Below are 57671 nucleotides of genomic sequence, written 5' to 3' on the forward strand. Positions count from 1 at the left end.
ACGGGGAGCACTGCGGGACTGAGGCTCCAGGCAGCTGTGAACGCGAAGCGCGCCGGGATGTCCGGGATCTCTTATCCATTAGGTGATGCTCCCGGTCATTACCGTCAGGCTACCTATGACTCCTTGCTGAGTGCGCTGAACGCAGCGGATGCCTTGGCCAAGAGCGGAAGGGCTACTGAGCAGCAAGTCGACGAAGCCCTGAATGCCATCACTGCCGCGGAAACCGCTCTGGACAACGCTCTTGTCCTTACATGGAATGGCATGACCTTTAATGCTTACAGAGATTTCACTGGCGATGAGGTCGGCAAATATCCTTACGGCTTTAACGTCGAAGGGATGACCAATGGCGCCACGGCCACTGTGCAAGAAGAGGGCGGGAATCCATTCCTGCGTCTGACTACAACCTCTACTGCTGGCAAGGCCGATCTGTTTCTGCCGTATGCAGGCGAGGTAAAGGCTGCTTCGAATCAGCGTATCGTCATCGAATATCGCGCCAGATTCAACGGCAACTTCCAGTACGCCAATGGCGCCATGGTGAGAAACGACAGCGGCACTACCAATTACTCCATGGTAACTGCCTTTGAAAATGCAAGTGGAGTGCATCAGATTAAAGTGCATAAGGGCACATCCAATGCAGATAAGGTCAGCGTCAAAGCGTTTAATTACAATCAATGGCACACATTTAAGATGGTGGGCAACTGGGACGCCCGGACTTATACCGTCTATATGGACAATGATCCTGTTCCGGTAGCTACTGACTTCAGCTTCCGCAACACAGGCGGCAGCAAGCTGACGGGCCAGCGGTTCGGACTGGATAGCATGCCGAATGGCTCCATCGACTACGACGACTTTAAGGTTAGGATCATAAATCCCACCAAGCCGGAGACGCTTAATGATATTACTGACATTACTCCTATTTCCCTTCCACCTGTAGCTCTCGGCACGGATAAAGCAGTCGTATTGAACAGTCTGCCGAATACGGTGGAGGTTACACTTGGCAGTGGTGACAAGGCCAACCTGAATGTGACCTGGGATAACAAGACTTATGACGCAACGAAGTCCGGTGAATATGTGTTTACAGGAACGATCATCCTGGCAGGCGCAATAACCAACACAAATAATCACAAAACTGCTGCCAAAGTGAGCGTAGCCCAGATTAAGATCGCTGCTGTTGGTGACAGTATTACCTTTGGCTCTGATTCTGCAGGTCCCATTAAGCCTGAGGACAAATATCCCGCCAAGTTACAAAGCCTGCTCAGTGCAAATTATGAGGTGGCGAACTTTGGTGTAAGCGGTGCCTCCATGCTGGATAAGGGAACCGATACCAGTGGCGTAAAGAAGGGCTATGTACACCAGGGGAAATATGTGGAGAGCAAGGCATTCCAGCCCGATATTGTTGTCATTATGCTGGGAACCAATGACTCTAAGGCGCTGAACTGGGATTCGTACAAAGCAGAGTATGTGGATAATGCGCTGGAGCTCATCAAGAGCTACCGTGATTTGGACTCCCATCCCGCTGTATACCTGGCTACATCGCCTACAGTCGTACCAGGATCTAATCGATATGGCATCCAGGCTGATGTGTTGCATAACGAAATTGTTCCGCTCCAAAAACAGATTGCCTTGATAGCGGACAGTGGCTTTATTGATGTACACGATGCAACGAAGAATGCAACACTGGATCAGTTCCCGGATTATGTACACGGCAATGCCGCCGGCTACACCTGGATAGCCAATGCCATTCACGCCGGGATTACTGCGAATCCGGCACCCAAGGCGTCCCGGATTACTCAGGCTCATCCAGTAGCGATGAAGTCGCCTTCCGGACAGACACCCAAGCTGCCCCTCTATGTTCCGGTGGTCTATGCGGATGGGAATACCGGCATTGCAGAGGCCGTCTGGAATCTGGAGGGACTTGCGTTCAACTCGCCCGGCACTGTTCAGGTGTCTGGCAAGCTGAAGGGTCTTGACATTAATACCACCGCTACCGTCGAAGTTGTCCCTGGGTGGGGTCTTGATGAAATTGTGAATGAAATTCGCAGCAGGACAGTCAATCTCTCAATCCCCTTAGGGGAAGGTTTGGGCGACTATAGTCAATTTGCGTACAATGCCCTCCTGGCTGCGCTGGACCATGCGGTGGAGTTGTCCGCAGACGGAAATATGACTGAAGAGCAGTTTAACCTGGCGCAGAATTCCCTTACTGAAGCGGAAACCGCTCTGTCAGGTTCACTCAACCTTACACAGGATGGCGTGACTTATAACGCTTACCGGGATTTCGAGAATGACACAACGGGTAAACAGCCTTTCAAAATTGAAGCCACCCGAATCCAGAATGGCGGTGCAGCGCAGATCGTGGAAGAATCCGGGAATACGTTTTTGCGGCTTAGTACTGGACCCACAAAAGGATATATAAATATGTTCCTTCCATATATGGGTCAGGTATCTGCGGCCGGCGACCAAAGAGTCGTTGTTGAGTATTCCGCACGCTTTCAAGCGGGACTTCAGTATGCGAATGCTTTCCAGCCAAAAAACCAAGCAGGCGCCTACGCAATGACAGTAGCCTTTGAGAACGCCGGCAATGATCCATGGATTAAAGTGGCTGAATCATCCGTCAGGAAAAATGTGAAACCTTTCAGCTACGATACTTGGTATCCTTTCAAGATCATTGCTGATATGGATGCGCAGACTTATAGCGTCTATATGGGCGATGAGGTCATAGCGGAGAACTTTGCATTCCGTACGGAGGGCAGTACTGTACTAACGGGACATGTCTTCGGTATCGACGGCTTCCCCAATGGGCAAGTGGATTTCGATAATATCCAAGTCAAGATTGCATCTGTGGAGGAAAAAGCCGAACAGGATGCGCCCCGAGGGGCTTGGGAAAATCAATAAAACAGTGTTTGCGCCAATGATGGGCACATCATCGGCGCAAACGCCTCCATTGGAATGGTCTTCGGACAATGGAAGCATGTGGTCAAGTGTAGAGGCGGATACCATCCTGCGCTACAGTTGGCTCACTCTGTTGGCAGCCGTGATCACAGTAACCACCGATGACGGTGTTTACTCCGATACCTGCACAGTGACCGTAAGTGTGTACAATGGCTCTGACAGAATGGGCAGATATCTATCTTGAGAGAGGTTCCAGCTCTGCTGCCTGCATTATCAAGCATGCGGCTGATCTGTTCAACGGAGATGAGCAGATCATTCTAAAATACTGGCAGTACATAGCGCCTCAGGAAAATCAGTCAGCACGTGCAAGCGGAGGGTCGAAGGGATTCTGAAGAAGCGTCAGCGGTCGCCTTTTGAGTTTTTACAGCATAACGCTCTAATCCCGGTGGTGCTTTGGATAAATTCATAACCCGTGGTATACAAAAAAACCAATCTGCCGTAATCAAAGCTTTCGATAAATTTAATGGTAATCGATGTGAACAATAAAAGGCACAGGAAACAGATTAAGAATTTTCTGGTGCGGTGTGTCTGTCTTAACCAGAATAATGGAAGAACCCATTCATATTCAGGATGTGTTTCTTTTATCAGAGGCTCTTTTTGCCGAAGGGAATTGGCAAGCTTCCATTCCTTTTTATCGCTGCGTATGTGAAAACGAGATCAAGCAGTATTCGGAACGGCTAGCTATCAGGGAAATGCGTTGGAATGGATGGAACTATGAACAAGCCCTAGAGTATATTGCTGGTTACGAAGACTTGAGCTGGTTTGACGGTGATGATTCAGTTTTTTGTGATTTTTTAGCAAAAAATTATAGAGTATTTACTGTGCCTGGTAGCTCATTTAAAGGATCAGGGTATTATAGAATTTCGTTCAGCAATCATTTAAATAATCTTCAGTCATTAACAATTACATAGTGACGGAGCTCGGGATCAGCTGCAGCTCTATGTGTCGCGGATAGTGAAGCTGGCGCTGATGAAGCCGTATCATGAGTTTTATAAGGTGAAGCGGTGAGTTCTCGATGATAATATAGATAATTAGTAGAGTTTATAGTAGATATTAACATTTTTGTATGGTCGCTATGAGATTACGGTGCTTATATGGTTTCTTTAATCCTATGAAGCCCTTTATGAGACAGTGCGTACAGGTAGAGCGGTCTACTTCAATTAAATCTCGAATACAAAAAAGCGCCTTTCCACAAGGTGCTTTTTTCAGTTACACTGGGTAAAAGTAGCATGATAAACGATCAAGGGGGCGGAAACGGTGAAGATACTGGTCGCAGATGATGAACCAAGACATCTTAGAGGGATGAAGAATTTAATTAGCCAACTGCGTCCGGACGTTCAGGTTCTGATTGCAAAAGACGGCAGCGGTGCGCTGGAGCTAGTGAGGCTGGAGCAGCCGGATGTGGTTCTGACGGATATCCGAATGCCCAATATGGATGGGCTTGCATTCTTGCAGCAGCTCAAAGAAGAAGGGCTTCGTGCCAAGGTAGTGGTGGTGTCCGCCTATAATCTGTTCGAATATGCCCAGACTGCTGTTCGTCACGGAGCATATGACTACCTGTTGAAACCGGTAGAGGCCGAGAAGATCGAGAATCTCCTGAGACGTATCGAGCATCAACTTGTAGCGGAATCGAAGCAGAATTTGGAGGTGGAGGAAGTTCGGCAGCGGCTTCATCTTGCATCATCCGCCTATAGAATCCGTTTATATTTAGCGTGGCTGAGCGGAAGCCTGACAGCGGCCGAGCGCAGCGAATTAGAGGAGTACGGTTGGCTTCATGGTTCAGGGGTAGTCATCTACTCCGAGCTTAGAAACAACGGACAATCTCAAGACAATTATGAAAGCGCTAACTTCCTTAGCAGTTTGGAGAAAGCATGGACAGTTCTCGGGGAGGCGGTAACGGTTCCGTTAAACACACTTCAGGAAGAAGGACTCCAGGCAGTTACGATCGTGAGAACTTCCCCGCTTACTGAGGATCAAAAATTTGCAATCCGAAAAATTGCTTCGGCATTAAAGTCGGAATGGGCAGACGCGGGGCAGCTTACACATGGGGTAGGACCGGAATGCAGCGCGTTACTGGTGGATGCACCACAGGCTTATCGAGTTGCCCAAACGGTGAATAAATTCAATTTCTACGAGAGCTGGAATGGGGTTATATTTCAGGATGAGCTTTGCCATTCGCAAGCGCTCATCACTCTTACCGGGGAGAAGCTGCTCCATGCCCTTCAGGATGAGGATGCAGGGATCGCTATAGAGCTGTGCAAAACGGCATTTCTGAAATTATCAGATGGCGGAAATATGGAGCCGCTGATCATGAAGGAGAATGCCTCGCTCCTGCTGATGAAATTGAAGAGCAGTATATATAATCATGCAGACCGTCAGGCGGGAGTACTAATGACGAATGGAGCCATTAGGGATATTCAGGCATGCGTTTCCTATGGAATGCTAATGTCCTTTATTGAAGATACTCTTCTGAGGGTACATAATGCCGTGAAGCAAGTGAAGCTGGAGAAGAACGAACGGATCATTGAGGCCTGCCTGAACTGGATTCAGGATAACCTGAAGGAAGAGCTGTCACTGGAACGGACGGCGGAGCACTTCTTCTTCAATACCTCCTATTTCAGCACGCTGATCAAAAGCCGTACCGGAAAAACCTTCTCTGAACATGTAACAGAAGCCCGAATGAAGCATGCCAAGGCGCTGCTTGCGGAGAATAAGCTCAGAATCTATGAGATTTCCGTGGAATGCGGTTATCAGGATACGAAATATTTCTGCAGGGTATTTAAAAAGGTTCACGGCCTGTCACCCGAAGCCTTTAAACACCATTTACTGCCGCAGAGGAGAGCTGAGGAATGAAAATGTCATTTCGCTCCCGCTTGTTATTCAGTTACATCTTCCTGATCATAAGTTCGCTCCTCATCCTGGGCCTGCTCTTTTACCGGACAAGCCTTCGGGTTGTGACAGACCAGGCGCAGAAGAATGTTTATGAGATTGTCAGAAAAAACAATGAAATTATGGATACAAAGCTGCAAATCATCGACAATAGCAGTTTGGCGCTTTTCGTGGACAAGGATTTATTCCGTATTTTTAACCAGCTCAATCCCCTGAATGAAGTAGAACTGTTTGAAGCAGACCGGCAGGTTACGGCTGTGCTCAGTAAATATTTCTCTAACAATGAAGACGTATACGCCTATCAGTTGTGGACCTCTTACTTCACCTTCGGGCAGACACTTCCGCAAGGAGATCCAACACGATCAGATATCTACCGGTCGGCAGAACAGGCAGGCGGAAAAATGGTATGGTATCCCACCTATGATTTCGTTGATATGTTTGACCAGCCGTATCTGGAACAAGGTATGCTTGATTTCCGCTATTTGTACTCTGCGACACGGTTACTCGATTTCTCCCTGCTCAAAGCGACGACACTGGATAAAATGGATCCCCAGGTTGAACGTCCTGTTCTAACGATAAGCTTTAAGGCCGAAACCCTGAAATCTCTCTACGATGAGAGTATCCCCGAAGGCTCCCAATTTCTGGTTCTGGATTCAGAGCATAAGGTTGTCTCAAGCAGCGAACCGGAGACGATCACCCGAATGTACTCTGATTCCTGGGTAGAAGATCTTCAGAAGGAGAATAGCGGTACGCGGCGGATGACGCTCGACGGCGAGGCCGTAATTGTCTGCTTTGATCGTTCAGAAGTGACGGGATGGCTGTCTATTGTATGGGTGCCAGAATCCGAGCTGGTTGGAAATCTGGTTAATGTCATACAAACCTCTATTATTCTATTGGCCGCCATCATGGGGATTGTGGCACTTATATATGCTTATATTATTGCCGGAAGAATCACAAAGCCGATTAAGAAGCTGCTGGCCGCCATGAGGTCTGTGGGCGACGGTGATTTCCAGAAGCATGTTGAGGTCGGCACCAACGATGAGTTCGGAATTCTGCTTCAAAGGTTCAATAAGATGAACGACCGGATCAGGTTATTGGTTCTGGAGAATTACGAGATTAAATTAAAGGAGCAGGAGGCTGAGATTCTTGCCTTGAGCATGCAGATGAACCCTCATTTCCTGTACAATACGTTGAACATTATGAACTGGACAGCTATCGAGAACCATCAGAAGGAATTAAGCAAAATGCTGGTCAGCTTATCCAATATGCTTCATTATACCTCCCGCAAAGAATGGGGAGCTGTTCATTTATCCGAGGAAACGGAGTGGATGAACAATTACTTTTATATCATGTCCGTCCGGTTTGAGGAGAAGTTTACCGTGCAGTATGAGATCGATCCAAGGCTTTACGAAACCATGCTGCCAAGGCTTCTGTTTCAGCCTTTTGTCGAGAATGCTATCCTGCATGGTTTTGACCAGATGGAAGCAGGAGGAATAATCGGCATCCGCGGATGGATAAAAGACGGAACCCGTTATTACGAGATTGCAGACAACGGGCGGGGGATGAGTAGTGAAACTATTAATACGATTCTATATAAAGAGTCTGCTTCCATCGGCATTAAGAATACCATTGCCCGCATCAAGATGACCTATGGCGACAACTATGGCGTATCCATTCATTCCTCACCCGGATCAGGAACCAGAGTCGTGATTACTCTGCCGCTGAATACCTAATAATAATCCACTATTCCAAAAAGGTTCGGGTTATGTAAGCGCTATCTCCAAACTTATAATAAAGACATCATAGACTGCAGCTATGAATCATAAGGGTTTGAAACTGAGAGGGGTTCGAGATATGCTTCGACAAAGAAAATCAATGTCCGTGCTGATCGCTCTGATGATGTTGCTGGTCACTATTCTAACATCATGCTCGAAAGCAAACACCGCCAGTGAGAATACGGCTTCACCCTCAGCATCCGGAGATGAGGGTTCGAACGAGTCCATTACGCTTCGTATGTCTGTTTGGGGGGCTCCTGCTGAAGTAGCTGCATATAAATTTGCGATTAAGAAGTTTGAAGCACAATTTCCGAATGTCAAAGTAGATCTTCAGCATATTGCCACAGATTATGATACGAAACTGACCACTATGGTAGCAGGGAATGATGTGCCGGATATCGCTATGATGGAGTCGGGCAGTATCGCCTTTCCACTGGGAGAGCAGGGGAAGTTCTATAATCTTCAGGAATTTCTGGACACAGACCCAGATATCAATGTAGACAAACTGGTACCTAATATTATGTATTCACTTGAACCCGGTAATGTAATCGGTATCGGTCCGGGCCCAGAATCCTTCGGACTGTTCTATAACGAGGATATCTTTAAGGACGCAGGTATTTCACCGCCGCCTGCTAAAGTATCGGAAGCATGGACTTGGGACGAATTTGTTGATGTAGCTAAACAACTAACGATTGATAATAAGGGCAGAAATGCAAAAGATCCGGATTTTGACCCCAAAAATATTAAGCAATACGGAGTGAATGCCTCTACCTGGTGGGGAATTTACAGCAATTTCATATACTCCAACGGCGGGGACTTTATTTCAGCGGACGGGAAGACGTTTGGACTTAACCAGCCGGAGGCTGTAGAGGCCATACAGAAAGTCGCGGATCTCATGAATGTTCACCATGTATCTCCTTCACCTGTACAGGCGAAGAATATCCCTGCTACGAACGTAGCTCTTCAGACTAAAAAAGTAGCGATGGCCATAGACGGACAATGGACCACCGCAAATTTGGCGCAATCGAAGTTTAACTTTAATGTTGGAGTATTGCCGGTGATGAAAGAACCTGTAACAACCGTTGTTGCGGGAATGTTCTCTATCTTCAAGTCCACTAAACATCCTCAGGAGTCCTGGGAGCTATTGAAGGCACTGCTGGATCCTGAAGCTGCTATTGATATGATCACATCAGGCACCTGGATGCCATCCTACAAGGACTGGTATACTGACCCGGAATTAATCGCTAAATGGACAGAGGGTCTGGATTCAAGACCTTCAGGTTACAAGGATGCAATCATCGATGTCATCTTAACCAAAAGTCATCAGACACCCACGGGTTATGTGAAGAATTTCAATAAAATAATGGATGTCGTAAATCCCGCACTGGATAAAGTATGGCTTGGCCAGCAAACCGCACAGGAAGCTATGGATGCCATTGCCCCCAAAGCACAGGCACAAGTTAAAGGACGACGGGATATCCCTCAATAATTTATTGAAAGTGCTCGACGCGGGGACGGCGTTCTTATAGCAGATCGTCGTCTTCTTTCCAGAGCTTCAAGATTGGAGGCAACTATGCGAAAGGGACTATTCTATGGCCTGTTGTTCACGGCTCCAGCCATACTGGGATTTATCATTTTTACACTGGGTCCGATGATTGCAAGTCTCGTGCTTAGCCTGACGGACTATAACGTATTCAAGGATCAAACGTCCTTTATTGGATTCGATAATTATTCGCGGATGTTCTCGGGCGAAGACGAGTTGTTCTATAAATCTCTCGGTGTTACGTTCTACTTCGTCGTGCTCCGGGTGCCCGCCGTCATCATTCTTTCTTTCTTCATTGCGCTGCTGCTTAATATGAATGTGAAAGGGCGGGCCATCTTTCGGACCATTATTTATTTGCCCAGCATTGTGCCGGCCGTTGCTTCGGCAATGATCTGGATGTGGCTGCTGAATCCCGATCTGGGACTTCTCAATTCCGTGCTAAGCTGGCTGCATTTACCCACCAGCAACTGGCTGTATGCGGAAGGCAGTGTAATTCCGTCGGTTGTTCTTACCACACTGTGGGGGATTGGCAGCACCGTGATCATTTTTCTGGCGGGACTCTCGGGAATCTCCAAGCAATACTATGAAGCCATTGACGTGGACGGCGGCGGTTGGTACAGCAAGCTGCGTCATATTACGATCCCTATGGTTTCGCCGACGATTTTTTTTAATACCATCATGACCATCATCGGCTCGTTCCAGGTATTCAATGAAGCGTATATTCTGACGGAAGGCGGACCCAACAACAAGAGCTTATTCTACGTGTTCTATCTGTGGCGCACGGGCTTTAGGGATACGGAGATGGGGTATGCATCCGCACTGGCATGGGTGCTGTTCCTGATTATTATGTTCTTTACTTACTTTGTATTTAAAACCTCTAAATTCTGGGTGCATTATGAAGGAGGGGGGCGTACTTGAGAATATCGAAGCTTAGACTTGGGGCAGGGTACACTGCACTAATCATCATTTCCGGCATGTTCATCATTCCGTTCCTGTGGCTGATCCGCAGCTCGCTGATGGATTTATCTCAAATCTTCACCATGCCGCCGGAATGGATTCCAAGGCCTTTTCATTGGGATAATTTCCAGCGTGCATTGACCTTTCTGCCGTTCGATACTTTTTTTCGGAATACTACTATTATTGTCTTCAGTGTACTTATCGGGACCGTTCTGACCAGCAGTATTGCGGCATTCGGTTTTTCTCGAATTGAATGGAGGGGCAGAGATACGGTATTCGCCATTCTCATGACCAGCATGATGCTCCCTGCAGCGGTCACAATCATCCCGAGCTTTCTGGGATGGCAGAAGCTCGGATTCTATGATTCGTTCTATCCTTTGATCGTACCTGCCTATTTTGGCGGAGGAATATTTAATATTTTCCTGCTGCGCCAATTCTATTTAACGATTCCGCTGGATTTCGATGAGGCGGCGTATGTGGATGGAGCGACTTATTTTCAAATCTATATGCGAATTATTCTGCCGCTAAGTCGTTCAGCGATTATTGTGGTTGCCCTGTTCAGCTTCCTGGCTTCCTGGAATGATTTCATGGGCCCGCTTATTTATCTGAAAAGTGATAATCTCTTTACCCTGGCGCTGGGATTGCAGATGTTCCAGGGTACGTACACCGCTCAGTGGGATTTGCTTATGGCGGCATCTGCCGCGGTAGTCCTGCCTTGTGTCATTGTGTTCCTGCTGGGACAACGATATTTCCTTGAAGGGATAACATTATCGGGCCTGAAGGGTTAATGAAATGAAAGTGAGGAATTCACATAATGACAAAACTTCAATCGCTGAGAAATTGGCAGGGCGTACCCTTCACGAAGGTAGTTATTGAGGATGAGTTCTGGCGTCCGCGGCTGGAGGTGCTGAACAAGGTTACACTTCCGGCCTGTTTAGCAAAATGCGAAGAGACGGGGCGTATATCCAACTTCGCCAAAGCGGGCGGACTTATGGAGGGGGCGTTCGAAGGTATTTATTTCAATGATTCGGATGTGTATAAGATCATCGAAGGTGTTGCTTATTCCCTGATGTCCGAACGAGACCAGGTGCTTGAGGCAGAGGCGGACCGGATTATTGATCTAATTGCCTCGGCCCAGGAAGCAGACGGTTACTTGTGCACCTACTATACGCTTGAAGCACCAGAAGCTAAATGGACAGACATGGAGAAGCATGAAATGTACAATGGGGGCCACTTAATCGAAGCCGCAGTTGCGTATTATGACGCCACCGACAAGCGCAATCTCCTGGATGTGGCCTGCCGTTTGGCTGATCATTATTGCAGCCTGTTTGGCCCGGGCAAACGTCACTGGGTGGAAGGCCATGAAGAAATTGAACTTGCACTTGTGAAACTATACCGGGTTACCGGGGAGGAACGCTACTGGAAACTCGCTTTATGGTTGCTGGAGGAACGAGGGCATGGCCACGGAATCGGAAAAATATGGGATACCAAGGAATGGGGTCCTGCATACTGTCAGGACGATGTTCCGGTCAGAGATATTGAGCAGGTCACCGGCCACGCAGTCCGGGCCATGTACTTATATACGGCAATGGCAGATGTAGTCCAAGTATCCGGAGAGACTGCTTATGCCGATGCTTTGCATCGGGTGTGGGGACATACCGTGGAGCGCAATATGTATTTGACCGGAGGCATCGGACCCTCACGGCATAATGAAGGATTCACTCACGATTATGACTTGCCGAATGAATCCGCATATTGCGAGACCTGTGCGGCGATTGCCATGGTGTTCTGGAACCACCGTATGAATCTGTTGTTCGGGGATGCCAAATATGCGGATATCGTGGAGCGGGAAATGTACAATGGCGCATTGGCCGGAATCTCACAGTCGGGTGATAAATTCTTCTATGTAAATCCGCTCGCTTCGAAAGGTGACCATCATCGGGTCCCCTGGTTCGATACCTCCTGCTGTCCGACGAATCTGGCTAGGTTCCTCCCCTCTATTGGCCAATATTCCTATGCCCTTACCGGTCGAGGAATTGCGGTCAATCAGTATACAAACGGTGAGGCCGAATTCGTCTTGGAGAGCGGACTAGGTGTGAGACTGAAGCAAACGACAGCATATCCATGGAAAGGCCGGATTGAATTGACTGTATTCCCGGATAAAAAGGAGCTATTTAGCATCCAGTTACGGATTCCCGGATGGTGTAGGGGATATAAGGTAGAAGTCGGAGGAGAAGCACTGCCGGAAGCCGAGGGCCGGACAGAGCAGGGATATCTCACAATAAACCGGAAATGGTCACACGGAGAGAAGATCATCCTCGAACTTGATATGCCCGTCGAAATTATTCGTTCGAGACCGGTAGTACTGGAGAATCAGGGCCGTCATGCTCTTCAGCGGGGACCCATCGTCTATTGTCTTGAACAGGCGGATAACCCCGGTCTTGCCTATGATGAGTACACCTTCTCTACACATGAGCGATGGTTAGTTGATCATCAGTTGGAGCTGCTCGGCGGTGTAACCGTACTTAAAGGAAGAACCGGGGAAGGCAGACCCTGCCAGTTCATCCCATACTATGCATGGGACAACAGGGCTCCCGGATTTATGCAGGTGTGGATTCGTGCGGCTGCAGATAACAGACTCTACTGCTTTTAATACACGGGCTAATGTATAGACTATTCTTCGAGCGGGAGGTTTGCAGTATTTAATTATGAGTCTGATTATGGGCGTAAGGAGTTGTTATTCATTGAAAGTCATCACGAACCCTGTCATACCCGGCTGGTATGCAGATCCCGAGGCGAGGACGTATAAAGACACACACTGGATTTATGCCACCCGCTCCTATACTGAATATACGAAGCAGCTGAATTTGGATGCCTTCAGTTCGGTAGATCTGATCCACTGGGAGAAACATGAGGACCTTATTGTAATGGAGGATTTCCCCTGGATCTGGAGAGCGGTATGGGCGCCTACCCAGATTGAGCATAAAGGCAAACACTATCTTATCTTCGCATCTAATGACATTCAATCCAACGAAGAGACCGGAGGTTTGGAAATAGCGGTAGCCGATTCACCGGAGGGTCCTTACCGGGGGTATCTAGGGAAACCGCTCATTGACAGGTTTATTCACAAAGCCCAGCCCATTGATGCCCATTTGTTCAAAGACGACGACGGAACCGTCTACTTATATTATGGAGGCTGGGGACATTGCAATGTCGCCAGGATGAATGAGGAGATGACCGCTTTTGTTCTGTTTGAAAGCGGCGAGAACCATCTTTCTATAACACCCGAAGGATACGTGGAAGGACCATGCATGATTAAGAAAGAAGGACTGTATTACTTTATGTGGTCGATGGGCGGCTGGACGAATGGCACCTACCGTGTTGCTTACGGTGTAAGTGATAACCCTTTGGGTCCATTCGAGAACAAAGGGACGATTCTTGAGAAGCAAAAGCCGATCGCGGAAGGTCCGGGTCATCACGGATATTTACATTTGCCGGAGAATGATGAATGGCTGATCGTGTACCACCGCAGAATCATCGGAGACACGGAGCCTGGAAACCGTATGTTATGTATGGACAGAATCTATATCAGCGGCGGTGTAATCAGACCGGTTCAGATGACGGATCAGTGGCTGCTGAATGAAATGAAATGAGACAACCGCCTAAATAGAGATGCTCCATAACGTCAAAAAATTCGATAACACCGATGAGGATATGGAGGGACCTGATCTCCATCGGCACCATCGGGCTGATTAAAGCTATCAAGAGCTATCGTCCCAACAAGGGAACGAAGTTGGCTACATTTGCAGCTCGTTGTATCGAAAAGGAAATCCTAATTACAATAAACAAATTCTAAGTCGCTTACTATTAGGAATCAAATAGAAATCAAAGTTAATACCGTTTAAGTTCGGTGCGGGAATTTGCTTGTACCTGATCATATGCATAAAAAAAAGCCGGTTTCCAGATGATTCTGGAGAACCGGCTTTTACTTACATGAAGCTATAGAGCCGCACGCCGTGCGGCGGCACAGTGGTCCGCAGCGCACCTGCGGCAAGCTCGGCTGGAGCTCCGCTCCACAGCTCGATTCCTGAGGCGACGTTCAGGCCGATCTCTTCAAGGGCCAACGCCAGTTGCAGCGGGCTCTCGCCGATGTTGAATACGGCAGCATAACGGGTGCCATCGTTGTGCTCGGCTGTCCAGACGATAATATTATCCTTACAGAGCGCTTCTCTGGCTCCATGGCTCTCCCGGTGCATGCGCAGTACCTCACGGTTGGTAAGCAGCGACAGCGTCCAGTCATCGTTATCCCGCAGTTCGCCGCCAAAGATAAGCGGAGAGCGGAAGATACTCCAGAGCGACATCATAGTCAGTTGCTCATCACGTGTGAATCGGGTCCAGCGGTCCTCCCCGCCGCCATCCACAGAGCGGATGCCGATGTGCCCAAGCGGCAGCATGTCGCAGTCCGGCCAGCAGCCGGCCTTGGGTATGCCTTGCCATTTCCGGCAGCGATCGAACATATCCAGCAGCAGCGCCCAGAGGTCCCAGAAGTCGTCTGTAACACGCCACATATTGGCATGTTCGGTGAAGAGTTTCGCATATTCTACCGGAGCAGGTCCGGGAGAAAGGCTTAGCACCATAGGGCGGCCGCAGCGCTCAATGGCCTTGGAGATCATGACGATCTCCGGCTGATGAGTGTCGTACAGCCTGGAAGCAGCGATGTCGTCCACCTTCACCAGGTCGACGCCCCACTCTGCGTACAGTTTAAAAAGAGAATCATAGTACGCCTGTGCCCCTTCTTTTGATGCGTCGACACCGTACATATCTGTATTCCACGGACAAATGGAGTTCGTATGTGCAATGTCACGTGCCGTCGAAGTTGTACCCAAGATCGGGGTGGCGGCGTGGGCAGCCTGCCGCGGAATGCCACGCATAATATGAATGCCGAATTGTAGTCCAAGACTGTGCACATAGTCGGCTAAAGGCTTGAAGCCAAGGCCGTCCGCTGCAGAAGGGAAACGGTTCTCGGCAGGCATAAGCCGGGAGTATTCATCCATTACCAGCGGAACGAACGGTCGGTATTGTGAAGAATTCGCATAAGGCTCGTACCACTGAATATCGACGGTAATATAGCTCCAGCCGAAGGCTTTGAGGTGTTCTGCCATATACTGCGCATTCCCGCGTATTTCTTCTTCCTCTACGGCCGCGCCGTAGCAATCCCAGCTGTTCCAGCCAAGCGGCGGAGTAAGTGCTGCAAGCTTATGATTCATTATAAATCTCCTTTACTGATGTATTATTGCTCTTGTCATGTTCATCATAATAAAGGTGATTAGCAATATCTATAGTAATCTTACGAGTGTTATAGCACTATATTGCGGTTAATCAAAAAACAATCTACGGTAGGCGAGACTTTCGCCCCCACTGCGGAAATCGCCCGGTGTAATTCCGGTCAGGCTACGGAACGCTTTAATGAAATAACTCCCGCTGGAGTATCCGATCTGCTCGGCAATGGCTTCAATGCTAAGGCTGGTTCCTCGAAGTAGCTCCATGGCCTTCTCGATACGGATGCGGGTCAGATATACGCCGGGTGTCAGACCCGTGCTGGCTGAAAAGCGGCGGATTAGGTGATATTTGGACAAGGAGACATGCTCGGAAAGCTGGTCGATGCTGATCATTTGTGCATAGTTATACTCAATAAATTCAGCTGCACGCCTTACGTTCTCTGACCAGTTGTCCCTGTTCCGCAGCGTAGTTACCTGCAGTCTAGAGAGTTCTGTCATGAACTGGTAGATGCACGACGAGGCAATAAGAGGGTCGGAGATTCTGCCTGCTGCGGCATCGTTCACAATCATCCTTAGCAGTCGGACTGGCGCACAGTCTACGGGAAGATGAGGCACTTCACCTGCTTCACGGAGGGATTTACGCCAATGGGGCAGGATCAGATTAGGCCGGAACAACAGGAACAAGAATTCCCAAGGCGCTTTGGATTCCGGAGGATAATAATAACGGTGGGGTCCTGGAATTTCGGCAAGGAAAGCCTGTCCGGCGGTGACACGGTGAGTCCGATTCTCCGACTCAAATACGCCTTCTCCAGAGAGGGTGTACTGGAACAGCAAGAGCGGCCCATCGGTCCGCTCCAGTCCGTCCCAGCGATAAGAAGGAGTAGTGATTGAATCACAGCCGGCCGCAAATAATACGCATAGCTGGAGCTCCTTATCTTCTGCGAATCGAAAGCCGTAGGTGCCTTTGGACATACCCATAAATGGCCTCCTAGTAGTGATAGTCTTCGGTAATAACTTCTATCATACAACCCTACTAAAACTTTTACTATTGGCTAAAACATTACAAGCAGGATTTGATAGACTTTCATTGAAAACAGAAAGCACCTTTGTTACCGTTACAAATATAGAAGCTGCAAAGGAAGGTTTAAGGGTGTCCCAAACTCAAGAACAACGCTAAAAAGCAACTTATCCAGGATAAGTTGCTTTTTGGTATATATTAGAAGGATATTACTGGAATTTATTGAAAACTATTATAGGGAAATGTAGGAAGTTGATCTTACTAGGTGTATATGGAAACTGCTTTATATGAATGGAATTCTAATATGGGCTATGAAATACCGGATATGTTCAAGAGGCTGAGAAACCAAATTACCTCTTCCATTTATCGAAACCATAAGTATAAAGGGGCCTCTTAATCTAGGAGATGGAACAAATCGTAAACTAAAAGGGAGTTGTAACCAATACAAAATAAAAATAGGTGGCCCGTTTCTACACCGGAAGAGCACAACATGAATATGGAATTAATGGGTAAATTCATGAAGGCTGTAGAGAAGACGAAAATTAAGAGCTGTCTAAAGGAAGGTACTTTAATTCATGAGTATTACAAAAGCAATAAAATTAGAGACAACCTACAGAGGATTAATTCATGTACGAAAAGTATCATTTCCATATTGATAGGGATAGCGATTGATAAAGGTATTATATCTTCAGTTGATGTTACCATGGTACATTATTTTCCTGATATTGTTAATCATCAAGCAGATCCTCGCAAGAAAGACATTACGATAGAACAGCTGCTAACAATGAGCGTAGGGCTGGATTGGCCGGAGTTCGGCGAATGGAACTATATGCCTCCTATGTTTACCCACGATGTAGTAAAGTTTGTATTCGACAGGGAGTTAGTGGATGATCCGGGGAAACGAATGAACTATAATTCGGGTTGTTCTCATATACTTTCTGCTATATTAACCAAAACCACCGGTATGAAAACTTCGGAGTTTGCAGAGCAGTATTTATTTAAACCTTTAGGTATAGACGCGGATTATCGTTGGTTTGAGGATGCGAAAGGCATTAGTTATGGTTCTGATGGTCTACGGTTACATCCGTATAATTTAGCTAAATTCGGTCAGCTTTACTTGCAGGACGGTGTATGGAAAGACAAGAGAATCGTATCTGCAGAATGGATCAAGAAATCTACAGAGCCCTGCTTGTTAACTTATGAATATATTGGTCACTATGCTTCTCATTGGTGGGTAGCAAAGGTGGATACCAATCATGATGATTTTTCTTTGAACAACAGGATGTACTTTGCAATGGGAAGAAACGGACAATTTATTATTATCATTCCAAGTTTGCAAACGGTAGTCGTGTTTACAAGTACGCTGGACAATACCATCAAACCTTTGGATTTTGTAAGGGAATATTTGGTGATGTCGATGAGTAACCAATGAAATGGTGAACCAGTATGTCAGATTTTCTTTGCGTTAGCTTTATTACAAAATTTGCAAACAGTACCGGGACTTATTGTCATGGCTGAATTCGATAGCGCGTTAGATAAAGTGATGGGGTTAATCTGGAAGCTTATATAACACGGAGTCGGAAAAATAAATTAGCCTATTAGAGTGAGATAAAAACCTAGATTCTCACGGGCTTATTGTAACCAGGCTTAAGCTAATAAAAATTATGCTGTGCTGTGGTATACTCGAGCGAAATTGGATGCTAAAGCAAATGGGACATATATTGTATATAAGACAGCTGAAGGACAAATCGTTAAAGAATATAGAACAGTTATGATTGAGAAAATGAATGAACAGGACTTTACTCATGAGTGAGACAGCTGCAACCATGTTTGTATTTGCTGGTAATAATGGAAGCGGAAAGAGCACGATCCGCAACTTGGGGTAAGTGTGAATTGATCCGGATGCACTCGCCCGCAAAATTAATACTGGTCATCCTGAAAAGAGCAAAGTATCTGCTGGAAAAGAAGCCATAAGGATAGTCAGAGAATGTATCCGTAATAAGTGGGACTTCACTGTGGAAACTACTCTAGCGGGTGGTAACGTTATTCGACAGATGCGAGATGCAAAGGAACAAGGTTTCAAAATCATTATGTTTTATGTGGGGCTAGGGGATGTTCGGCTTAATATTGAACGTGTTGCTTTGCGAGTAAAGAACGGTGGTCATCATATTGAAACCGAGGATATTATTAGACGCAATGTAACAAGTATGAATAATCTGGTGCCTCACCTAGACCTAATAGATCAATTGTTAGTTGTTGATAATAGTAAAGCAGATGGTGAGATTATTCTTGGAGCGGATAAAAGTGGGATGAAATATTATTCAAATGAATTGCCTGAATGGGCACGAATGATCGATCTAAAATTACAGATTGAATATAACACGCGAAAATAAACCAATTCGAATCGGGATCGATTGCAATTGGTTTATTTTTGACATCGTATTGTGTCCACAACCTCAAAAAATTCGACAATACAGGGGAAGATATGGAGGACATCATCTCCATCGGCACCATCGGGCTGATTAAGGCGATTGAGAGCTACCGCCCCAATAAGGGTACGAAGCTCGCGACCTTTGCCGCCAGATGTATTGAAAATGAAATCTTGATACATCTTCGTTCACTTAAAAAAACTCGCAAGGATGTATCCCTGCATGATCCTATTGGGACTGACAAGGAAGGTAACGAAATTACCCTTAAAGATATCCTAGGCTCCGAAGTGTAGGCGTAAATAATGACTTTGGCTAGCATTTTGGGGTGATAGCTGTCGCGGCCACCGCCCGGATACGCTGCGGCAAAGATAGCGTATCCGGGCGGTTGGCGGCGTTATGCAGCAGCAGTTGTTCCCACTTATCCGGCAGGCAGTATTCCAGAACCTGAACGGTTATGTCAGCTCAAGCGCCATTCTGGAACACATGGAGGAGTATATCGTTCCACCAGGTCTCGGCCCTCAGGCGGGATTATACGGCGCTCTGGCATTAGGACTTGCAGCATGGAATAATCAGGCTTTTATATAGGTTAAATTTGAAATTAAGAAAAGGGAACAAGTTAGGGAGGGGAAGTTTGGATACTTACGGGGCGAATATGTCTGCCCTTGTCTGTGTATATTCACCGCGAACAGCGGTAATAATCAAGAAATCTGAATACAACAGGGCATGGGCAATCCTTCAAAGCGAGGAAGGTTTCGTTCTGCCCGTATGTCGAATGACAGAACCGGAAAATATGTTTGGACAACTGAAGTAAGCTGCAAATGACCAAAAACGTAGAGCAGCGATCCTCCAATAACAAGGAGAATCGCTGCTCTGTTGACTATTTACGGTTTTGAAAAAAGATAAGGGTCTGTCTCTGCTCATAGAAAATCTTTTATGATATAGCCCTACTCGATTTTGCTCTATGATACAGACATGCTGAAGCGCTGGAAGTGACGGGCATTGTCATCAATCAAAACACGCATGGATTTGAGGATCAGCGGTGCCAGGTGAGGGCGCAAATCGGACAGCCGGCCTCCTTAAATCCACCGATGTCAGTTGATCGCCATAATCTAGCTTTGGCCTCCTATAGTAGATATGATTCTTCAATTATAATTGCTTTAAATAGAAATACCGAACATTTTGAAAGTTTAGTGCAGAGGATAATGAATTTTATCATCGGGAATGTTTGATAGTATTCAGTTGTAAGCGCAGACAGTAGATGAAAGGGGAGGGCATTATTGAACAGTAAGAGTAAAGTGGTACTAAGCGTGATGTTGGCATGCGGACTGCTCGCCGGATGTGGAAGCAAAGGGGATAACGCGCAGCCGGAGGCGGGAACTTCGTCAGCACCGAAAGAAGAGAAGGTGTCTCTCACGTTCTGGAGAAACTCGGGCAATGACACCGAAAATTCAGCCTATGACAAGCTGGTGGCCTCGTTTAATGAAGCGCATCCTAATATCAAGGTTGAGATGAGTCCGATTCCGTATGCCGATTACGACACCAAGCTGAGAACATCTATTGCTTCGGGCAATCCGCCTGATATTATGGCCATCGACGGCCCGAATATGGCTTCTTACGCCCAGGCGGGTGCCTTACAGCCGCTGACCGCCTATTTCAAGAAGGACGGTAACCTGGAGGATATTCCGGAATCGACTATTGCCACGTACACCTATAATAATGAAATTTACATGGCTCCGCTCACCGAATCCTCCATTGCTCTTTTCTATAATAAAAAAATGTTTGAAGCGAAGGGAATTCCTCTTCCCTCCAAGAACCCGGAAGAGCCTTGGACTTGGGATCAGGTGCTGGATGCAGCTAAAAAGCTTAACGACCCGGCCAAAGGCGTGTACGGCATTGATCCGGCGCAAGGCTTTGGTAATGCAGGAGCAACAGCATACTTTAAATATCCGATTATTTGGCAGTTTGGCGGCGATATCATGAGCCCGGATGGAACAACCTCCAAAGGCTACCTGGATAAGCCAGAGACCAAAAAGGCGCTGCAATTCTTCTCCGACCTGTATAATAAAGATAAAGTGTCCTCGTTGGAATACCCGCCAGATCCATTCCCGAACAACAAGCTGGCGATAACGGTTGACGGCTCCTGGTCACTGGGCAATTATGCCGACAAGTTCCCTAATTTCAAATTAGGCGAAGATTATGATATCGCGCCACTTCCGAAGGAAACTGGGCAGGCTGTCGCGAACGGAAGCTGGTCGCTGGCCATTTCCTCGAAGAGTAAAAATGCCGAAGCTGCCTGGCAGTTTGTAAACTGGGTGACTGGTACTGATGGGGCTAAGACCTATTGCTCTATTACAAAAGATATTCCGGCTCGCTATTCAGTAGCCAAGGAGTTCCCTGAGCTAGGTCAATATCCGAAGAATATCTTTGTCGTACAGAATCAAAAATTCGGCAGACCGCGTCCGATTACACCGATCTTCCCGCAAATGTCCGAAGCGGTAAACAAGATGATTGAGGAAGTGACCATTGCTGGACGCAACGTGGATGCAGCCGTTGCCGACGCCATCAAAAAGATTGACAAGGCGTATGCAGATCTACCGCAAAAATAATAAAATTTCCAAACATTGTAGAAACGGCAACCGCCCTTTATCAAAAGGGCGGTAAAGCTGTTTCTTCTTTCAGCTTAAAGAAGCTTCAAGATTTAGCTCCACGTTGTGGGGTTATTTTGAATTTTTGGACCATAATGATAGCAAGGGGCGCGGTTGTCATGTTCTACTCGTTACGCAGCAGATTAATGTTGGCTTTTTCGATCCTGCTGATCCTTCCGATTACGGCGGTTGTCTTTATCCTCAGCAAGGAATCGGCGGAGCAGATCCGAAAATCTACCCAGACATCCACTCTGCAAACCATAGACCAATTTGCCTCTCATGTCAGCACGCTGCTGACGCAAATTGAGGATATGGGCAACCAGGTGTTGAGCAGTGACATCACACAGGAATGGATAACCGCTGACCTGAACGATGAGAGCACTAAGGGTGAAAAGTATTTGGCCAAGCAAAAGCTGCGTGGGCTATTATCCTCCTATGCGATCAATAATTCGAGTGTAATTTCCATTTCCACCTTTGCGACGGGAGAGGGCGGGTTATGGACACAGGACCTGAGCTATTTGAAGAGTAGCTGGTACAGTCAGTTTAAGGAGCAGGACGTGCGCTGGACGCAGGCTCACCAGGACAGGGATCAGGCCGACGACAGCATACGTTTGCGAGAGATCAATAGCCTCGTGCTCCCTTTGGTGCAGCTCCAGTCCCTTAAGGATGTCGGAGTGATCAAAATCAATTATCCTACGGTGCTGCTGCGCCAGGATATGGATAAAATCAGCTTCGGCAAAAGCGGCAAAGCCTTTTTACTGACAGCTGAAGGCCTCAGTGTGCTCAATCAGGATCTGACAGGAGCTGAGCAGTTGCTTAGGGGCGGACTTGCTACTTTGCAGAAACATAGTGGAGGACAGAACAGCGGCATTTTTCCGCTTCGCCAAGGGGGGACCGACTATCTGTTCTTTTACCGCAGGTTGCCTGCACAGAACTGGCTGATCGTCGGCGAGGTGCCGGAGGCGGAGCTGTATGCCACCATCACAAAGCTCAAAGAAACGCTGCTCCTTGCCAGCTTTGTTCTACTGATCCTTGTGATTATTGTCGCGCTGTGGCTCTCCGCCGACATAACGAAGCCACTAAGTGCCATGGCCAGGGCCATGCGGCATGTCAAAAACGGGCAGTTCGAGCTGGCGATGAAGGATATGCCAAAGGTTAGATCGCGGCAGAGCGAAGTGGACTATGTGGCCGGTGTATTTGAGCAGATGACCCATCAGCTGAAGTATCTGATCGAGACGGAATTCGAGACCAATCTACGCCGGAAAAATGCCGAATACAAAGCGCTCCTACTGCAGATCAATCCACATTTTTACAACAATACACTGGAGATCATCAGCGGTCTGGCGGCGATGAAACGAGAGGATCTGGTCATGGACGCCACGGAAGCGCTGGGTAAAATGATGCGTTATTCGCTGAGTCTCGATACGGATCTGGTACAAGTCAGCGAGGAACTTGGCTATATCCGTGACTACCTGTTCCTCCTAAAGCTGCGGTATGAGGATCATCTGATGGTGGCGATCCGGCAGGATTCCGCCGCGGATCAGCTGTTGATCGCTAAGTTTATTCTGCAGCCGCTGGTAGAGAATGCCGTGAAGTACAGCTTGGAAAAAGGGGGGGGCGCCGAGGTGGCGATCACCTCCAGTGTGTGTGGAGAGCGCCTGCACTTGCAGATTCAGGATAACGGTTCAGGAATGACACCGGAACTGATCGCCAACATTCTTGCCGATACGGATCTGAGGGACAGTGTGGGAATCTTAAATCATAAAGGGGACAGCATCGGATTGCGCAATGTGCTCTCCCGCTGCCGCCTATATTACGGCGAGCAGTTTGAAGTCGTGCTTGATTCGAAGCTATATATAGGAACAACCATTACACTGAAGCTACCGCTGATAGAAAGGTGATTATCATGTATGAGATTATGCTGGTAGATGATGAGAAAGGGATTCGCAATAGTATCAAAGCCAAAATCGATTGGGAAGCCGTCGGCTTCAGGATTGTCTCGGAGGCCTCAAGCGGCAATGAAGCGCTGCAACTGCTGGAGCAGGGACCGCTGCCGCAGTTGGTCATCTCCGATATCCGTATGCCGCAGATGGACGGCATTGAATTTATCCGCATCTGCAAAGAGAAGTATCCGCTGCTGAGGACGGTTGTGCTATCGGGATACTCCGACTTTGATTATGTGAAATCGGCCATGCAGCTTGGAGTGAAGGATTATTTGCTGAAGCCGGTAGCCCGTGCAGAACTGAATGAGCTGCTTGGCAAGCTGGGTGAAGAAATTGAACTGGAGCAAAAAAACCTACATGCCTCACGGCAGGATCTGCTGCGGAAAAATGAGCAGCTGCGGCTGCTGCAGGAGAATTTTTTGCTGCAAATGGTCAAAGACGAGTGGTACAGCTTGGCGGCTATCAAGGAACGGCTGCAGCAGCTCCAACTGACCCCGCTGACAGCGGATGATCTGAAGCTGCAGTTTGTCGCTGTGGAGATGAGAGTGCCGACGGGGCGGATGGCGGACCGGCAGGAGCGCCGGGATCTGCTCAATTTGGCTTTTCAGATGCTATGCCGGGAGACGGCTGCTAAGCGGAAAGGAATCTATCCATTCAGCGATGTCGCCAATTCAGCGATGATGTATTTTCTGGTTATTATGAAGTCGGGGCCGGAGCATGCAGATCGAACGGAACGGTTCGTAGAAGAACTGAAACGAAACATCGCCAGTTACCTGAAGCTGGAATGTGTGACGGGGATTGGCGAGGAAGTGAAGGGACTCAAGCGGCTGAAGAACGGTTATGCTTCGTGCATGCTGTCCTGGAGCCAAAGCACCGTGTATAAAGATGGAGAGGGCGAACGGAGCCGAGTGATGGAGCTTACGCAGGCTTTTACCCCGGAGGTGGAGCGGAAGCTGGTGCAGGCGATTGAAAATTTGGACATGAGCACCTTCCGCCAGCAGCTTGACACCATTTTCAGTAGCGAAAGAGATACGCCGATGTTTGCTTTTACCTTTTTGGCCCTGCGGATGCTGCTGATGTTCAGCTCCATCGCCAAAAAGTTCGAGCTCGGCGGCTCCGCCCTGCAGAAGTATTTGTGGAACTGTCAGATGACCATTGCTGATTACCAGTCGCGTGAAGGCGTGCGGGGGCAGATAGATGAGCTGGCGCAGCTTGTTATGGACGAAGTGAAGAAGCTCCGCTTCTCCAGCGGACAGCATATGGTCGAAGCGGTCAGAAAATACGTGGAGGAGAATTTCTCCTACGAGTTGACGCTTTCTTCCCTCGCCGAAATGTTTCATCTGAATGAGACTTATTTATCCGGGCTGTTCAAGCAGCATGTGGGCATTACGTTCAGCGACTATGTCACCAAGCTAAGAATGACCAAGTCGGAGCAGCTTTTGCAAGAGAACGAACTGAAGCTGACCGATATCGCCATGCTTGTCGGCTATTCCAGTTCCAGCTATTTCAGCACCTCTTTCAAGAAAAACAGCGGCAAAAGCCCCAAAGAATACCGGGAATGGTATTTGAAGAATCACCCGCACGGGTAACTGACTGTGGGGGGAGTATAACCGGCTCTATGCAAAGTCTATGGATGTTAAACAACGGCGGTAGTTTGCAACAAAAGATCATTGCATTCCAAAGGTCAAACCATACCAGAGCTTTCAGATCAATTCTGTCTGTTCTGCGACAGCAGCAAAAAAATCGTCTATTCCAAAAAAATAGATTGCGCATGCCTACTTTGGACGGAACTCTGATGTGGGAAATTTATGCTCACCCCAATCTGACTTTGGGATTGTTACTGTAAGGCAAACCCCGGGACATGTAAAAGACATGTTTTGGGGTTTGCCTTTTTTGAATTGGAATCGCATAAAAACATGGGACGGTCTGAAATCTTTCGTCCAGTGTTTTAAATACTGCTTCATTGGTTAGATGTCAGATCGTTTACATAAGTATTCTGAAATAAGACTTGAGTTTTTAGACTTATAGCTGTTCCCGCTTTTTCTGATAGCACTGTAAGCAGGCGATTCCTGAAGCCGACTCAGAAAACAGAGGTGTACCCAAGTGAGGCTGATGAGAAATTTCAGCCGAGCAAGGAGGTTCCCCCTCTGGGGAATGGGATAAAGGAATGGAGTGGGATTTTGGAACTGGAGGAGCGATAGCGGTCCAATTGAAGAAATCTGCAGACAACAGCGGCCGGAAGTCCAAAACTTCCATGGAGTGACGGCGGTCCCACGCCTAAGCTACTATGTTCTATACCATGCAGCCAACCATGCCAATGCATCTACACTTCGCCTCGACACAACGACTGCATCCCATCCCCCCTGAAAACATCACAACTTCCCAACCGATCATATTGAAATGATTTCTCTAGCCGTTCAGCTACAATAGTGTCAACTAAACAAGGAATAGGAGCATACAGCATGAATGTTTCGGGAGAGAAGCAAGCACATAAAGAGAGCATACGGCTGGCGGAGGAAGCAGTGGCAGCACAGGCGGAGATTGCGGCACGGGATGACTACCGGCTGCAGTACCACCTGCTGCCACAGGCCGGCTGGATGAACGATCCCAATGGGCTGATCTATTTTAAGGAGGAATACCATCTGTTCTATCAGCATCACCCATATAGTGATAAGTGGGGACCGATGCACTGGGGACATGCTGTAAGCAAGGATTTGGTGCACTGGAAACACCTGCCCATAGCTTTGGCACCTACGGAGCCTTATGAGCTTGGACAGGAGGGGGGTTACGGCTGTTGGTCCGGTAGTGCTGTGGAGACTGATGGCAGGCTGACCTTGATCTACACCGGGCATGTCGACGGCCGGGAACCGATGGAAGTGCAGTGCGCGGCGAGCAGCACAGACGGTGTTGTTTTTGACAAACATTCCGGTAATCCTCTGATTCCAGGTTGTCCCGATACAGGGAATTTCGGCTTCCGTGATCCCAAGGTATGGAGTCACGATGGTCTGTGGTATATGGTGCTGGGTTCCGGGAAAGAGGGCAAAGGGAAGGCGCTGCTCTACCAATCTGAGGATCTGGAGCGGTGGGAATACATGGGAACGGCTGCAGAGAGCGACGGCACCCAAGGGGACATGTGGGAATGCCCTGATTTGTTCCCGCTGGGAGATAAGCATGTGCTTGTGCTGTCACCGATGAATATGCAGGGTGCCAAAAATTTATATATGACCGGCGAAATGGATTACGCCAGCGGAAAGTTTACACCGGAGGCTCAAGCGAAGCTTGATTATGGTCCTGATTTTTATGCCGCACAGACTTTGCTGGACGGCAAGGGCAGAAGAATTATGATCGCCTGGATGGATCACTGGGGTTCAGAGATGGCCCGCGAGGATCGTGGGTGGTATGGGGCAATGACAGTGCCGCGGGAGCTGGTGCTGCTGCCGGAAGGCAAACTGGCTTCGCGGCCGGTTCCCGAGCTGGAACTCTTGCGGGAGGATGCAATAATGGCTTCCGGGGTGACCCTCTCTAAGGGGAATGATGCGGCGTGGAACGTTAGGGACGGACAGGGTTTTGAATGGATTGCTGAGTTTGCTATGAACGGTACACAAGCTGAGCGTCTTGAGATTACTCTGCTTGCGGCAGAGGGAAGCGGGGAATCGACGGTCATCCGCTATTTGCTCCGGGAAGACAAACTGATCCTGGATTGTAGCGCTTCCGGCCATGGTGATGCATCGATAAGTGAAGTTTCAGTAAGCACGGAAGCACCAGATGCTAACGGAGGCTCGCTTAAACTGCAGGTATTTATCGACCGTTCTTCGATTGAAGTGTTTGTAAATGATGGCCGCTATGTGTTGACGAGCCGGGTGTATCCGTCTGCTCTAACCGGCGGAATAACGATGAGGGCTGAGGGTGGAAGTATAACGCTGCAGTCGCTGAATATGTGGAATCTCAAATCTATCTGGAGCTAGTCTGGAGGGGCTATGATCAAAACTACAAGCAAACTGGCATGTGTGGCTATAGTACTGCTGGTTATCGCAGGGTGCAATATTGGCGGCAACAGCAATCATACCAGCAATACCATCGGCAGCACCAACAATAGCGGAACAGGAGGAAGTGAAATGAATACTTCTGATTCTAAAACTCCGTCAAATGCCATCTCAAATACTGCACCTGCGGTCTTTCAGTTTTCTGCGATTCCCAATTACTACACGGAGCTGTACCGCCCGCAATATCATCTGTCGCCGGAAAGCGGGAATATGAGCGATCCGAATGGAATGGTTTATTTTGAAGGTGAATATCACCAGTTCTACCAGAACAGCGGCCAGTGGGGTCACGCCGTTAGCACGGATCTGATCCATTGGCAGCACCTGCCGGTAGCGCTCTTGCGCGATTCGCTCGGGGAGATTTGGTCAGGCAGCGCCGTGGTGGACTGGAAGGATACGAGCGGTTTTTTTGGCGGAAACGCGGGATTGGTTGCGATCTTTACCCATTTCAAAGGAGGAATGCAGTCGCAGAGCCTGGCGTACAGTTCTGATAAAGGACGCACCTGGATCAAATATGAGGGCAATCCCGTGATTCCGAATCCAGGACTCAAGGATTTTAGAGATCCCAAGGTATTCTGGCATGAGCCCTCGCACGCTTGGGTGATGGTTGTCTCGGTGGACAACCGGGTGAGATTCTATACCTCTCCAGACCTGAAGACCTGGCAGCTGGCCAGCGAATTCGGCGCCGATCAGGGCTCGCATGCCGCCGTCTGGGAATGTCCGGATCTATTTGAGCTTCCCGTGGAGGGCAGCAAGGAGAAGCGATGGGTGCTGGCGCTCAGCATCGGCAATAACAGCTCAACCCGTGGCTCGACGGCGCAATATTTTATCGGTAGCTTTGACGGACATATATTCAAGAACGAGAATGATCCCTCCAAAGTGCTGTGGACCGATTACGGAAAAGACTTCTACGCCGCAGTGTCTTACTCTGATATTCCGCAGACGGACGGCCGCCGGATCTATGTCGGCTGGATGTCCAATTGGCGCTATCCGTTCTCCATGCCAAGCACTCCGTGGAAAGGGAATATGTCGCTGCCACGGGAGCTGAAGCTGCGCGACATTCCCGGTGAGGGATTGCGCCTCGTCCAGCAGCCGGTGCAAGAGCTGGAAGCCTTGCGTGGCCAAGCGGTCAAGGTGGGAACCCAGCGGTTGGAGCCAGGTCAAAATCCCCTAGCCAGTCTGCACGGGACTTCCTATGAAATCGATACCGAGTTCACCGTGAAGGGAGATGCGGAATTCGGATTCAAACTGAGAAAAGGCGGAGATCAGGAAACACTTATATCGTATAACAACGTTAATTCATTACTGACGGTGGATCGAACCAAATCCGGCGATAGTTCATTTGAAGCCGGGTTTGCCGAAACGGTTCAGGCTCCCTTAAGAGCGGTAAACGGTAAAATCAGGCTGCATATCTATGTGGATGAATCGACGCTGGAGGTGTTCGGCGCAGACGGCGAGACTGTGGTTTCCAGTATTCTGTTCCCGGGGGCTACCAGTAGTGGGCTCGAGTTGTATGTGAAAAAGGGGAACGTGACGCTGGACCAGGCCGTCTTTTATCCGATGGCAAGTGCATGGCGGAACGAGGATCCCGACGGCTCGAAACCGCTTCGCGTCCTGCTTAGCCAATCCAGCGTGGATGTTCCGCTTGGCGGCACTGTGGAAGAGGCAGCGGCGGTCGTTCCGCTAAACGCTCCCCAGGATCTTACTTGGGTATCGAGTGATGAGGCAGTTGCACAGGTGGATAGCCGTAACGGAACATCCGCTGTCGTAAAGGGGCTGAAGGAAGGCCAGACGGAGATTAAAGCCCTTGCTCTGGGTGGACAAATTTATGCCGTAATGAACGTGTACGTCTATAAACCGGATTGAAATGGAGTGAAAAGATCATGACAAGCGTAACATCGGCAGCTGAGTCTGCCTCCAAAACTGCCCCATCGAGCAAAAAGCCCCACCGGTATCTGCGGGGAGAAGAAATGACCGCCTGGTGGTTCGTGCTTCCTTCTTTTGCTTTGCTGCTCATCTTTGTGTTCTATCCGATGCTGCAAGCCTTTGTGATCAGCTTTCAGAATTATAACCTGGTGGGATCGACCCGCAGCTTTATCGGGTTGGACAATTACAAGACTCTGGTAACGGACAGGGATTTCCTGGCCAGTCTCAGGCACTCGTTTCATTTTGCTATCATAGTTATTCCGATTCAGACTGGGATTTCACTGGGGTTGGCACTGTTAATCCAGAAAAAGTTCAAGCTCACTGGTCTGTTCCGCACACTCTATTTCATTCCGGTTGTCATTTCTACGGCAGTGGCCGCAACTGTGTTCAAACTGATCTACAACAAGGAATTCGGGATTCTGAACAATGTGCTGAAGACGTTTCATCTGCCCACTACCAATTTCCTATCCAACCCGGATACGGCGATGAACGGCGTGATCATGCTGGGAATATGGAAAGGCGTAGGCTTTTTCATGATTATCTTCCTGGCCGGACTGAACAACATTCCGCAAGATTTGTACGAGGCGGCCCGGGTAGACGGTGCTACAAAAATGCAGCAGTTCTTCCGCATTACGCTTCCTTTGCTGAACCGTACCACCGCCTTCGTTGTGATTATGACGACAATTGATGCAATTAAGCTGTCCGGCCTCGTTTTTGTATTGACCAGTGGAGGACCCAACGGGGCTACAGAAACCGCAGTCTATTATATTTATAAAATGGCCTTCCAGCAGATGCAGATGGGCTACGCTACCGCTGCCGCCTTTATTCTGTTCGCGATTGTTCTCGCCATCTCGCTCGTGCAAATGAGACTGTTCCGGAATGCGGAATATTAATGGAGACGCTTTTCTGTAGTCAATTTTGCTGCAGGAGAATTTTAAGGAAGCGGCTGTTTCGTAAAACTACTAGGAGGAATCCACATGAACCGCTTTGCAAGCATTGCCAAGTATACGGTTATGACCGTCTTGGCTGTCATTTCAATTATCCCGATCCTCTGGATGATCTCGGGTTCACTGCGCCCTTATGAGGAATTGTTCAAGTACTCCTCCAGCCTGAATTTTCATTTGTTCGTTCCTGTCCGGCCAACGCTGGCTAACTTCAAAGAGGTTATCTTCAATGAGCGCAACCCTTTTCTCCGCTATATCACTAATACACTGTTTGTTGCAGGGATTGTAACCTTGCTGGTGCTGCTAGTGAATTCGATGTCGGCGTTTGCTTTTGCCAAGCTGCGTTTCCGTGGGAAAGCGATGGTCTTCGCACTGTTCATGTCGGCGATGATTATTCCCGGTGAAGTAACGCTGGTCCCGAACTATCTGCTGATGAATTATTTCGGCTGGCTTAACTCCTATAAGGCGCTGGTGATTCCTTCGATGCTGTCTGTGTTCGGAATCTTTCTGCTGCGGCAGTTCTTCGCGGAAATTCCAGATGAGATTCTGGAGGCGGCCAAAATCGACGGAGCCTCGATGCCGCGAACCTTTTCTCGTATTGTTTTGCCTGCGGCTGTCCCACCGATGATCACCCTTGCGCTGATGACCTTTCTTGGCAACTGGGATTCATATCTGTGGCCACTGATCGTTATCAATGATGAAAAGAAACAGATGATCCAGGTAGCCATTGCCGCTTTCTCTTCGGTGGAAGGAACAGATTGGTCTAAGATTCTTGCCGCAAGTACCATTTCCACAGTTCCGATCCTGATCCTGTTTCTGTTCCTTCAGCGCTATTACATCCAGGGCATTACGATGTCCGGTGTGAAAGGGTAATGCTGCAGCCATTCCACTGATCTGATTTTATAACAAAAAGTAGGTCTGAAAATCCCTAGGCTAAGCAAGTATGAGAGAGAACGTTTGTCAAATAAGCCATTATCAAGACCGATAAACTCCAAGGACGAACAGCGGCTTGTCAACAATTCGGGGTGATAGGGCTCTTTGTTCTTCTAGATGTGATAGATAACTGCTAACAGCATCCAAGCAATGGAAATGATTGCAAGTTTATGGCTTCTATGCCTCATCAGTTGCAAGTAGCGGTTTCGGATTTCGGGAAGCTATCGCGTTGCTGCTTATCACGAGAGGAGCAGAAGGGACTTATTATGCAACCCGGACTCTATCTGGTAGTATGGGCTCCTATTTAGTAAATACTTGTAGATACCACAGCGGCACTCGATTGACGAACTCGACCGCCTGGGCCTGCAGGAATGGCTGAAGATCAAACAGGGCGGCTACGACAGAGCGACGCAAAAATAATATATATATAAAGTTCAGCTTATCCAGGAGAAAAGGAGAAATCATAATGTCAGTGATCACAAAACAAAACTATCGGGGTGCTTATCATTTTTCGCCCCAAGAAATGTGGATGAACGATCCGAATGGGCTGGTATATTTCGAGGGGGAATATCATTTGTTCTTCCAGCATCACCCGGACGGAATGACCATGGGAGAGATGCATTGGGGTCATGCGGTGAGCAGGGATCTGGTGGCTTGGGAAGAGCTGCCGATTGCGCTGGTGCCGGATGAACTGGGCATGATTTTCTCGGGAAGTGCCGTTGTCGACTGGAAGAATACGACGGGATTTTTTGAGGATAAGCCGGGACTGGTAGCGATCTTTACGCATCATCTGAATATGCCGGAAGGACAACCTGCTATTCAGTGCCAAAGTCTAGCCTACAGTAAAGACAATGGCAGAACCTGGACGAAATACGCTGGAAATCCGGTGCTTCGGCATGAGACCTTCATTGATTTTCGTGATCCCAAGGTATTCTGGGATAAAGAACAGAGCCGGTGGGTCATGATTGTTGCCTGTGGCCAGACGGTGTGTTTATACCATTCTCCTGATCTGATCCGCTGGACCTTTGCCAGCGAATTCGGCGGGGGCATCGGCTCGCATGACGGGGTATGGGAGTGTCCGGACCTGTTTCCGCTAGCTGTGGATGGCGATAAGGATAATATCAAATGGGTGATGCTCGTGAGTATCGGTGCAGATCTGGCATTTGAGGAAGGCTCAAGAACGCAGTATTTCACAGGCTGCTTCGACGGAGCGGTATTCACTCCTGACGAAGAATCCCGGAGCATCCGCTGGCTGGACTACGGAAGAGATAATTATGCTGGCGTAAGCTGGTCCGATCTTCCCGAAGAAGACGGAAGACGGCTGTTTATCGGCTGGATGAGTAACTGGATGTATGCTGACCAGACTCCGGCGGAAGGGTTCCGCGGGGCGATGACGATTCCCCGGGAGCTTGCGCTGGAATCAAGAAACGGGGTGGTTACGCTCATTCAGAAGCCTGCAAGAGAGCTGGAAGCGGTGCGTATCCCGGTCCTGTCCCTTACAAATGCTTCGGTACAAGAGGTTAATGCGGCCTGCGCCAGTCTTCAATTGGATGCTTATGTCATTGAGGCGGAGTTCGCGCGCGGTACATCTGCCGGCTTCCGAGTAAAAGCAGGTGCCAAACAGCAAACTGTTGTCGGGATTAACGGTCAGACGGAAGAGATGTATGTGGACCGTTCCGCTTCCGGGAAGATTGACTTTCACAAGCTGTTCCCTGGACTTCATTCCGCGAAGCTTACGGCACAGGCTGCGACCTATGATCTGTGTATTTATGTGGATCGTTCCTCAGTTGAGGTGTTCGGCAACGGCGGTCAGGCAGTTCTTACGGATCTTATATTCCCCGAGCCTGAATCCGGTGCTCTAACTGCATTTGTAGAACTTGAAGAAGACTTGTTCCTTTCGCTGAAAATCTATGATCTGGTTTCATCTGCCGCATCCGGCAGAACCGGTAAGCAGGAGGTGTAACTTAGATGCGTATAGGAGCCATTGAAGCAGGTGGAACGAAATTTATATGCGGGATCGGGGATGAGAGCGGGCGGATTGAGGATCAGATCAGCTTCCCGACCAGGCATCCGGATCTGACGATGCCCCAAGTAATTGATTATTTTCAAGACAAAGGGGCAGAAGCCATCGGAATTGGATCATTTGGGCCGATTGATATCCGCCTAGATAGCCCAACTTACGGTTACGTTACGACAACGCCTAAGCCTGGATGGGCGAATTATGATCTGCTCGGAACTTTGAAGCAAGTTTTTTCCGTTCCGTTCGGCTGGGATACGGATGTTAACGCAGCTGTATATGGTGAGGTGAAATGGGGGGCTGCACAGGGCTTGTCCAATTGCTTGTACATTACCGTAGGAACGGGTATCGGCGTCGGCGTATATGCGGAAGGCAGATTAGTCCATGGTCTTGTACATCCTGAGGGCGGGCATGTGCTTACGAGGCGCCATCCGGAAGATGATTTTTCCGGTGTTTGTCCTTATCATGGGGACTGCCTCGAAGGAATGGCGGCAGGTCCCGCCATTGAAGCCCGCTGGGGGAAGAAGGGCCATGAGCTTCCGGCAGAGCACAAGGCATGGGAGATGGAGGCTTTTTACATTGCCCAGTCCATAACACAAGCTATTTTACTTCTCTCCCCGCACAAAATAATTCTCGGCGGCGGTGTGATGCAGCAACCGCAGCTATATCCGCTGATTCGGGAGGCCGTACGCCAGAACCTGAACGGCTATGTCAGCTCAAGTACTATTCAGAATCACATGGATGAGTACATTACAGCTCCGGGTCTTGGCCAGCAGGCGGGATTATGCGGCGCTTTGGCCTTGGGACTTACTGCAATGAGCAATCAAATTTCTACTATATAAAACAACAAGCAAGGCCGGCCAGTTATGCATACGTAACAAGCCGGCCTTACTCTTCAAAAGGGGACTTCTAATTTACAGGAAAAGAGGGTAAAGGATGAACCGGAAAGCGAAATTTGCACTAAACATTCTGCTGGTGGCAGGAATCATAATGACATCAACAGGGATGACAATAGTTAATCCTGAGACAGGTTGGGCTGCAGCGGCAGATCAGACATCCGGCAAAGGGATAGAGGAAGGGAATATTTCTGGAAACGCTACCAATTTGAATAGTAACCTGACGGGATGGCGCACAGCCGGAAAAGGAAGGCTGGAGAACACAGCGGAAGGACTTCTGCTGACATCGGACCTGCATGAAAATGTGCTGGCTTTATCCGAGACTACTGCGGATGATTTTATCTATGAAGCTGACGTAATGATGAAGGAGGGAGAGCCTGATGCTACGCTGCTCTTCCGTTCCAATGAGGATGGGCAGCAAGCCTATATGCTGCAAATCTTACCACAGGCCGGGTTGATCCGCTTAAGAGATGCTAACAACAGCGAAGGCAGACTAAACGAGGAGCGCGAGGTTCCTTTGGTCCAGGGCGAAATCTATCATCTTAAGGTGAAGACACAGGGTTCCTCACTAAAAGTATATTGGGGAAATCAATACAAGCCTGTGATTGATACCCAAGATAGTGCCTATCTCTCCGGACGGCTCGGGCTCCACATCTGGGATGGAGCCGCGTTGTTCCAAAACATAATTGTAAGCGATCTGAAAGGCAATCTGGAGACAGTACTGGCAAGCAAAGGCCAGTGGCAGCCTGATCTCAGCGGCAAAAAAGGGACCTCTATCCATCAGAGCAAGGCGTTGCTGATCTATAACAAGCCGGCTGCTGATCTGGTGTATGAAGGGCAGATTTCATTTCCTGCCAATGCGGTTGCCGGCCTGGCCTTCCGGTCCTCTGCCGACGGAATGAGTGGATATGAAGCTTCGCTGGTGAAGGAGGGGAATCAGATCCGTGTCCGTTTAACCAAAGCAGACGGCACGGTGATCGCAAGCTCGGCACGTACTTATCCGAGTCAAGCGGGGGCAAAACATGCGGTTGAGATACAGGCGAAGGGGAAAAAAATTCAGATTTTTGTGGATGGATATACTCCGGCGGCTATCGACGTTACGGATAGTTCCTACGGGTCCGGGAACGCGGGGCTTGTAGTAAACAGTGGGACCGCCTATTTTCAGAACACCTATGTCACAGATGCTACCAGCTATAATAATGAAAAATATCGACCGAAATATCATTACACCCCAATGAGCGGTTCTGTCAGTGATCCGAACGGACTGGTCTATTTTGCAGGCGAATATCATCTCTTCCATCAGGATGGTGGCACATGGGCTCACGCAGTCAGCAAAGATATGCTGAATTGGAAGCGCCTCCCGATCGCCCTCCACTGGAATGATTACGGGCATGTTTGGTCCGGATCTGCTGTAGCGGATTTGAACAATGCCTCAGGTCTGTTCGCGGATTCGGGCGGCCAAGGGCTTCTCGCCTACTATACCTCCTATAATCCGGATGCCCCTAACGGCAACCAGCAGATTGGTCTGGCTTACAGCAAGGATCAGGGTCGTACATGGGAATATGCCGAAGATCGTCCTATTGTCATTGAGAACCCCGGGAAGAACGGAGAGGAGCCCGGAGGCTGGGATTTCCGTGATCCCAAGGTAGTGCGTGATGAGGGGAATAACCGCTGGGTCATGGTAGTATCGGGCGGCGATCATATCCGTTTTTTCACCTCAACAAATTTGCTCGACTGGAAGTTGACTGATAACTGGGGTTATGGCGATTATGTCCGCGGCGGTGTGTGGGAATGTCCTGACTTGTTCCCGCTTACGGTACAGGGAACCTCGGAGAAGAAATGGGTACTCATGATTAGTACAGGAGCGAATCCGGCAACGGGCGGTTCGGATGCGGAATATTTTGTGGGGAGTCTGACGGCTGAAGGGAAGTTCGTGAACGATAACCCGGCCGGAACTGTACTGAGAACTGATTTTGGCAAGGAATTCTATGCCTCCATGTCCTTCTCTGACATGCAGGATGGACGCCGGGTGATGCTGGCCTGGATGTCGAACTGGGATTATCCGTTTGCCTTTCCGACAGTAGGCTGGAAGGGGGAATTGACGGTTCCTAGAGAAGTTACCTTGGTCAAGACCAATGATGGCCTCCGGCTTGCCCAGAGTCCGATCATAGAGCTGGAATCTCTGCGCAGCGGACTTTATTCTGCGTCTAACAAGAATGTCAGTCCTTCTTCGCAAAATCTGTTGAAAGACATTACTTCCGGTGCCTACGAAATCGAAGCCGAGGTGGAAATTCCCGCCGGAAGCAGCGTATCAGAATTTGGATTGAGCGTGCGTGAAGGTGCAGCTCAGAAGACGATTGTGGGCTACAAGCCGAATGTGAGCACCGTGTTTGTGGACCGTTCCCTTTCCGGAGTGACGGATTTCTCCAGCCTGTTCAGTACCAGACATGAAACGCAGGCGTTAACGGAGAACGGCCGAATCAAGCTGCGCATTCTAGTAGATGAATCTTCGGTAGAGGTGTTTGTAAATGGTGGGAAGTCCGTATTCTCGGTTGCTATTTTCCCGGACCCGGCCAGCCGGGGAATGAGTTTCTATACCAAGGACGGCAATGTGAAGGTTGTATCCTTGAAAGTAAATAAACTGGGATCGGTATGGAATCCTGAGGCGGATCTCTCCACCCGCATTGTCATGGATACCAGTGACCGTGAACTGGGTGTAGGGCAAAGCGAAAAGCTGCTGGCGGCCCTGGAAAATGGACCCGGCAATGGTACAGAGCCGCTGATATGGAAGTCCAGTAACCCGGAGGTCATACGAATAAAGGCGGCAGGCGATTTCCAGGCGGCGATTGAGGCAGTAAATGCAGGGGGGTCTGTCATTTCGGTATCCACTCCGAATGGAAAGGCATCTGCAAGTTTACATGTGCAAGCCTTTGGCGGAACACTCCGCACCAACCTCAGCGGCTGGACCAAAGATCTGACCATGGCTTCCTGGCTGATAGGTGAAGACGGCATCTGCGGGAAATACGCCGGTGATGCGAATTATATTGCCGGGGAGCAGGCAGGAGATTTCACTTATGAAGCTGAGATGAAACTCGGTAAGTCCGGAGGAGCGGGCTCCCTCCTGTTCCGTGCAAGTGCGGACGGACGCAGTGGTTATTACCTCAATCTGGACCCGAATATGAATTCGGTCCGCCTGTTCTACAAAATCGATGGGCGTTTTGAAGAACGGCAGGTTCTGGCGAAGGTTCCGGCCTTCATTCAGCCTGACCGGACGTATAGCTTAAAGGTGCAAGCGGACGGACCTCATATTGTTGTCTACCTGGGAGGACAGCAAATCATGGATGTGCGGGACGGAACCTTTACGGCAGGCCATTTCGGACTGCATGTATTCGGGGGATCTGCTTCGTATCAGAACGTAAATGTGAGCGGGGCAGCACCGGCGAACCTGATGACATCAAGCGTGGTGAACGAAGCGGCGCGGAAATCCTTATACACGGCAAACCCGGCGGACGGTGAACCCGTGACGGTCCGGGATGCCGAGGAAGCATCAGATCAGGAGTGGACGTTTGTGCCGACGGGAGATGAAGCTGGTTCCTTCTCCATACGTACCGTTTCCGGTCAGACCCTTGATCTGGACACCGGAAACAATAAAATTCAGCTGTATACTTATCTGGGTTACAATAACCAGCGCTGGATCATCTCAAAGAACGAGGACGGATCGGCCGTCATCTTGTCTGCTCATAATCATATGGCAATGGCGGTCTCCGAGGATGGAAAGAGCCTCACGTTAGAACCCCCTCAGATCGGTGAAACCCGTCAACAATGGCACATAATGTTCTAAATAGAGTTCACCTGTAGTTGTGTCGCGGATTGAGAAGCGGGTACTGATGAAGCTGTAAGTCCAGAATCACACAGTGGTATCCGAAAACTATAAAATGTCTAGAAAGCGACTTGTCTGCGGATGAGTTGCTAATTGTCCCTAAGTGTTATCCCTTTGTCTTGTACAAACTTCTCCAGAACCCTGAAATCCTCGGTAACTTTTTTAAAGGGTAAAGCTTCCAGAACCTTATCCCGGTAATTCTTGCGTGCTGCAGCGGACAGACGGGAATCGAGTATGCTGAGTACTCCCAGGTCCGTTTCACTGCGGATCAGACGCCCGGTTCCTTGTCTTAACCGAAGCAGCATGTCCGGTACAAAAACCTCTTTCAAGGGATTCTCTGCCAAAGATGCCTTATATTCATAGACAGGATCGGATGGGACAGGGAACGGCAGACGGAAAATGATTAATTGCGACAAATCGGAACCTTCGATATTTACGCCTTCCCAGAATACACCGGTACTCAGAAGGACGCCTTTACTACCCCGGAATTCAGCGATCACCCCGTCCTGTGACGATCCTTCTCTTTGAACATGCAGCGCCCATGCAAGCTTCTCGGAGTTTAACTTCGCATGAACGTACTTCATATCCTCCTTAGCCGAAAAGAGGACCAGTGTCCGCCCGTCCGTTAAATTACAGAGTCTCAGCATTTCCTTGTAAGCCGCTTCAAGATAAGCTTCCCGGTTCTTATGGTTATAGTAAGGTACGTCCTTGGCAATATACATCATGGTGTGGTTGTCATAATCAAACGGTGAAGCCTGGCGTTCCATATAATCTCCCCTGTAACCGAGGGACTCAGTCAGATAAGCGTATTGTTCCTCCAGCGTTTCTCCGCTTTGGCACAGGGTTGCTGAGGTTAAGATCACAGATGTCTTTCCGTTAAATAAGGCGTATTTTAGAAACTGGCTTATGCCTTTGGGACAGATACTAACGGTGCTCTCCCCCCGGGTATTGCTTGCCCAGATCAGATAGTTGTTCTCCACTCCAGCAAACACATTAAAGAGGTCAATAAGTCCATTAATAGCTTCAAAAGCGTTGTCGATCTCCCGTTCACGCCGGGAAGTTAAGATGGAGAGGCTGAGACTGAACTCTTTTAAAATCTGCGCTCCCCGTGTTAACGGAACTCCTGTGATTTCCGACACTTTTATCCGGTCATTGTCCTGCTTGGCTGTGTGCAGCAAATCCGCCTCTACCTGTTTGAAAATATGGCCAACACATCTTTTCACAAATTTGAATTGCGGCATAAGGTTCGTATCTGCGGATTGCTTGAGAAGAATCTGTAAGGCGTCATCCAGAATACGGCAGGTTCCCCGGGAAGTAAATTCAATCGTTCTTGCATCTCTAACCTTTGCTTCCAGATTATGCGCTTCATCAATTACGATCAGAGCCGGCCGTTCCGTGATTAAGCCCTTTGTTCCTTCTTTCTTCTTAATTAGGTCACGGATAAGCAGATCCTGGTTTACGATAATGAAATCCATATCGCCAATGCTGGCATTAATTTTCGCTCTCATCTCGTAGAACGTACATGTGCTTTTATAATGGCATTGCTCGAATTTACAATCGTTCACACAAACGTTAGACCATACAGCATCACTAATTCCACCCTTAATATCTGCACGCTCATCAATTTCATAATTCAAAATACGCTCGACAAGCGTTGACAGAGGGGAGCTGGAATCCTCAGGCTTGAACAGGTCGGCTGCCCTGTTCCGACACGCATACTGCCCCATGCCTTTACCGACTACAGAGCGAACCGTTGTAAATCCCAACCGGCTTCCGATGAATCTCAGATCTTTATGGATCTGTTCTGAAAGTTGGATGGAGGATGTGGCAATAATGACCGGCCGCTGTGAGATACGGTTAATGAGCAGGCCGGGAATGAGGTAGGCAAAAGACTTGCCGATACCGACTCCCGCTTCAATCATCGCGTTACGGCCATGGATGTAAGCATCAGCGATATCCAGAGACATATCCTGCTGGCCGAGCCGCTCTTTAAGTCCAATCCTAGGAAATCTATCATAACTCTGGAAGATGGCATTGACTAAGGAGGGTTCGATGTCCTTTTTTAGCCCCCGCTTCTGTAATTTATAGAGATCACTTAACCAGCTAATAACGACCGCCCCTTTTTAAATCAATTGTCTTCTTATCCCAGTTTTTTGGGTGAGGTTGTAATTATCTGCCATGCTACCCTAACAGTCAAGTGTCAGACATAATATAATGCCTTAATAATTTTTCGGTCAAATGTAAAGCTACCTTCTTCCGGTATTTCGTCTCTCAAGTTCATATTTATAGAGATCATGAATTTTCTTGGTTTCAATATCTTGCCCTACATAAAAATAGAGGGTGGGATCACTCACTGGGTATGCATGAGAATTATAAGTTCGATGAATAAAATCAAACTCCATCTTGTTAAGCTTGAAATCGATTTGATATTTATCTTCTAAATAGACTTCGAATTGCTTTTTTAAAGCTATGGACTTCCACGGAAGCCCAAAGAATATAAAGTATATTCCCATAAGGAGTATCAAAAAGATTAAGAATAAACTTTTGCTGCGAATGGGATGCTTCATTCGTTTATAACCTCCTTGATGAGGATTTCTCAGTCTAAAGGCATACTCAGCTTGCGACAGGGAATCGCATACAGTACACTTTCATTATCCGGTACGATCTAAGATAACTTTAGAAGATTACTTTGGAAAAAGGAAGTGTTAAATATGAATGTAGAGATGGTTATGCAGGAGCTTGAAGTGCTCGGCAAGGAACGAACCAAGAAAATATACAGCTCGAATGGCGCGCAGGAACCGCTTTTTGGCGTGGCTACAGGCGCAATGAAGCCTATCTTTAAGAAAACTAAAATAAATCAGCCGCTGGCTGAGCAGCTTTACGCGACAGGGAACTACGACGCCATGTATTTTGCCGGCATTATTGCCGACCCCAATGCAATGACAGAAGCGGATTATGAAAGGTGGATGGATGCGGCTTATTTTTTTATGCTGTCCGATTATGTAGTTGCAGTAACTCTGGCAGAAGCGGATATTGCCCAAGCAGTTGCTGATAAATGGATTGCAAGCGGTGAAGAGCTGAGGATGTCAGCGGGTTGGAGTTGTTACTGCTGGCTGCTCGGCAGCCGGCCAGACGGAGAATTTGCTGAAAGCAAAATTGCCGGTATGCTTGAGATCGTAAAAAATACGATTCATGATTCTCCAGAACGCACCAAATACGCAATGAACAACTTTTTATACACAGTTGCGACATCCTATCGACCTCTTCATGATAAGGCGTGTGAGATCGCAAGGACGGTAGGCCCGGTAGAAGTCAATAAGGATAAGGCAAAAAGCAATTTTATTCACGCTTATGAAAATATTCAAAAAGCAGTCGACAAAGGGCGGGTTGGTTTTAAACGCAAGCATGTAAGATGTTGAGAGGTGACAAAATTCCATTCCGGAGCGATAGCTCGGAAATGAAGAACCAGCGGTCGCCCAATAAGGCTGCTGGTTCTTTTATATATTTCTTCTTGGAGCAGAAGCAGAAAAAAAGCAACTGGAAGTCGAACAGAATGGGGATCACTTCAGGTGAATAGCGTTTCTCCTATAATTATGGGGGGTAACACCTTTAGTATGAGTATGGCAACGGATAGTAGCGGAGATGTAAAATGGTGTAAACATATATGTAAGCGTTTACAATGGGGGGTGAATAATTCTTAGGAGAAAGCTTCATTAGGGATTTTTCTAATTCCAAAAATTATTCGAGGAGGAATGCAACAAATGAGTAGAATGCTCAAACAGGTTATCTCCATCTTACTCGCAGCCGCTTTGCTTATTCCGATAGGCTGGCTCGCTCCGGTTGCGGAAGTTAAGGCGCAAGATACGACAGTACCCTCAGATACGGTAACGGTTTATCACGAAACCTTTGCGAGTGGCAAAGGTGTAGCAATGCAATCTGGCAGTGCTAGCCTGACACCTGTGGCCGATAAAGTTTTTGCCGGCAATGCTGATGGCGCAGCATTATATGTAAGCAACAGAGCAGTTGACTATGACGCGGCCGATTTCGTATTCAGCGACATAGGCCTGGAGAACGGAAAAACATACACGGTAACCGCATCCGTGTATGTTGACGCTGATGTGACTGTGCCTAGTGGCGCACAAGCGTATCTTCAAATGATAGGCAGCTATGCTCTTTTGAAAAGCGGGAATTATGAAGCCGGCAAAGCGATCACCTTGACTAATGAATTTATCGTGGATACGAGCAAAGATACGAAGCTGCGCGTTCAATCTAACGTTGACGGAGGAACTGTTCCGTTCTACATCGGTGATATATTGATCACCGAGAAAGTGGATACGGTAGAGCCAACGCCAACACCAGAGCCGGCTAGGGACCCGGCGTTACCTTTTACCACAATAACTTTTGAAGATCAAACGGCAGGCGGATTTGAAGGCAGGGCAAGTACTGAAACGCTGACCGTCTCCAATGAAGCGAATCATACCGTTGATGGTGCTTATGCTTTGAAGGTAGAAGGCAGAACAGATACATGGCATGGGCCGTCCTTCCGTGTGGAGAAATATGTTGATAAGGGCCAGGAATATAAAGTTTCGGCTTGGGTGAAGCTGATCTCGCCCACGAGCTCAGAACTCAAGCTCTCCACGCAGGTTGGTAATACTAGTGCAAGTTATAATACCCTTGCTTCAAAGACAATCAGCACCACCGATGAATGGGTTCAGTTACAAGGAACCTACCGTTATACCTCTGTAAGCGACGAATATTTGACCCTCTATGTTGAAAGCTCTAGCGCAACAGCATCTTTCTATATTGACGATATTAGCTTTGAAAATACAGGCTCAGGCACCATCGCTATACAGAAAGATCTAACTCCGATTAAAGAGGCATATCAGAACGATTTCCTGATCGGAAACGCGATATCTGCGGAGGATCTCGAAGGCGTCAGACTTGACCTTCTGAAGATGCATCACAATGTGGCTACGGCAGGCAACGCCATGAAGCCGGATGCGTTGCAGCCATCGAAAGGTATCTTCACGTTCACTGCAGCAGATGCGCTTGTAAATAAAGTGCTGGCTGAGGGAATGCAGATGCATGGACATGTACTGGCATGGCATCAGCAATCGCCTGCATGGATGAATACAACAACAGACGCAGATAACAACACGATCCCCTTGGGACGGGAGGAAGCGCTTGAGAATTTGCGGACCCATATCACAACTGTCATGGAACATTTCGGTGACAAAGTAATCTCATGGGACGTTGTCAACGAAGCGATGAATGATAACCCGTCTAACCCGGCGGATTGGAAAGCGGCGCTGCGACAAACCCCTTGGGCAAGTGCCATCGGAACAGACTACGTAGAGCAGGCGTTCTTGGCGGCAAGAGAAGAACTGGACGCGCATCCTGATTGGAATATTAAGCTATATTACAACGACTATAACGAAGACAATCAGAATAAAGCGCAGGCTATCTACAGTATGGTCAAAGAAATCAATGATAAGTATGCACTTACACACCCTGGCAAACTCCTCATCGACGGTGTAGGCATGCAGGGGCACTACAATATAAACACGAACCCGGAGAATGTTAAACTGTCCTTGGAGAAGTTTATTTCCTTAGGCGTGGAAGTAAGTATATCCGAGCTTGACCTTACGGCTGGAAGCAACTCTCAGATTTCCGAGACACAAGCAAATGCTCAGGGCTATTTATATGCGCAATTGATGAATATCTTCAAGGCTCACGCGGCAAATATCTCTCGCGTAACTTTTTGGGGGCAGAATGACTCTACGAGCTGGAGGGCCTCTCAAAATCCATTGTTGTTTGATAGTAACCTACAGGCCAAACCCGCTTATTACGGTGTAATTGACCCAGATAAATTTATAGCAGAGCATACGATTGAGGCTGTAAACGCAAATCAGTCAACCGCTAAATTTGCTACGCCTGTAGTAGACGGGATTATTGATGAGGTTTGGAGCCAAGCGACTGAAATGTCCATTAATCGCTATCAGATGGCTTGGCAAGGTGCGAATGGTGTAGCAAAAGCGCTTTGGGATGATCAAAATCTTTATCTTTTGATCCAGGTTAAGGATACGCAGCTGAACAAAAGTAGTGTAAACGCATATGAACAGGATTCTGTCGAAATCTTCGTGGACCCAAACAATGCAAAAACAACGTTCTATCAAGGTGATGACGGACAATACAGAATCAACTTTGACAACGAGACTACATTCAATCCGGTAAGTATTGCAACTGGCTTCGAATCGGCAACCCAGATTTCTGGAACAAACTATAGGGTTGAAGTGAAGATTCCACTTAACGGGGTAACTCCGGCTAACGCCACAAAACTCGGTTTTGATGTACAGATCAATGACGCTAAAGATGGCTCACGTCAAAGTGTCGCAGCTTGGAACGATATGACCGGCAATGGATATATGGACACATCCGTTTATGGTGTGCTTACCCTCACTGGTAAACCTGGCAGTTCAACAACATCTTCGATCAGCACCAACACCGTTAACGGATCTAACCCGCAGACTGGAAACGTTGAGATCAAGGACGGCGTTGTTACGATTAAGCCTGAAGTGACAATCGACAACGGACGCGCGAAAGGCACGATTTCCAACGATAACTTGAAAAAAGCGCTTGAGCAAGCCACTCCAGCGGCAAATGGCAAGAAACAAATCGTAATCGAAGTACCAAAGCATGCAGACGCGAAATCTTACGAAGTGCAATTACCGACTCAAAGCTTGAAAGGCCAAGAAAACTTCGTACTTATAATGAAGACAGAAAACGCGGAAATTGAAATTCCAAGCAACATGCTGTCTAACGTGACAGTGAACACTGAGCAAGTGTCCATCCGTGTGGGCAAAACTTCTACGGACAGCTTGGATGCAACCACCCGCGAACGGATCGGCAACCATCCGGTTATCGATCTGAATGTAGTAGCAGGCGACAAAGTCATTGCATGGAATAACCCTAATGCATCTGTCACGGTAGCCATTCCTTACACACCGACAGCAGAAGAGCTTAGCAGCAATCCTGATCTTATCGTTGTGTGGTATATCGATGGCAAAGGCAACATAACACCGATTCCGAACGGTCGATATGATGCGGCAACCGGAACCGTTGTATTCCAAACGACTCACTTCAGCACCTTTGCTGTAGCCCATGTACTCAAGACCTTTGGCGACCTGCAGAACGTTCCTTGGGCTCAAGAAGCCATTGACGCAATGGCAGCACGCAATATCATCCTAGGAACGGCCGAGAACAGCTTCTCTCCTGCAACTTCTATCAAGAGAGCAGATTTTATTTCACTTCTTGTAAAGGCGCTTGATCTGCAAGGTATAGGCAACAATGAAGTTCTGTTCAGCGATGTTCAGAAAACAGATTATTACTATGATGAGCTTGTCATCGCAAAGGACCTGGGAATTGCCGTTGGTTTCGCAGATAACTTGTTCAAGCCTAACAGTAATATTTCTCGTCAAGATATGATGGTGCTGACTACACGCGCACTAGCGGCAGCAGGCAAGCAAATAGAAGCCAGTGGATCTTTAGGCGCTTATCCTGATGCGTCTAGCATTTCCAACTACGCAAAAGACAGCGCATTGTTTCTGGTCAAGTCGGGAGTCGTCAATGGTAAGCTCGGCAAGATTGCGCCGAACGATACTCTCACCCGTGCTGAGGCGGCAGTCATCTTGTACCGCATCTGGAATCTGTAGCCATTTCCGAGAAAAAAGGCATTTGATAGGAATTTAAAAAAGTAGTTACCAAGCTGCACTCCTTATCTTCCCCCTGTGGAAGGGAAGGGGTGTTTTTTGGTTGTTTCTAACAAACCTTCAATTTGAGCTGAGATGGTGGCAATAGTTAGACCTTCGCCGATCTTGCAACAAATTTTTACGACACAAGAGATTTGTCTATCCAAAATATAGTATAGTGATTTATATCATATCGCATTGTGTCAGTTTGGTGTGCGTTGTAATTCGTGAATATCTACTTAAGGACTTATTTTACAATTTTAAAAGACCACTCTCTTCGCTTTTATTATGATTATATTATTTTTGGAGGTTGATGTTATGTGGAGAGTTGTCAATAAATGCGCCCTACTGTCTTTAATTTGGTTGTTTTTTATTTTTGCAACTGGTCTTGGTGTAAACATTACGCATGTATACGCAATATCTAGCGGTACCGGTGACGGCACCTACGACTTTGGCGGGGTATTAGGCAGTACAGATAGTAATGGTGCAGGTTTCAGGAAATTAGGTGATAAATGGGGGGTGAGCAATGCAATAGATGTTAGCGGGACGCAACTTTATTCTACGAATTCAGTTCTTGGAGGTTCTGCAACTACTGTAATAAAAGCTGAAGGTGGGACGGTAAATAGGCAATTCACCTTTAAGGATTTGGGGATTAGTTCGTATAATTCTTCACGTACTCTTGAAGTATTTGACGTTGTTCTAAAAGATTCCAGTGGCGCTCAAATTGGATCAGTGAAATCTCTTACCAGCAGCCCCTATCTACTTACAACTGCGATTACTCAAATAAGTACTTTGCTGAACTCAGGGGTTCCATTCAACATTGATAATGTTGCCTCAATTACAATCACATCTAAGTATTCTACGAGTGCACAGACCGACCTAAATTTCGAGAATATTACGGTTTCTAATATCGGAGTTAATGATACGATAGCGCCGGTGCTAAGCGCAACCAGTAGCAGTGCAATAACACATACGACAGCGACGCTGAACTTCACCTCGGATGAAGCCGGAACCTACTACTATATGGTGTATGCAGCAGGGGACGCCGCGCCAAATGCGGTCACCGTTGCAGCCCAGGGAAGTGCTGTTGCAAAAGGTACCGCATCAGCCGTGGCCGCAATGAACACCGCTATCGCAACGGGATTAACTGCTTTGACCGACTATAAGGCGTATGTGATTGTCAAAGACGCGGCGGGCAATACCTCCGCCGTGCAGGCAATCCCGTTCACCACAAGCGCAGTGCCGGATGTAACAGCGCCGGTGCTAAGCGCATCCAGTGCCAGTGCAATAACACATACGACAGCGACGTTGAACTTCACCTCGGATGAAGCCGGAACCTACTACTATCTGGTGTATGCAGCAGGGGACGTCGCGCCAAATGCGGTCACCGTTGCAGCCCAGGGAAGTGCTGTTGCAAAAGGTACCGCATCAGCCGTGGCCGCAATGAACACCGCTATCGCAACGGGATTAACTGCTTTGACCGACTATAAGGCGTATGTGATTGTCAAAGACGCGGCGGGCAATACCTCCGCCGTGCAGGCAATCCCGTTCACCACAAGCGCAGTGCCGGATGTAACAGCGCCGGTGCTAAGCGCATCCAGTGCCAGTGCAATAACACATACGACAGCGACGTTGAACTTCACCTCGGATGAAGCCGGAACCTACTACTATCTGGTGTATGCAGCAGGGGACGTCGCGCCAAATGCGGTCACCGTTGCAGCTCAGGGAAGTGCTGTTGCGAAAGGAACCGCATCAGCCGTGGCCGCAGCAAACACAGCTAACGCAACGGGCTTAACCGCCTTAACTGACTATAAGGCGTATGTCATGGTCAAAGACGCGGCGGGCAATACCTCCACCGTGCAGGCAATCCCGTTCACCACAAGTGCTGCGCCAGATATAACGGCGCCCGTGCTAAGCGCAGCCAGTAGCAGTGCAATAACACATACGACGGCGATGCTAAACTTCACCTCGGATGAAGCCGGAATCTACTACTATCTGGTGTATGCAGCCGAGGACGCCGCGCCAAATGCGGTTACCGTTGCAGCTCAGGGAAGTGCTGCTGCGAAAGGAACCGCATCAGCCGTGGCCGCAGCAAACACAGCTAACGCAACGGGCTTAACCGCCTTAACTGACTATAAGGCGTATGTGATGGTCAAAGACGCGGCGGGCAATACCTCCGCCGTGCAGGCAATCCCGTTCACCACAAGTGCTGCGCCAGATATAACGGCGCCCGTGCTAAGCGCAGCCAGTAGCAGTGCAATAACACATACGACGGCGATGCTAAACTTCACCTCGGATGAAGCCGGAATCTACTACTATCTGGTGTATGCAGCCGAGGACGCCGCGCCAAATGCGGTTACCGTTGCAGCTCAGGGAAGTGCTGCTGCGAAAGGAACCGCATCAGCCGTGGCCGCAGCAAACACAGCTAACGCAACGGGCTTAACCGCCTTAACTGACTATAAGGCGTATGTGATGGTCAAAGACGCGGCGGGCAATACCTCCGCCGTGCAGGCAATCCCGTTCACCACAAGTGCTGCGCCAGATATAACGGCGCCCGTGCTAAGCGCAGCCAGTAGCAGTGCAATAACACATACGGCGGCGACGCTAAACTTCACCTCGGATGAAGCCGGAACCTACTACTATATGGTGTATGCAGCAGGGGACGCCGCGCCAAATGCGTTCACCGTTGCAGCTCAGGGAACGGCTGTTGCGAAAGGAACCGCATCAGCCGTGGCCGCAGCGAACACAGCTAACGCAACGGGCTTAACCGCCTTGACCGACTATAAGGCGTATGCGATTGTGAAAGACGCGGCGGGCAATACCTCCACCGTGCAGGCAATCCCATTCACCACGAGCGCAGCGCCGGATGTAACGGCGCCGGTAGCAAGTGTAACTTCCGCCGTAATTCCTAATACGACAGATGTAACAACTGCGCAAAGTACAGAAGCAGGCACACTGTATCTTGTACTTGACGGTGCAAATATTACAACAGTGAGTGCAGCTGAGGATGCGGTAATGAGAGGCATAGCAAAAAAAACATCAGGCGTATCGGCAAATACAGCAACGTCAATAAGTACAGTGGGGTTAGTGAACGGAACGTACAGAGTGATTTCGGCAGATGCAGCAGGCAATATATCTGCGAAGTCTACCAATACAATTACAATCGTTACGTCCATCGTCCTTCCACCAACGGATGTGATCGCCATAGCAGGGAATGAACAAGCCACCATTATTTTTAATCTTCCTGTTGGCGATGGAGCGAGCACCATTACCGCTTATGAGGTTACCTCTTCACCGGGAAATATTACGGTAATGGGAACGTCAAGCCCGATTACGGTAATGGGGCTTTCAAATGGAACAGCCTATACATTTACGGTGAAAGCTATAAATAATACAGGAGGTAGCGCAGTTTCGGCAGTTTCCAACACGGTAACACCGAGATCAACATCCACCACTACCACCACTACCACCAATAACAGCAGTACACCAACGCCAGCTGGAAATTCAACAATCGGTCAAGTGTTGGTCAATGGCAAACTTGAAAATTTCAGCACGGAAATAACGACCAAAGTGAAGGAGCAAACAGTCACTACGGTTTCCATTGATTCGAAGAAGCTGGAGGACGAGCTTGGGGCAGAAAGTCAGGCAGTGATTACGATTATGATAAATAATAATTCTGATGTCGCAATTGCAGAACTTGATGGCCAGTTGGTCAAGAACATGGAACAAAAGCAGGCTGTTTTTGAAATTAAAACGCTGGATGCCACCTATACCTTGCCTGCTAAGCAAATAAATATTACTGCAATTCTGGAACAACTGGGTAAGGGAGCACAGCTTCAGGATATCAAGATACAGATAGAGATTTCTAAACCGAACACGGATACGATGGCGGCTGTGAACACCATGGCAGCTAAAGAGAAAGTAACGGTTGTTGCTTCGCCGCTCAACTTTGGAGTGAAAGCCATTTTCGGGGAAACAACGATTGATGTATCTAAGTTCAACGCTTACGTAGAGAGAAAGATGGTAATCCCGGATAATGTGGACCCGGGTAAAATCACAACAGCAGTTGTTCTTGATCCAGACGGAACTGTACGTCATGTGCCGACCAAAGTCATTAAAATAGACGGTAAATATTTTGTTGAAGTGAACAGCTTAACGAACAGTACGTATGTTATCATATGGCACCCTTTGGAATTTGAAGATGTCGCGCAGCACTGGGCGAAGGATGTAGTGAACGATATGGGATCACGGATGGTCATTAGTGGCAGCGGTGTTGACAGATTCGACCCTAATCAAGAAATTACGCGAGCGGAGTTTGCAGCCATTCTCGTTCGAGGATTAGGACTGAAACTGGCGAATAGTTCAAGTTCATTTGCGGATGTGAAGTCAGTAGATTGGTACAGTGGAGCAATTCAAACCGCCTATGAATATAATCTGATCAGCGGATTTGAAGATGGTACTTTCCGTCCGATGGACAAAATCACGCGGGAGCAAGCAATGACAATCGTTGCGAAAGCAATGGGAATAACGGGTATTGGAGTAAGTCTTCAGACCAAAGAAGCAGAAGAACTGCTGAGTCCATTCGTAGATGCGAGCATTGCATCGGAGTGGGCAAAGAACAGTATAGCCGACTGCTTGCAAGCAGGAATCGTTGCAGGTAGAAACAATACACACCTTGCCCCCAAAGCTCACATTTTAAAGGCGGAGGCCGCAACCATCGTGCAGAGACTTTTGCAAGAGTCCGAACTAATTTAATATATCGGTATTACTTCCAGGGTTATTCGACATGGGTGCATGAGTTTTATAAGGTGAAGCGGTGAAAATGAACAAAGCAGCATGCCAATTGGCATGCTGCTTTAGGGTTCGATGACCTTCAGATATTTACTGAAGCTGGTGGGTTATTCCGTTGGCGGCAACTGAGCAAGAGTAAACTTCTTTTTATCCAATTCTTTGGATAACTCACGTTGAAGTTGGTTGAACTTTTTAATGTCCTCTTTTAATTTGCTGATACGACTCATTTTACTGCTTAAATCACTCGGGGAAGAGCTTAGTTTACAGTCTTTTTCTATTTGGCGTATTTTAAGTAGAGCTTTGTCTGTTTTTTTCTTTTGTTCCAACATTTTCGCTTCAAGATCAGCGATTTCTTGATTTAACCGGCCTAAGACAGATTTAGTGAAACTAATAGCCATTTTGGACACCTCTTACTTCTACTTATATTGTATAGCTCAGATATTATTCTACTACATGCCTTTCTTTTATGCGAGAAATGGGCGTTATTTCGGACTGGACACAGGCTTTTGTAGAAGTTTGTCATTTTGCCGTCATTGGCCTACTGTAGAGTTATTTTTGTGGACAAGCAAAAATATTTAGGAGGCATACCATGACAAACAAGCTAATCAAGAAGTTAGTATCTACTATGATCATTTCGTGCCTGCTTTTTTCATCGTTCGGTGTAGCGTTTGGCGCATCGAAAACGGAGGCATCGGATATTAAGGGATATTGGGCGGAAGCTCAAATTTCTGCATGGATGGATAAAGGACTTATTAAAGGGTATGAAGATGGAAGTTTTAAACCGGGAAACCAAATTACTCGAGCAGAATTTATGGCTTTGATTAATCGGTCTTTTGGATTCACAGAACAGGCAGTGATTTCGTTTAGCGATGTATCATCAGGAAACTGGGCATATCACGAAGTTGCCATAGCCTTAAAAGCAGGTTATATAACGGGTTATGCAGATGGCACAGTGGGTGCAAGCAAACCCATTAGCAGACAAGAGGCAGCAGTGATCGTGGATCGTCTTCTGGGACTTTCTGATACTGTGAGCACAGCGAGTGCTTTTAACGACTCAAACACCATTGCCTTATGGGCTAAAAAATCCGTGGATGCTGCGGTGACTAAAGGAATTCTGAAAGGCTATGCAGAAGACAATAGCTTCAAACCTAGCCAATCTATTACACGTGCAGAAGCGGTAGTAACCTTGGACCGTGCGGTTGGGGCAAAAGTTACAGCATACAACACAGCAGGTACTTACGGCCCTGTTACAGGGAGCGAAACCATTAACGGCGATGTTGCTATAAATGTAGCTGGCGTCACCTTACAAAACATGGTGATCAACGGCAAACTCTTATTCGCAGCTGGAATTGGCAGCGGAGATGCATCTTTAGATAACGTGACTGTAAAGGGCGACACTACTGTAAATGGCGGGGGCGTCAACAGTCTTCATTTTAAAAATTCTATATTGTCAAAAGTTATCATTAAGTCTGCTACAGGACCTGTGCGTGTAGTTGCAGAGGGTTCCACAACGGTTGCTCAAGTTGATGTATCATCACCTGCAGTAATTCAAGAAGACGGTACAACAGGGAGGGGCTTCGGCGATATAACCCTGAATAAAGATCTGCCGGCTGGATCCAATGTAGCCTTAAAAGGTACATTCGACAACGTGGTTATTCTTGGGGATAATGCGATTCTAGAGCTGCCTGAGGGCACAACGATTAGTAAGCTCACATCAGATACAGACACAACAGTAACTGGAAAAGGAACGATCACTACTGCAGAACTAGGCCAAAACTCAAAAACAACTTTTGAAACAAAACCTACTACCGTAACAATCGTTGGAGCCGCTACTCCTACACCAGCTCCAACCTCAGTGGCAATAACAGCTCCGGTCACTGTGCCAACAGCAACACCTGTGCCAACAGCAACTCCTGTACCCACAGCACCTCCAACTACCGAGCCACCAGCTCCTATAGTGCAAATGGGAACCGTTACGGGATCTGTTTACAGTATTTCGCAGGCGGAGCGAATCATTGGTGTTACCATTAGTGTGTACTCTGGTATTCAGAATAGCGGTTCTTTAATTAGTACCGTAGAATCAGGGAGTAACGGTATGTATTCTATAGCTAATGTCCCTGTTGGAGATTTTTATCTGAAGTTTGAAAAAGAAGGATATATGGATTTAACCATTACTCCAGCTAATCATACTGTTAGTGAAAATACTACAACGGAAGTTTCGATTACTTATTTGTACCATAATATCGTGAGTGGACATGTACAAGACACTAGTGGGAACCCCATAGTGAATCTTAAAGTGTATTTATTCGATAATCATTCCAATAACCCCGAGTATGAGGTTAATACAAATACTGCAGCTGACGGCTCCTTTTATTTCTACGATGTTCCAGCTATTAATTCAATAAGTGTCTATATCGGGCAAAATGATTTTCTATTGTCTGATGTTGAATCAGAGATTGGTATCGTTCCGGCAAGCGGAGCGAAAGTTATTGCACCGTTTGTACTTACTAGTCAAGACAGTAGATTAAGCGCCTTGGCATTAAGTGGAATCACCTTCAGTCCAACCTTTACTGCAGATCAATATGTTTACACAGCAAGTGTTCCATTTAACGTGGACAGCACAACCGTATCAGCAACAACGCAACATGTGAAAGGAAGCATTGGTGAGGGGGATCTGGGAATTAAAGCTCTCGATGAAGGAAGTAATAATATTCAAGTCTATGTAACTCCAGAAAGTGGAGAATATTATGATAGCTATACGGTTTCTGTTTATAGAGAAACAGAAGCACAAGCCAATGCTATTGCGACAATTGAAGCCTATGATGGTGAAGATATAAACTTTGTAGATGTTCTAAACACAGCCACTGGTTTAGATACAGCTATAAATGCTAACTTTTATGTTTATTCGAATGCTGTGCTGACTGCTGACGATGGAGCATTAGATACGTCGGGTAAAATTGCTGCCTTTGTAGCGAGTATAAACAATAAAGCAGATAAAAGACTAAGTGCCTTGAATTTAAGCGGTATAACCTTAGTCCCCATTTTTTCTCCAGATCTACATTCTTACACAGCAAGCGTTCCATTTAGTGTAACAAGCACGACAGTAACCGCAACAACGATGAATCCTAAAGCGAGCATTCATTTGAATTATGAATTGGGGATTAAGGACCTCGCAGAAGGAAATAATGAGGTTCAAGTTTACGTAAACCCGGAAAATGGAGGGTATTATGATATCTACACGGTTCATGTTTATAGAGAAACAGAAGCACAAGCCAATGCTATTGCGACGATTGAAGCCTATGATGGTGAGGATATAAACTTTGTAGATACTATTAACATAGCTACAGGATTAAATACAGCAACGAATGAGAATTTTGGGGCATATATGAATGCTATTGTGGGCGCAGCAAACGGTGAATTGAATACATCAGGTAAAATTGCCGCTTTGGTTGCTAAAATAAATGACAACCCGATAGGTAACATTCCTTTGTAACTCGTCAGAGTCAGAGAAATGCCTTTTAGGTAGATTTATCTAAAAGGCATTTTTTTGTTTAATTTTTTTCAAAATAAGGGAACTTTTCTGTCATTTTGCTATCATTGGCGTAGGTTATACTTAGCTTATTCTTCGGGTACGAGAGGAGGCGTGTAGGTTGAGGGTCGTTATTATTGATGACGAGAAGGCTATGCATGTAATTATGCACCGAATGCTCGCTAAGTTAAATGAGATCGAAATCGTAGGAAGCTTCCAGGAGACCACAGCTGCTTTTTCGTATTTGCTGAATCATGATGTGGATTTGGTATTTGTGGACATTGGTATGCCCAGAGAGAATGGTCTTGAGTTTGCTGAACGATTAAGAGCAAGCGGGAGGCAATTGAGGCTTGTATTTGTGACATCCTATAAAGAATATGCAGCGGATGCGTTTGATGTACATGCCTATGACTATATCGTGAAACCTGTTATGCAAGATAGACTTCACAAAACGATTCAAAGAGCACTTGCGGAACAGAGGTCTTAAGCCTTGTCGCTAATGAGATAGAATTAATTACTACTATTTATCCTGGTAAACCAAGTAAAGGTAATATAAGAAAAGCCAACTTGCCTTCTGATTAAGGTAAGTTGGTTTCATCAAATCATAATGAATCTTTCAAATTGCCGAGCATCGACTTGATACATACTCTGTTGTATAGTTTACTATGAAAGTAAAGAAACGGAGAAAATCGGATGAATAATACAACACCTCGCACGGATCCTCGGATACTGCGCACGCGTCAATTGATTAAAGATGCCGTTATTGAATTGCTTCAGGAAATGGATATCGAGAAGATTTCAGTAAACCGACTGGCGGAACGAGCCACCATCAACCGTGTAACTTTTTATCTGCATTATCGAGACATTCCGGATATGCTGGAAAAGATGGCGGATGAGATGGTTCAGGACATACGTCAGGTAATGAACAGAAACCCGCTGAATCTAAATTCGACAGATGAAGAAGATTTGCTGATTCTGGTGAGAATGCTTGAGCATATTCAGGAACATGCGGAATTTTACAAGGTTATTCTCACATCGCAACAAAGTACAGTCTTCAGGGATCGTCTGCTAAGTGTGATTACGGAAATGATCTCCACACGTTTGGAGAGAGGGGAAAGCGACTCCAATATTTCAACAGAAAATATTCAAAAAGACATTACTATATGGTACGGCTCTTCAGCTTTGATTGGTACGATCATTGCCTGGCTTCGTAAGGACATGCCGTATACACCGCTTTTTCTTGCCCGACAAATTGCTTTACTTCGGTCTCAATATAAAGATGAAAATATGTAAAAGGATATTCCAAAGCCTGTTAACGGCTGAGGGATATCCTTTTTGCTGCCCAATACCTAAATAGAAATAAAATACATTCCATTTCCAAAATTTTGTATAATTATAGTAGCATTGGACTTTGTTCTTCTGATGGTGGTATTCCATTAAGGTGTTTAGCGCGGCTTCTAAATCTGGTTATCGAGGGTTGAAATGAGATGAATAAAATATTGTGGAACTTAATTTTTTTCATAATTAACTTTGTAGTAGCTTATCTCATCTACAATGAATCAAGCTTTGTTAAACCTTTATTGGCAACTGTTACTTTAACGATTTTGCTTAATGTTGCAGATTTAATTAAGAGCAGAATAAAGAAAAGGTGAAATCAATCGCACTGTCCTTAACCGTACCAGCTGGATTATAATAGGTACATATGAGATTAGGGGATGAATACAAGGTGAGAAGGAAAATAATGCTGGCTACTGGATTGGTTGTTATCGTATTAGCAGGGATTTACATGTTTGTGGGAAGCAGCGAAAAAAAAGAATCTACTGAAATCGAGACGCAAAGTATGAAGCAAATGGTCCATGATTTCAGCGTGAGAAACACGGTAGCTGAATCAGCTTCAATTACATCCAAGCAACTGACCGTGACAGACGATGACCCAACCAAATCTGTTACCTACGACCTGCCCAAAGATGAGTTTTTTCTGTCTATCGCACCATACGTTGAGAAGACGCATCCTTGTGCAACCCATAGCTTAACTGGCTGTCAAGGAGAAATGGTAGAGGAAGATTTTAACGTATCTATCGTTGACCTGGATGGTAATTCAATAATGGACAAAACATTAATGAAATCACAGCCTAACGGATTTATTGATTTGTGGCTGCCACGCGACAAAACCTATCGCATAACGATTGAGCATGATGGGAAAATAGCGGAGTCCGAAGTTTCCACGTTTGAGAGCGATGACACTTGCCTCACAACAATGCAGTTACATTGATTAAGAATAAGTAGCCTGTCTATAGACAGGCTACTGTTGTGTGCTTTTATGTGTACCAAAGAAAAGAGATTCCACAAACTCCAATCCTTGGTATAATTGTTTCATAACGAGATGGCCGTGATAAAATCATGTAGTCCTAAGAACTTAAGAAGAGGTGTTAATTCCTTGAAGAAACTACAAAAGCAACTACCGCTTCTCTGGTTGTTGTCTATTCCGTTGATAGGTATTTTGTACACTTTGCAGAACCATGTAAGACCAGTAGTGCATGTGCTGTCGACGCAGTTTGATCGTGCTACCCCGTTCATACCTTTTTTCTCTGTTTTTTATTTCATTTGGTATCCATTTATATTTATCACGCTTTATTTGATTCTCCAACAGAGAAGATCCGCATATTACCAGACGCTCGCCGCTGTATGTTTTGGGATACTGGTGGCTAATTTCACTTTTCTTATATTTCCCACCTATGTTCCTCGACCTCAATTAGGGTCAGGATGGAACTTTTTTGTACCGATAACCTACAGGTTGGATGAACCGTATAATGGGTTTCCAAGCATCCATGTGCTCACTTGTTATCTAATGCTGCGGGGGGCGGCAATTTTGCCCAAAAGGTCTAGTTGGGCTGTATCTATCATGGCTTGTCTAATCATTCTGTCGACGCTGTTCATTAAACAGCATGTTATCGCAGATATGGCGGCCGGTATAGCTTTAGGTGAAATCGTCTTCCGAATGACCGGGCGGCTTATCAAAGAACGACAACAGCCATTAACCCAGGATTCAGTTGTCGAGTTATGACTATTTCATAACCAAATTTTAATATTTACATGATACAATGATTATGAGCGCATAGTTAACATCTAAAAGTACATATGTGGTATGAACATGGTTCACTTTATTGATGAATATACTAAAGATGTAATTACATATATCTTATTATATCAATGAATTAGTGGTCTATTATAGGAGGAAAAATGAATGAAGATTCTAATAACAACTGATACCTATTCCCCTATAATAAATGGAGTTGTTACTTCGATAAAAAATCTTTATAAAGAATTGAAAGCTAATGGACATGAGGTAAAGATCATGACCTTATCACATACGGGTGTTGAGATGGTAGATGGAGATGTGTATTACCTAAAGTCTATTCGTATTGGCGTTTATCCGGATGCCAGAGTTAAGGTCCCCCTATATAATAAGCTCATAAAAGAAGTCATTAAGTGGGGTCCGGATGTTATCCATTCACAAACCGAATTTTCAATGATGATCGT

The 57671-nt window shown here is 47.3% G+C and carries 38 protein-coding genes and 4 pseudogenes (2 of these 42 running past the window's edge); 35 read left to right on the forward strand and 7 right to left on the reverse strand.

What is annotated here, in order from left to right:
* From GJB61_RS03905 to GJB61_RS03955, 12 genes and pseudogenes are all read left to right on the forward strand, one after another.
* Positions 1-2892, forward strand: partial view of a glycosyl hydrolase 115 family protein gene (locus GJB61_RS03905; protein ID WP_154117122.1) — the 3' portion only. 3633 nt of this gene lie to the left of the window's left edge; the window shows 2892 of its 6525 coding nt (coding positions 3634-6525); its start codon lies beyond the left edge, outside the window; its stop codon occupies positions 2890-2892.
* Between the two features lie 16 nt (positions 2893-2908).
* Positions 2909-3133 carry a hypothetical protein gene (locus GJB61_RS03910; RefSeq protein ID WP_154117123.1) on the forward strand — a complete coding sequence of 75 codons (225 nt, stop codon included), beginning with the start codon at positions 2909-2911 and terminating at the stop codon, positions 3131-3133.
* Positions 3134-3494: 361 nt separating this feature from the next.
* On the forward strand, positions 3495-3860 hold the full coding sequence (locus GJB61_RS03915; protein WP_154117124.1) for a hypothetical protein: 366 nt from the start codon (positions 3495-3497) through the stop codon (positions 3858-3860).
* Positions 3857-3957: pseudogene (locus tag GJB61_RS32500) on the forward strand (RNA polymerase subunit sigma-70); the annotation flags it as partial. The gene GJB61_RS03915 and the pseudogene GJB61_RS32500, both read left to right, overlap by 4 nt.
* A 249-nt stretch (positions 3958-4206) precedes the next feature.
* Positions 4207-5802, forward strand: coding sequence for a response regulator (locus tag GJB61_RS03920; protein WP_154117125.1), 1596 nt, complete (start codon positions 4207-4209; stop codon positions 5800-5802).
* On the forward strand, positions 5799-7571 hold the full coding sequence (locus GJB61_RS03925) for a sensor histidine kinase (protein ID WP_229521436.1): 1773 nt from the start codon (positions 5799-5801) through the stop codon (positions 7569-7571). The genes GJB61_RS03920 and GJB61_RS03925 overlap by 4 nt, the downstream gene beginning before the upstream one ends.
* Before the next feature lie 121 nt (positions 7572-7692).
* Entirely contained in the window at positions 7693-9102 is a 1410-nt protein-coding gene (locus tag GJB61_RS03930) for an ABC transporter substrate-binding protein (RefSeq protein WP_154117126.1), read from the forward strand.
* An 84-nt stretch (positions 9103-9186) separates the two neighbouring features.
* Positions 9187-10074 carry a carbohydrate ABC transporter permease gene (locus GJB61_RS03935; RefSeq protein ID WP_154117127.1) on the forward strand — a complete coding sequence of 296 codons (888 nt, stop codon included), beginning with the start codon at positions 9187-9189 and terminating at the stop codon, positions 10072-10074.
* Positions 10075-10130: 56 nt separating this feature from the next.
* A complete protein-coding gene (locus GJB61_RS03940) occupies positions 10131-10901 on the forward strand; it encodes a carbohydrate ABC transporter permease (protein ID WP_154117310.1) in 771 nt (256 codons plus the stop codon).
* A 26-nt stretch (positions 10902-10927) separates the two neighbouring features.
* Positions 10928-12766, forward strand: a complete 1839-nt coding sequence (locus tag GJB61_RS03945; RefSeq protein WP_154117128.1) for a glycoside hydrolase family 127 protein — start codon at positions 10928-10930, stop codon at positions 12764-12766.
* A gap of 91 nt (positions 12767-12857) precedes the next feature.
* Positions 12858-13766 (forward strand): glycoside hydrolase family 43 protein, encoded by a 909-nt coding sequence (locus tag GJB61_RS03950; RefSeq protein WP_229521437.1) that lies wholly within the window; start codon positions 12858-12860, stop codon positions 13764-13766.
* 25 nt (positions 13767-13791) lie between these two features.
* Positions 13792-13951 (forward strand): annotated as a pseudogene (locus GJB61_RS03955) (sigma factor); the annotation flags it as partial.
* Positions 13952-14102: 151 nt separating this feature from the next.
* Here GJB61_RS03955 and GJB61_RS03960 read toward each other — a convergent pair.
* Together GJB61_RS03960 and GJB61_RS03965 are read right to left on the reverse strand one after the other, a co-directional pair.
* Entirely contained in the window at positions 14103-15380 is a 1278-nt protein-coding gene (locus tag GJB61_RS03960; protein WP_154117129.1) for a glycoside hydrolase family 27 protein, read from the reverse strand.
* A gap of 108 nt (positions 15381-15488) precedes the next feature.
* Positions 15489-16370 (reverse strand): AraC family transcriptional regulator, encoded by an 882-nt coding sequence (locus GJB61_RS03965; RefSeq protein WP_154117130.1) that lies wholly within the window; start codon positions 16368-16370, stop codon positions 15489-15491.
* A 530-nt stretch (positions 16371-16900) separates the two neighbouring features.
* On the opposite strand from GJB61_RS03965, the gene GJB61_RS03970 reads away from it, so the two are divergent.
* The 3 genes and pseudogenes from GJB61_RS03970 to GJB61_RS03985 form a co-directional block, all read left to right on the forward strand.
* Positions 16901-17842, forward strand: a complete 942-nt coding sequence (locus tag GJB61_RS03970; protein ID WP_154117131.1) for a serine hydrolase domain-containing protein — start codon at positions 16901-16903, stop codon at positions 17840-17842.
* A gap of 583 nt (positions 17843-18425) precedes the next feature.
* Positions 18426-18803 (forward strand): hypothetical protein, encoded by a 378-nt coding sequence (locus GJB61_RS03980; RefSeq protein WP_420819724.1) that lies wholly within the window; start codon positions 18426-18428, stop codon positions 18801-18803.
* Positions 18800-19126: pseudogene (locus tag GJB61_RS03985) on the forward strand (sigma factor); the annotation flags it as partial. The gene GJB61_RS03980 and the pseudogene GJB61_RS03985, both read left to right, overlap by 4 nt.
* Here the strand turns inward: GJB61_RS03985 and GJB61_RS32670 are convergent.
* A pseudogene (locus tag GJB61_RS32670) lies at positions 19126-19209 on the reverse strand (transposase); the annotation flags it as partial. The pseudogenes GJB61_RS03985 and GJB61_RS32670 sit on opposite strands and share 1 nt — an antisense overlap.
* A 26-nt stretch (positions 19210-19235) precedes the next feature.
* Here GJB61_RS32670 and GJB61_RS03990 point away from each other — a divergent pair.
* The 4 genes from GJB61_RS03990 (at position 19236) to GJB61_RS04005 (ending at position 25016) form a co-directional block, all read left to right on the forward strand.
* Entirely contained in the window at positions 19236-19424 is a 189-nt protein-coding gene (locus GJB61_RS03990) for a hypothetical protein (RefSeq protein WP_195724226.1), read from the forward strand.
* A gap of 692 nt (positions 19425-20116) precedes the next feature.
* Positions 20117-21445 (forward strand): ABC transporter substrate-binding protein, encoded by a 1329-nt coding sequence (locus GJB61_RS03995; RefSeq protein WP_154117133.1) that lies wholly within the window; start codon positions 20117-20119, stop codon positions 21443-21445.
* 158 nt (positions 21446-21603) lie between these two features.
* Entirely contained in the window at positions 21604-23385 is a 1782-nt protein-coding gene (locus GJB61_RS04000; RefSeq protein WP_154117134.1) for a cache domain-containing sensor histidine kinase, read from the forward strand.
* Positions 23386-23390: 5 nt separating this feature from the next.
* Complete coding sequence (locus GJB61_RS04005; protein ID WP_154117135.1) at positions 23391-25016, forward strand: response regulator transcription factor; 1626 nt, start codon at positions 23391-23393, stop codon at positions 25014-25016.
* A gap of 533 nt (positions 25017-25549) precedes the next feature.
* On the opposite strand, the gene GJB61_RS31080 is transcribed toward GJB61_RS04005, so the two are convergent.
* Positions 25550-25750: a hypothetical protein gene (locus tag GJB61_RS31080; protein WP_195724227.1), complete on the reverse strand. Its 201-nt coding sequence runs from the start codon at positions 25748-25750 to the stop codon at positions 25550-25552.
* A gap of 139 nt (positions 25751-25889) precedes the next feature.
* Between GJB61_RS31080 and GJB61_RS04010 the strand changes: the two genes are divergently transcribed.
* From GJB61_RS04010 to GJB61_RS04040, 7 genes are all read left to right on the forward strand, one after another.
* Positions 25890-27392 (forward strand): glycoside hydrolase family 32 protein, encoded by a 1503-nt coding sequence (locus tag GJB61_RS04010; RefSeq protein WP_154117136.1) that lies wholly within the window; start codon positions 25890-25892, stop codon positions 27390-27392.
* A gap of 12 nt (positions 27393-27404) precedes the next feature.
* Positions 27405-29333 (forward strand): GH32 C-terminal domain-containing protein, encoded by a 1929-nt coding sequence (locus tag GJB61_RS04015; protein WP_154117137.1) that lies wholly within the window; start codon positions 27405-27407, stop codon positions 29331-29333.
* A gap of 17 nt (positions 29334-29350) precedes the next feature.
* The gene (locus GJB61_RS04020) at positions 29351-30286 is read left to right on the forward strand and encodes a carbohydrate ABC transporter permease (RefSeq protein ID WP_154117138.1); all 936 of its coding nucleotides are present in this window, start codon (positions 29351-29353) and stop codon (positions 30284-30286) included.
* A gap of 84 nt (positions 30287-30370) precedes the next feature.
* Positions 30371-31210 (forward strand): carbohydrate ABC transporter permease, encoded by an 840-nt coding sequence (locus GJB61_RS04025; RefSeq protein ID WP_154117139.1) that lies wholly within the window; start codon positions 30371-30373, stop codon positions 31208-31210.
* A gap of 526 nt (positions 31211-31736) precedes the next feature.
* Positions 31737-33233, forward strand: a complete 1497-nt coding sequence (locus GJB61_RS04030) for a glycoside hydrolase family 32 protein (protein WP_154117140.1) — start codon at positions 31737-31739, stop codon at positions 33231-33233.
* Between the two features lie 5 nt (positions 33234-33238).
* Positions 33239-34129 carry an ROK family protein gene (locus GJB61_RS04035; protein ID WP_154117141.1) on the forward strand — a complete coding sequence of 297 codons (891 nt, stop codon included), beginning with the start codon at positions 33239-33241 and terminating at the stop codon, positions 34127-34129.
* Between the two features lie 94 nt (positions 34130-34223).
* Positions 34224-38024, forward strand: coding sequence for a GH32 C-terminal domain-containing protein (locus GJB61_RS04040; RefSeq protein ID WP_154117142.1), 3801 nt, complete (start codon positions 34224-34226; stop codon positions 38022-38024).
* Between the two features lie 128 nt (positions 38025-38152).
* Here GJB61_RS04040 and GJB61_RS04045 read toward each other — a convergent pair whose 3' ends face one another.
* Both GJB61_RS04045 and GJB61_RS04050 read right to left on the reverse strand, forming a co-directional pair.
* Complete coding sequence (locus GJB61_RS04045; protein ID WP_154117143.1) at positions 38153-40030, reverse strand: ATP-dependent DNA helicase; 1878 nt, start codon at positions 40028-40030, stop codon at positions 38153-38155.
* Positions 40031-40309: 279 nt separating this feature from the next.
* Positions 40310-40630 carry a hypothetical protein gene (locus GJB61_RS04050; protein WP_154117144.1) on the reverse strand — a complete coding sequence of 107 codons (321 nt, stop codon included), beginning with the start codon at positions 40628-40630 and terminating at the stop codon, positions 40310-40312.
* 144 nt (positions 40631-40774) lie between these two features.
* Here GJB61_RS04050 and GJB61_RS04055 point away from each other — a divergent pair, with 144 nt between their 5' ends.
* From GJB61_RS04055 to GJB61_RS04065, 3 genes are all read left to right on the forward strand, one after another.
* The gene (locus GJB61_RS04055; protein WP_154117145.1) at positions 40775-41482 is read left to right on the forward strand and encodes a DNA alkylation repair protein; all 708 of its coding nucleotides are present in this window, start codon (positions 40775-40777) and stop codon (positions 41480-41482) included.
* Between the two features lie 342 nt (positions 41483-41824).
* Positions 41825-45775 (forward strand): glycoside hydrolase family 10 protein, encoded by a 3951-nt coding sequence (locus tag GJB61_RS04060; protein WP_154117146.1) that lies wholly within the window; start codon positions 41825-41827, stop codon positions 45773-45775.
* A gap of 354 nt (positions 45776-46129) precedes the next feature.
* Positions 46130-50566 (forward strand): S-layer homology domain-containing protein, encoded by a 4437-nt coding sequence (locus GJB61_RS04065; protein WP_195724229.1) that lies wholly within the window; start codon positions 46130-46132, stop codon positions 50564-50566.
* Between the two features lie 143 nt (positions 50567-50709).
* Here the strand turns inward: GJB61_RS04065 and GJB61_RS04070 are convergent, their stop codons facing one another.
* A complete protein-coding gene (locus GJB61_RS04070; protein WP_154117148.1) occupies positions 50710-51000 on the reverse strand; it encodes a hypothetical protein in 291 nt (96 codons plus the stop codon).
* Positions 51001-51191: 191 nt separating this feature from the next.
* On the opposite strand from GJB61_RS04070, the gene GJB61_RS04075 reads away from it, so the two are divergent.
* From GJB61_RS04075 to GJB61_RS04100, 6 genes are all read left to right on the forward strand, one after another.
* Positions 51192-54095, forward strand: a complete 2904-nt coding sequence (locus GJB61_RS04075) for an S-layer homology domain-containing protein (RefSeq protein ID WP_154117149.1) — start codon at positions 51192-51194, stop codon at positions 54093-54095.
* A 157-nt stretch (positions 54096-54252) separates the two neighbouring features.
* Complete coding sequence (locus tag GJB61_RS04080; RefSeq protein WP_154117150.1) at positions 54253-54618, forward strand: LytR/AlgR family response regulator transcription factor; 366 nt, start codon at positions 54253-54255, stop codon at positions 54616-54618.
* Positions 54619-54824: 206 nt separating this feature from the next.
* The gene (locus tag GJB61_RS04085; protein ID WP_154117151.1) at positions 54825-55424 is read left to right on the forward strand and encodes a TetR/AcrR family transcriptional regulator; all 600 of its coding nucleotides are present in this window, start codon (positions 54825-54827) and stop codon (positions 55422-55424) included.
* 493 nt (positions 55425-55917) lie between these two features.
* A complete protein-coding gene (locus tag GJB61_RS04090) occupies positions 55918-56403 on the forward strand; it encodes a CueP family metal-binding protein (protein WP_267490779.1) in 486 nt (161 codons plus the stop codon).
* Between the two features lie 165 nt (positions 56404-56568).
* Entirely contained in the window at positions 56569-57195 is a 627-nt protein-coding gene (locus tag GJB61_RS04095; RefSeq protein ID WP_195724230.1) for a phosphatase PAP2 family protein, read from the forward strand.
* A 180-nt stretch (positions 57196-57375) separates the two neighbouring features.
* Positions 57376-57671, forward strand: partial view of a glycosyltransferase family 4 protein gene (locus GJB61_RS04100; protein ID WP_154117154.1) — the 5' end (the start) only. It continues 907 nt past the right edge of the window; only the first 296 of its 1203 coding nucleotides appear in the window; it begins with the start codon at positions 57376-57378; its stop codon lies beyond the right edge, outside the window.

It is taken from the genome of Paenibacillus monticola (genome assembly GCF_009664975.1).
Taxonomy (GTDB): Bacteria; Bacillota; Bacilli; order Paenibacillales; family Paenibacillaceae; genus Paenibacillus_AQ; species Paenibacillus_AQ monticola.

What these genes read in the sequence shown, in the direction of transcription:
- GJB61_RS03910 (WP_154117123.1), top strand. Translation starts at nt 2,909, where the DNA reads ATGATGGGCACATCATCGGCGCAAACGCCTCCATTGGAATGGTCTTCG.
- GJB61_RS03915 (WP_154117124.1), top strand. Translation starts at nt 3,495, where the DNA reads ATGGAAGAACCCATTCATATTCAGGATGTGTTTCTTTTATCAGAGGCT.
- GJB61_RS03925 (WP_229521436.1), top strand. Translation starts at nt 5,799, where the DNA reads ATGAAAATGTCATTTCGCTCCCGCTTGTTATTCAGTTACATCTTCCTG.
- GJB61_RS03930 (WP_154117126.1), top strand. Translation starts at nt 7,693, where the DNA reads ATGCTTCGACAAAGAAAATCAATGTCCGTGCTGATCGCTCTGATGATG.
- GJB61_RS03935 (WP_154117127.1), top strand. Translation starts at nt 9,187, where the DNA reads ATGCGAAAGGGACTATTCTATGGCCTGTTGTTCACGGCTCCAGCCATA.
- GJB61_RS03940 (WP_154117310.1), top strand. Translation starts at nt 10,131, where the DNA reads ATGTTCATCATTCCGTTCCTGTGGCTGATCCGCAGCTCGCTGATGGAT.
- GJB61_RS03945 (WP_154117128.1), top strand. Translation starts at nt 10,928, where the DNA reads ATGACAAAACTTCAATCGCTGAGAAATTGGCAGGGCGTACCCTTCACG.
- GJB61_RS03960 (WP_154117129.1), bottom strand. Translation starts at nt 15,380, where the DNA reads ATGAATCATAAGCTTGCAGCACTTACTCCGCCGCTTGGCTGGAACAGC.
- GJB61_RS03965 (WP_154117130.1), bottom strand. Translation starts at nt 16,370, where the DNA reads ATGGGTATGTCCAAAGGCACCTACGGCTTTCGATTCGCAGAAGATAAG.
- GJB61_RS03970 (WP_154117131.1), top strand. Translation starts at nt 16,901, where the DNA reads ATGAATATGGAATTAATGGGTAAATTCATGAAGGCTGTAGAGAAGACG.
- GJB61_RS03990 (WP_195724226.1), top strand. Translation starts at nt 19,236, where the DNA reads ATGCAGCAGCAGTTGTTCCCACTTATCCGGCAGGCAGTATTCCAGAAC.
- GJB61_RS04000 (WP_154117134.1), top strand. Translation starts at nt 21,604, where the DNA reads ATGTTCTACTCGTTACGCAGCAGATTAATGTTGGCTTTTTCGATCCTG.
- GJB61_RS04005 (WP_154117135.1), top strand. Translation starts at nt 23,391, where the DNA reads ATGTATGAGATTATGCTGGTAGATGATGAGAAAGGGATTCGCAATAGT.
- GJB61_RS31080 (WP_195724227.1), bottom strand. Translation starts at nt 25,750, where the DNA reads ATGCATTGGCATGGTTGGCTGCATGGTATAGAACATAGTAGCTTAGGC.
- GJB61_RS04010 (WP_154117136.1), top strand. Translation starts at nt 25,890, where the DNA reads ATGAATGTTTCGGGAGAGAAGCAAGCACATAAAGAGAGCATACGGCTG.
- GJB61_RS04015 (WP_154117137.1), top strand. Translation starts at nt 27,405, where the DNA reads ATGATCAAAACTACAAGCAAACTGGCATGTGTGGCTATAGTACTGCTG.
- GJB61_RS04020 (WP_154117138.1), top strand. Translation starts at nt 29,351, where the DNA reads ATGACAAGCGTAACATCGGCAGCTGAGTCTGCCTCCAAAACTGCCCCA.
- GJB61_RS04025 (WP_154117139.1), top strand. Translation starts at nt 30,371, where the DNA reads ATGAACCGCTTTGCAAGCATTGCCAAGTATACGGTTATGACCGTCTTG.
- GJB61_RS04030 (WP_154117140.1), top strand. Translation starts at nt 31,737, where the DNA reads ATGTCAGTGATCACAAAACAAAACTATCGGGGTGCTTATCATTTTTCG.
- GJB61_RS04035 (WP_154117141.1), top strand. Translation starts at nt 33,239, where the DNA reads ATGCGTATAGGAGCCATTGAAGCAGGTGGAACGAAATTTATATGCGGG.
- GJB61_RS04040 (WP_154117142.1), top strand. Translation starts at nt 34,224, where the DNA reads ATGAACCGGAAAGCGAAATTTGCACTAAACATTCTGCTGGTGGCAGGA.
- GJB61_RS04045 (WP_154117143.1), bottom strand. Translation starts at nt 40,030, where the DNA reads ATGTCTCTGGATATCGCTGATGCTTACATCCATGGCCGTAACGCGATG.
- GJB61_RS04050 (WP_154117144.1), bottom strand. Translation starts at nt 40,630, where the DNA reads ATGAAGCATCCCATTCGCAGCAAAAGTTTATTCTTAATCTTTTTGATA.
- GJB61_RS04055 (WP_154117145.1), top strand. Translation starts at nt 40,775, where the DNA reads ATGAATGTAGAGATGGTTATGCAGGAGCTTGAAGTGCTCGGCAAGGAA.
- GJB61_RS04060 (WP_154117146.1), top strand. Translation starts at nt 41,825, where the DNA reads ATGAGTAGAATGCTCAAACAGGTTATCTCCATCTTACTCGCAGCCGCT.
- GJB61_RS04065 (WP_195724229.1), top strand. Translation starts at nt 46,130, where the DNA reads ATGTGGAGAGTTGTCAATAAATGCGCCCTACTGTCTTTAATTTGGTTG.
- GJB61_RS04070 (WP_154117148.1), bottom strand. Translation starts at nt 51,000, where the DNA reads ATGGCTATTAGTTTCACTAAATCTGTCTTAGGCCGGTTAAATCAAGAA.
- GJB61_RS04075 (WP_154117149.1), top strand. Translation starts at nt 51,192, where the DNA reads ATGACAAACAAGCTAATCAAGAAGTTAGTATCTACTATGATCATTTCG.
- GJB61_RS04085 (WP_154117151.1), top strand. Translation starts at nt 54,825, where the DNA reads ATGAATAATACAACACCTCGCACGGATCCTCGGATACTGCGCACGCGT.
- GJB61_RS04090 (WP_267490779.1), top strand. Translation starts at nt 55,918, where the DNA reads ATGTTTGTGGGAAGCAGCGAAAAAAAAGAATCTACTGAAATCGAGACG.